Source organism: Chromohalobacter nigrandesensis (genome assembly GCF_023061285.1).
In the GTDB taxonomy this organism is placed as follows: domain Bacteria; phylum Pseudomonadota; class Gammaproteobacteria; order Pseudomonadales; family Halomonadaceae; genus Chromohalobacter; species Chromohalobacter nigrandesensis.
On sequence record NZ_JAKGAM010000001.1, the window covers coordinates 169,222 to 225,969 of the forward strand.

At 57.5% G+C, this 56,748-nt stretch carries 57 protein-coding genes and 1 pseudogene (2 of these 58 cut by a window edge); 19 read left to right on the plus strand and 39 right to left on the minus strand.

The window, feature by feature from the left end:
• The 3 genes in view from L1073_RS00830 to L1073_RS00840 are tightly spaced (at most 30 nt apart) and all read right to left on the minus strand, a layout consistent with a single transcriptional unit that may run on beyond the window.
• On the minus strand, positions 1–912 hold the 5' portion of the coding sequence (locus L1073_RS00830) for a polysaccharide biosynthesis C-terminal domain-containing protein (protein WP_246896323.1). It extends 201 nt beyond the left edge of the window; the window shows 912 of its 1,113 coding nt (coding positions 1–912); its start codon is at positions 910–912; its stop codon lies off the left edge, out of view.
• Between the two features lie 30 nt (positions 913–942).
• Complete coding sequence (locus L1073_RS00835; protein WP_281505939.1) at positions 943–1,953, minus strand: SDR family NAD(P)-dependent oxidoreductase; 1,011 nt, start codon at positions 1,951–1,953, stop codon at positions 943–945.
• A 2-nt stretch (positions 1,954–1,955) separates the two neighbouring features.
• A complete protein-coding gene (locus tag L1073_RS00840) occupies positions 1,956–2,855 on the minus strand; it encodes a glycosyltransferase family 2 protein (RefSeq protein ID WP_246896937.1) in 900 nt (299 codons plus the stop codon).
• A gap of 119 nt (positions 2,856–2,974) precedes the next feature.
• On the opposite strand from L1073_RS00840, the gene L1073_RS00845 reads away from it, so the two are divergent.
• Positions 2,975–3,415, plus strand: coding sequence for a DUF1153 domain-containing protein (locus tag L1073_RS00845; RefSeq protein WP_246896324.1), 441 nt, complete (start codon positions 2,975–2,977; stop codon positions 3,413–3,415).
• A gap of 121 nt (positions 3,416–3,536) precedes the next feature.
• Here L1073_RS00845 and L1073_RS00850 read toward each other — a convergent pair whose 3' ends face one another.
• A complete protein-coding gene (locus tag L1073_RS00850) occupies positions 3,537–4,568 on the minus strand; it encodes an IS110 family RNA-guided transposase (RefSeq protein WP_246896325.1) in 1,032 nt (343 codons plus the stop codon).
• Between the two features lie 143 nt (positions 4,569–4,711).
• Here L1073_RS00850 and L1073_RS00855 point away from each other — a divergent pair, with 143 nt between their 5' ends.
• Complete coding sequence (locus tag L1073_RS00855) at positions 4,712–5,320, plus strand: DDE-type integrase/transposase/recombinase (RefSeq protein ID WP_246896327.1); 609 nt, start codon at positions 4,712–4,714, stop codon at positions 5,318–5,320.
• Here L1073_RS00855 and L1073_RS00860 read toward each other — a convergent pair.
• On the minus strand, positions 5,300–6,418 hold the full coding sequence (locus L1073_RS00860; RefSeq protein ID WP_246896328.1) for an ISAs1 family transposase: 1,119 nt from the start codon (positions 6,416–6,418) through the stop codon (positions 5,300–5,302). The genes L1073_RS00855 and L1073_RS00860 overlap by 21 nt on opposite strands.
• A gap of 47 nt (positions 6,419–6,465) precedes the next feature.
• Here L1073_RS00860 and L1073_RS17325 point away from each other — a divergent pair, with 47 nt between their 5' ends.
• Positions 6,466–6,744 carry an integrase core domain-containing protein gene (locus L1073_RS17325; protein WP_425531559.1) on the plus strand — a complete coding sequence of 93 codons (279 nt, stop codon included), beginning with the start codon at positions 6,466–6,468 and terminating at the stop codon, positions 6,742–6,744.
• A gap of 308 nt (positions 6,745–7,052) precedes the next feature.
• Here the strand turns inward: L1073_RS17325 and L1073_RS00865 are convergent, their stop codons facing one another.
• From L1073_RS00865 to L1073_RS00910, 10 genes are all read right to left on the minus strand, one after another.
• On the minus strand, positions 7,053–8,318 hold the full coding sequence (locus L1073_RS00865; RefSeq protein WP_246896329.1) for an O-antigen ligase family protein: 1,266 nt from the start codon (positions 8,316–8,318) through the stop codon (positions 7,053–7,055).
• A 1-nt stretch (position 8,319) separates the two neighbouring features.
• On the minus strand, positions 8,320–9,615 hold the full coding sequence (locus L1073_RS00870; protein ID WP_246896330.1) for a flippase: 1,296 nt from the start codon (positions 9,613–9,615) through the stop codon (positions 8,320–8,322).
• 4 nt (positions 9,616–9,619) lie between these two features.
• Positions 9,620–10,807, minus strand: a complete 1,188-nt coding sequence (locus L1073_RS00875) for a glycosyltransferase (RefSeq protein ID WP_246896331.1) — start codon at positions 10,805–10,807, stop codon at positions 9,620–9,622.
• A gap of 20 nt (positions 10,808–10,827) precedes the next feature.
• Positions 10,828–11,790, minus strand: a complete 963-nt coding sequence (locus tag L1073_RS00880; protein ID WP_246896332.1) for a sulfotransferase family protein — start codon at positions 11,788–11,790, stop codon at positions 10,828–10,830.
• A 51-nt stretch (positions 11,791–11,841) separates the two neighbouring features.
• Positions 11,842–12,933 (minus strand): DegT/DnrJ/EryC1/StrS family aminotransferase, encoded by a 1,092-nt coding sequence (locus tag L1073_RS00885; protein WP_246896333.1) that lies wholly within the window; start codon positions 12,931–12,933, stop codon positions 11,842–11,844.
• Entirely contained in the window at positions 12,930–13,511 is a 582-nt protein-coding gene (wbpD, locus tag L1073_RS00890) for an acyltransferase (protein ID WP_246896334.1), read from the minus strand. The genes L1073_RS00885 and wbpD overlap by 4 nt, the downstream gene beginning before the upstream one ends.
• Before the next feature lies 1 nt (position 13,512).
• The gene (locus tag L1073_RS00895) at positions 13,513–14,460 is read right to left on the minus strand and encodes a Gfo/Idh/MocA family oxidoreductase (protein WP_246896335.1); all 948 of its coding nucleotides are present in this window, start codon (positions 14,458–14,460) and stop codon (positions 13,513–13,515) included.
• 13 nt (positions 14,461–14,473) lie between these two features.
• Positions 14,474–15,787, minus strand: a complete 1,314-nt coding sequence (gene wbpA, locus L1073_RS00900) for a UDP-N-acetyl-D-glucosamine 6-dehydrogenase (protein ID WP_246896336.1) — start codon at positions 15,785–15,787, stop codon at positions 14,474–14,476.
• A gap of 60 nt (positions 15,788–15,847) precedes the next feature.
• Positions 15,848–16,657 carry a Wzz/FepE/Etk N-terminal domain-containing protein gene (locus L1073_RS00905; protein ID WP_246896337.1) on the minus strand — a complete coding sequence of 270 codons (810 nt, stop codon included), beginning with the start codon at positions 16,655–16,657 and terminating at the stop codon, positions 15,848–15,850.
• Between the two features lie 550 nt (positions 16,658–17,207).
• Positions 17,208–18,308, minus strand: coding sequence for an LPS O-antigen chain length determinant protein WzzB (locus L1073_RS00910; protein WP_246896338.1), 1,101 nt, complete (start codon positions 18,306–18,308; stop codon positions 17,208–17,210).
• 394 nt (positions 18,309–18,702) lie between these two features.
• Here L1073_RS00910 and L1073_RS00915 point away from each other — a divergent pair, with 394 nt between their 5' ends.
• The 3 genes from L1073_RS00915 to L1073_RS00925 all read left to right on the plus strand — a co-directional run bounded on the left by L1073_RS00915 (position 18,703) and on the right by L1073_RS00925 (position 20,754).
• Positions 18,703–20,097: an aminotransferase class V-fold PLP-dependent enzyme gene (locus tag L1073_RS00915; RefSeq protein WP_246896339.1), complete on the plus strand. Its 1,395-nt coding sequence runs from the start codon at positions 18,703–18,705 to the stop codon at positions 20,095–20,097.
• A 67-nt stretch (positions 20,098–20,164) separates the two neighbouring features.
• Positions 20,165–20,413, plus strand: coding sequence for a type II toxin-antitoxin system HicA family toxin (locus L1073_RS00920; protein ID WP_246896340.1), 249 nt, complete (start codon positions 20,165–20,167; stop codon positions 20,411–20,413).
• A complete protein-coding gene (locus L1073_RS00925) occupies positions 20,413–20,754 on the plus strand; it encodes a type II toxin-antitoxin system HicB family antitoxin (RefSeq protein ID WP_246896341.1) in 342 nt (113 codons plus the stop codon). The genes L1073_RS00920 and L1073_RS00925 overlap by 1 nt, the downstream gene beginning before the upstream one ends.
• 155 nt (positions 20,755–20,909) lie before the next feature.
• Here L1073_RS00925 and L1073_RS00930 read toward each other — a convergent pair whose 3' ends face one another.
• Positions 20,910–21,317: a helix-turn-helix transcriptional regulator gene (locus tag L1073_RS00930; protein WP_246896342.1), complete on the minus strand. Its 408-nt coding sequence runs from the start codon at positions 21,315–21,317 to the stop codon at positions 20,910–20,912.
• A complete protein-coding gene (locus tag L1073_RS00935; protein ID WP_246896343.1) occupies positions 21,314–21,571 on the minus strand; it encodes a type II toxin-antitoxin system RelE family toxin in 258 nt (85 codons plus the stop codon). Before L1073_RS00935 ends, L1073_RS00930 begins: the two co-directional genes overlap by 4 nt.
• On the opposite strand from L1073_RS00935, the gene L1073_RS00940 reads away from it, so the two are divergent.
• The 5 genes and pseudogenes from L1073_RS00940 to L1073_RS00960 all read left to right on the plus strand — a co-directional run bounded on the left by L1073_RS00940 (position 21,570) and on the right by L1073_RS00960 (position 23,509).
• Entirely contained in the window at positions 21,570–21,857 is a 288-nt protein-coding gene (locus L1073_RS00940; protein ID WP_246896344.1) for a toxin-antitoxin system HicB family antitoxin, read from the plus strand. The two genes, L1073_RS00935 and L1073_RS00940, sit on opposite strands and share 2 nt — an antisense overlap.
• A 28-nt stretch (positions 21,858–21,885) precedes the next feature.
• A pseudogene (locus L1073_RS17165) lies at positions 21,886–22,014 on the plus strand (type II toxin-antitoxin system RelE/ParE family toxin); the annotation flags it as partial.
• 51 nt (positions 22,015–22,065) lie between these two features.
• A complete protein-coding gene (locus tag L1073_RS00950) occupies positions 22,066–22,356 on the plus strand; it encodes a HigA family addiction module antitoxin (RefSeq protein ID WP_281505942.1) in 291 nt (96 codons plus the stop codon).
• Positions 22,357–22,715: 359 nt separating this feature from the next.
• Positions 22,716–23,009: a type II toxin-antitoxin system TacA family antitoxin gene (locus L1073_RS00955; protein ID WP_246896345.1), complete on the plus strand. Its 294-nt coding sequence runs from the start codon at positions 22,716–22,718 to the stop codon at positions 23,007–23,009.
• Positions 22,961–23,509, plus strand: a complete 549-nt coding sequence (locus L1073_RS00960) for a GNAT family N-acetyltransferase (RefSeq protein WP_246896346.1) — start codon at positions 22,961–22,963, stop codon at positions 23,507–23,509. The genes L1073_RS00955 and L1073_RS00960 overlap by 49 nt, the downstream gene beginning before the upstream one ends.
• 170 nt (positions 23,510–23,679) lie before the next feature.
• Here the strand turns inward: L1073_RS00960 and cysQ are convergent, their stop codons facing one another.
• From cysQ to L1073_RS00975, 3 genes are all read right to left on the minus strand, one after another.
• Positions 23,680–24,516: a 3'(2'),5'-bisphosphate nucleotidase CysQ gene (gene cysQ, locus L1073_RS00965; protein WP_246896347.1), complete on the minus strand. Its 837-nt coding sequence runs from the start codon at positions 24,514–24,516 to the stop codon at positions 23,680–23,682.
• A gap of 67 nt (positions 24,517–24,583) precedes the next feature.
• Positions 24,584–24,874 (minus strand): type II toxin-antitoxin system RelE/ParE family toxin, encoded by a 291-nt coding sequence (locus L1073_RS00970; RefSeq protein WP_246896349.1) that lies wholly within the window; start codon positions 24,872–24,874, stop codon positions 24,584–24,586.
• Complete coding sequence (locus L1073_RS00975) at positions 24,862–25,140, minus strand: CopG family ribbon-helix-helix protein (protein WP_246896351.1); 279 nt, start codon at positions 25,138–25,140, stop codon at positions 24,862–24,864. Before L1073_RS00975 ends, L1073_RS00970 begins: the two co-directional genes overlap by 13 nt.
• A gap of 161 nt (positions 25,141–25,301) precedes the next feature.
• On the opposite strand from L1073_RS00975, the gene L1073_RS00980 reads away from it, so the two are divergent.
• Positions 25,302–26,330: a CNNM domain-containing protein gene (locus L1073_RS00980; RefSeq protein WP_246896352.1), complete on the plus strand. Its 1,029-nt coding sequence runs from the start codon at positions 25,302–25,304 to the stop codon at positions 26,328–26,330.
• Between the two features lie 274 nt (positions 26,331–26,604).
• Positions 26,605–27,270 (plus strand): hypothetical protein, encoded by a 666-nt coding sequence (locus L1073_RS00985; RefSeq protein ID WP_246896354.1) that lies wholly within the window; start codon positions 26,605–26,607, stop codon positions 27,268–27,270.
• A gap of 86 nt (positions 27,271–27,356) precedes the next feature.
• Here the strand turns inward: L1073_RS00985 and L1073_RS00990 are convergent, their stop codons facing one another.
• The 15 genes from L1073_RS00990 to L1073_RS17170 all read right to left on the minus strand — a co-directional run bounded on the left by L1073_RS00990 (position 27,357) and on the right by L1073_RS17170 (position 43,870).
• Entirely contained in the window at positions 27,357–27,560 is a 204-nt protein-coding gene (locus L1073_RS00990; protein ID WP_246896355.1) for a cold-shock protein, read from the minus strand.
• A gap of 216 nt (positions 27,561–27,776) precedes the next feature.
• Positions 27,777–28,040, minus strand: a complete 264-nt coding sequence (locus L1073_RS00995) for a hypothetical protein (protein WP_246896357.1) — start codon at positions 28,038–28,040, stop codon at positions 27,777–27,779.
• Between the two features lie 269 nt (positions 28,041–28,309).
• Entirely contained in the window at positions 28,310–30,814 is a 2,505-nt protein-coding gene (locus tag L1073_RS01000) for a putative bifunctional diguanylate cyclase/phosphodiesterase (protein WP_246896359.1), read from the minus strand.
• 90 nt (positions 30,815–30,904) lie between these two features.
• Entirely contained in the window at positions 30,905–31,384 is a 480-nt protein-coding gene (locus L1073_RS01005) for a TadE/TadG family type IV pilus assembly protein (protein ID WP_246896361.1), read from the minus strand.
• Positions 31,377–33,206, minus strand: coding sequence for a Tad domain-containing protein (locus L1073_RS01010; protein ID WP_246896363.1), 1,830 nt, complete (start codon positions 33,204–33,206; stop codon positions 31,377–31,379). Before L1073_RS01010 ends, L1073_RS01005 begins: the two co-directional genes overlap by 8 nt.
• A 2-nt stretch (positions 33,207–33,208) precedes the next feature.
• On the minus strand, positions 33,209–33,562 hold the full coding sequence (locus tag L1073_RS01015; RefSeq protein ID WP_246896364.1) for a DUF3613 domain-containing protein: 354 nt from the start codon (positions 33,560–33,562) through the stop codon (positions 33,209–33,211).
• A 55-nt stretch (positions 33,563–33,617) separates the two neighbouring features.
• The gene (locus L1073_RS01020; protein WP_246896365.1) at positions 33,618–34,520 is read right to left on the minus strand and encodes a tetratricopeptide repeat protein; all 903 of its coding nucleotides are present in this window, start codon (positions 34,518–34,520) and stop codon (positions 33,618–33,620) included.
• 14 nt (positions 34,521–34,534) lie between these two features.
• Entirely contained in the window at positions 34,535–35,425 is an 891-nt protein-coding gene (locus tag L1073_RS01025) for a type II secretion system F family protein (protein WP_246896366.1), read from the minus strand.
• 9 nt (positions 35,426–35,434) lie between these two features.
• On the minus strand, positions 35,435–36,286 hold the full coding sequence (locus L1073_RS01030; RefSeq protein WP_246896367.1) for a type II secretion system F family protein: 852 nt from the start codon (positions 36,284–36,286) through the stop codon (positions 35,435–35,437).
• A gap of 20 nt (positions 36,287–36,306) precedes the next feature.
• Positions 36,307–37,533, minus strand: a complete 1,227-nt coding sequence (locus L1073_RS01035) for a TadA family conjugal transfer-associated ATPase (protein ID WP_246896368.1) — start codon at positions 37,531–37,533, stop codon at positions 36,307–36,309.
• Between the two features lie 186 nt (positions 37,534–37,719).
• Positions 37,720–39,105, minus strand: a complete 1,386-nt coding sequence (locus L1073_RS01040) for a type II and III secretion system protein family protein (RefSeq protein ID WP_246896369.1) — start codon at positions 39,103–39,105, stop codon at positions 37,720–37,722.
• 92 nt (positions 39,106–39,197) lie between these two features.
• Entirely contained in the window at positions 39,198–40,211 is a 1,014-nt protein-coding gene (gene cpaB / locus L1073_RS01045) for a Flp pilus assembly protein CpaB (protein WP_246896370.1), read from the minus strand.
• A gap of 10 nt (positions 40,212–40,221) precedes the next feature.
• Positions 40,222–40,485 (minus strand): Flp family type IVb pilin, encoded by a 264-nt coding sequence (locus L1073_RS01050; RefSeq protein ID WP_246896371.1) that lies wholly within the window; start codon positions 40,483–40,485, stop codon positions 40,222–40,224.
• A gap of 141 nt (positions 40,486–40,626) precedes the next feature.
• On the minus strand, positions 40,627–42,381 hold the full coding sequence (locus L1073_RS01055) for a ShlB/FhaC/HecB family hemolysin secretion/activation protein (RefSeq protein WP_246896373.1): 1,755 nt from the start codon (positions 42,379–42,381) through the stop codon (positions 40,627–40,629).
• A 151-nt stretch (positions 42,382–42,532) separates the two neighbouring features.
• Positions 42,533–43,870, minus strand: coding sequence for a collagen-like triple helix repeat-containing protein (locus L1073_RS17170; protein WP_281505943.1), 1,338 nt, complete (start codon positions 43,868–43,870; stop codon positions 42,533–42,535).
• Between the two features lie 529 nt (positions 43,871–44,399).
• Between L1073_RS17170 and L1073_RS01065 the strand changes: the two genes are divergently transcribed.
• A complete protein-coding gene (locus tag L1073_RS01065) occupies positions 44,400–45,257 on the plus strand; it encodes a helix-turn-helix domain-containing protein (protein ID WP_246896375.1) in 858 nt (285 codons plus the stop codon).
• Between the two features lie 124 nt (positions 45,258–45,381).
• Here the strand turns inward: L1073_RS01065 and L1073_RS01070 are convergent, their stop codons facing one another.
• Both L1073_RS01070 and L1073_RS01075 read right to left on the minus strand, forming a co-directional pair.
• A complete protein-coding gene (locus L1073_RS01070) occupies positions 45,382–45,759 on the minus strand; it encodes a histone-like nucleoid-structuring protein, MvaT/MvaU family (RefSeq protein ID WP_246896376.1) in 378 nt (125 codons plus the stop codon).
• A 183-nt stretch (positions 45,760–45,942) separates the two neighbouring features.
• Positions 45,943–47,289, minus strand: coding sequence for a Na+/H+ antiporter family protein (locus L1073_RS01075; RefSeq protein WP_246896377.1), 1,347 nt, complete (start codon positions 47,287–47,289; stop codon positions 45,943–45,945).
• 763 nt (positions 47,290–48,052) lie between these two features.
• On the opposite strand from L1073_RS01075, the gene L1073_RS01080 reads away from it, so the two are divergent.
• The 4 genes from L1073_RS01080 (at position 48,053) to L1073_RS01095 (ending at position 52,564) form a co-directional block, all read left to right on the plus strand.
• On the plus strand, positions 48,053–49,363 hold the full coding sequence (locus tag L1073_RS01080; RefSeq protein WP_246896379.1) for a hypothetical protein: 1,311 nt from the start codon (positions 48,053–48,055) through the stop codon (positions 49,361–49,363).
• 417 nt (positions 49,364–49,780) lie between these two features.
• Positions 49,781–50,629: a GGDEF domain-containing protein gene (locus tag L1073_RS01085; protein WP_343322450.1), complete on the plus strand. Its 849-nt coding sequence runs from the start codon at positions 49,781–49,783 to the stop codon at positions 50,627–50,629.
• Positions 50,630–50,830: 201 nt separating this feature from the next.
• Complete coding sequence (locus L1073_RS01090; protein WP_246896381.1) at positions 50,831–51,481, plus strand: hypothetical protein; 651 nt, start codon at positions 50,831–50,833, stop codon at positions 51,479–51,481.
• Between the two features lie 189 nt (positions 51,482–51,670).
• Entirely contained in the window at positions 51,671–52,564 is an 894-nt protein-coding gene (locus L1073_RS01095) for an N-acetylmuramoyl-L-alanine amidase (RefSeq protein ID WP_246896382.1), read from the plus strand.
• Between the two features lie 118 nt (positions 52,565–52,682).
• Here the strand turns inward: L1073_RS01095 and L1073_RS01100 are convergent, their stop codons facing one another.
• Entirely contained in the window at positions 52,683–53,240 is a 558-nt protein-coding gene (locus L1073_RS01100) for a helix-turn-helix domain-containing protein (RefSeq protein WP_246896383.1), read from the minus strand.
• 279 nt (positions 53,241–53,519) lie between these two features.
• Between L1073_RS01100 and L1073_RS01105 the strand changes: the two genes are divergently transcribed.
• Positions 53,520–54,698 carry a benzoate/H(+) symporter BenE family transporter gene (locus tag L1073_RS01105; protein ID WP_246896384.1) on the plus strand — a complete coding sequence of 393 codons (1,179 nt, stop codon included), beginning with the start codon at positions 53,520–53,522 and terminating at the stop codon, positions 54,696–54,698.
• A gap of 29 nt (positions 54,699–54,727) precedes the next feature.
• Here L1073_RS01105 and ppc read toward each other — a convergent pair whose 3' ends face one another.
• On the minus strand, positions 54,728–56,748 hold the 3' portion of the coding sequence (gene ppc / locus L1073_RS01110) for a phosphoenolpyruvate carboxylase (protein ID WP_246896385.1). The gene runs 631 nt beyond the window's last position; the window shows 2,021 of its 2,652 coding nt (coding positions 632–2,652); its start codon lies off the right edge, out of view; the stop codon is at positions 54,728–54,730.

Here is a 56,748-nt window from a genome sequence, read left to right on the forward strand (position 1 = left end):
GATCACGGCCTGCCCCTTGACCACCAGGAAGCGCTCTACCTTATTGAAGTGGTAATGGTTGCCACGTGTGATGCCGGGCTTAGTGGTGGAAAGAAACGCCTGACCACCGTTGCGATTCTTGACGCCTTCGAAAAGCGCTCCACGATCATCGCTATGCAGCTTCAACGCCTTGGGATAATAGTCGGGATACAGGAAGGAACGGAGTGTGTTGAATAGCTGGAGATCAAAGGCATCGCGCAGATCCGGAATCACGTCGCCAGTATAGCTGCGATGCATGTCGACCAGCTTACCCGCCGCTGTTGCAACGCTCATCGCACGCCCCCACAGGCGCAGCTCTCCGGTCTGGCCACGTTCGAAAGCCGTTACAATGGCTGCGGCGATATCCTGAGCATGCAACAGTTCAAGCTGTCCCCCACCGTTGATAGCCAACTCTTCCCCGGCAGCCAACTGATGGCAGAAGGTGTGAACCGCCGAGTTGTAGTTGGGGCGCCCCCCTTCACCGAACACATGGGGTAGCACCAACTCGGTATAGCGGGCACCGGCGCGTTCACTCCATTCGGCAAATACCTGGTGGGCCGCCAGCTTGCCACGACCATAGGGCACATCGCGGCTGCGCTGAACGCTGTTGGCATAGAAGACATGCGGCGTGGATGTATTGTCCTGCAGGGCATGCGTCAAGCGTTCGGCCAATTCACGGTTGCCATTTTCTACCCGCTCATCGCTATCCCGATTGATCCCGGCACAGTGGATCACCCACTCGGCACCCTTCAAGGCATCGTTCAATTGTCCATCATCATTGAACGCATGCCGATCCAGCAGCACCAATTCATCTCGATAGGCTTCTCGGGCGCGTAGGTGCAGATGAATATGCCGGCCCAATAGTCCGTTGGCTCCGGTGATGACGATCTTCATTGAGTCTCCAGATAGTTTGGCGGGCGTGTATCAGGCCTCGAGTGCGGCGCGAACTTCCGGCAGTGTCAGCAGCAGCTCCTTGAGCTCCTGCTTGTTGAGCTGATAGGTGTTGTGAGAGTGATAGTCCTCGGTGGAGATCTCTTCTACATCCCCTTCGGTAAAATACTTGCCATAGTTGAGATCACGATCATCGAAGCTGACGCGGTAGTAGTCGCCCATGTCTTCAGAGCGACGCAACTCCTCACTGCTAGCTAACGTCTCATAAAGTTTTTCACCGTGACGCATGCCTATGATTCGTAGCTCATTGTCTGCTTCGAACATTTCTAGCAGCGTCTCAGCAAGTAGCTTAACCGTACATGCTGGCGCCTTCTTGATAAAAATGTCGCCTTGGCGCGCATTCTGAAAGGCAAAATTAACGAGCTCAATAGCATGGGGTAGCGACAGCATGAAACGCGTCATGCTCGGCTCGGTAATGGTCAGCGGTTTACCTTCTTTGATCTGCTTGATAAACAGGGGAATCACTGAACCGCGCGAGTGCATTACGTTACCGTAGCGCACACAAGAAACGATGGTATCGCCCTCTCCCAACTGTCGGCTGGCCGCTTGGGCTGTCTTCTCCATCAATGCCTTGGTCATCCCCATGGCATTGACTGGCATCACCGCTTTGTCCGTGCTCAGGCAAACGACACTTCCCACACCGGCTTCCACGGCCGAATCAATCACGTTCTGGCTACCTTGTATATTGGTCTTCACCGCTTCCAGCGGGAAGAACTCACAAGAAGGCACCTGCTTCAACGCAGCCGCGTGGAACACCAGATTCACCCCGCGCATAGCTTTATCGACCGACTGACGGTCACGGACATCACCAATGTAGAACTTCAACTCAGGCCGACCATACGCAATGCGCATTTCTTCCTGCTTGGCTTCATCGCGGCTCAAGATGCGGATCTCTTTACAACCATGAGTAAGCAGATAATTCGACATGGTCTTGCCAAAGGATCCAGTACCTCCGGTAATCAATACCTTTTCATTAAACCCCAACTTTACCTCCCAGCGATTAGCTTATAAAATCTCTTTTTAATAAAATAAACCGGCCTTACAATATACTGAATAGCTCCAAGCTTCTCACGAACGGACACCCCACGGATCAAAAGCAATGGAAACACTACGCCCAAATGAATACATGCCGCTATCAAAATACGTTTAACAAGAAACCTCCTCCCAGACTCTGGAAGCAAGGAATCATATCTACAATAAAACAAAAAAGGAGCTTTTTGTCTATCAAGAATCATTGAGCGGGCGACAGGGAAACTAAAATCCCTTGAGTGACTATTCCCAGAGTGGATTCTATAGTTAAGACCTACAGCATCAACGTGAACTTTTTTGACATCAAACGCGTCCAAAAAAAGTGAAACCCAAGTGTCTTCATTAGGCAAGCTGAGTGGAAGCGGAAAAACTTTATTAGCAAGAAGCCTTGGTAAAGTAACTGCCCCACCTGACTGACTACCAACCCCTTTCTTTCTAGGAATCAATATCCCATCTTTTTTTCTTTCACTGGAAAAAGTTTTAATTTTGCATAGGGTCACACATAGGGAGGGGGTGGCATCATAGACTATTTCTCTCAAAGGAGAAATACGCGCATCCAAAGACTCTGGAACGAGAAGATCATCCCCTCCCATAAAACATATAAACTCGCCAGAAGAATTCTCAAAAGCTAAGTTAAAGGCGGCATTTTTCCCTTTCCCATCGTTTCTATATAGCTTTAGGCTATTATCTTGATATTCAAACCGCAGCCTATCAACGCTATCATGCGTATTATCACTTGAATTATCATCAACTACCACCACCTCAACTTTTGTTAGTCCATAATCGTAGTCAAGTATAGACTTTATTGCGCCTGCAATATAATCTTCCTCATTAAAAACAGGAACTAAAAAACTCACCGTAAACAATTAAAACCCTCACTAGCCATCTGATATCAAACTGAGAACATGCTATTGTGCCACTGAAGTGACCCCCTCCAGAGCTGCACAGGCTATAGTGCAGTCATCAGGAGGACAGGATGAGCGACGACAACCCCATTAAGCGATGGACCGCGAAGCGTAAAGCGTCCGTGGTCATGGACATCTTCAAGGGCAAGACCACGGTCGCGGAGGTCGCACGACAGCATGACCTCACCGTCTCCGAGGTCGACGGCTGGATCGATGAAGCCCAGCGCAACATGGAGAACGGGTTCAAGGCCCGCCCCAAGGATATCCGCGAGCAATACGAGTCCGACCTGCGGGAAACCAAGGAGGCGCTGGGCGAGGCCCATCTGCAGATCTACGCGCTAAAATGTATGGTCCGCCCTGGTGATGCAAGGGCCTTCTTACATGACGGGACAGGATTGCGCCAATGTATCCGACCTCTTGATGGGCTATCGGATGATGGCCCGGGCCATGATGGAAATCCGCGCATACCGCTCCTGAATAGTGTCAAGACCTCTATGGGGCCGCTTTTTTAGCCAGGCTCTCAGTATGCCGTTAACCTGTTTCCGCCATCGTTTCCGGCACTCGCACTCACTCGGTGGGAGTTAACCTCCTGAAATTGGTATCAATGCTGTTGTTGACTGAAATGATCAGTGATCAGCCGCTCATCAATCGTGAGTCAAATGGTGCTTGGTAACGCAAAACGCCGTGGACAACCCGAGCCAACTTATTGGCCAGTGCCACGACCACCACGTTACCGTGCTTACGAGGGGTAATTCGCTCCACCCAACGACGGAGTCCATCCTGCTCATCGCGTGTTCGCACCACCCGTAGCACGGCCCTAGCGCCGTGGATCAGCAGCATGCGCAAATGGCGATTGCCACGCTTCCCAATGCCCAACAAGCGTGTCTGACCTCCTGTGCTGTACTGGCGGGGCACTAGCCCCAGCCATGCAGCGAGATCCCGGCCCTTGCGAAATGCGCAGGCATCACCAATGCCGGCGACCAACGCAGTAGCAACGATGGGCCCGATGCCTGGGATGCTCAACAGTAGCTGCATCTGAGGGTCTTGCCGCGCCAGGGTAGCCAACTCGGCGGTCATCCTCTCAATACGCTCATCAAGCCGATTCATGTCGGCCCAGAGTTCGGCGATCAGCTCACGTAGACGGTCTGGCAAACCGTTATCGCCATCTTCAAGCACCCACGGCAGATGACGACGTAGCTGACGGATACCCTTCGGTATTGTGACGCCAAACTCCAACAGCATGGCGCGAATCCTGTTGGCCAGTGTCGTCCGCTCGGATACCCAGCCAGTGCGCTGGCGGTGAATTAATTGTAGCGTCTGGCGATCGACAGACTTTACCGGTACTGAGCGCATGGTGGGCCGTGTAGCAGCCTCAGCAATGGCCTCTGCATCGGCATAGTCATTTTTCTGAGACTTCGTGTACGCCTTTACATACTGAGCAGGAAGCAGTCGTGCCTCATGGCCAAATGTTTCGGCTTTGCGACCAATAAAGTGGGCACCGGCACAGGCTTCAGTGGACACACGAGCGGGCGGAGTATTGGCCAAGAACCGGATAAGGCCTGATCGTGAAAAGGCCTTGCGCAACTTTATATGGCCACGCTCATCAAGGGCGCATACATGAAACTTGCTCTTGCCAATATCGATTCCGATGGTTGCGATAGTCATGGTGCGTACCTCCTTCGCTTCAGCGCTACCTCATCGGTAAGAGTATGAAGAAGGGGCGGACCATGCCATTAGTGGCGTCGCCTGCTCGACGAGGACGAGAACTCGTAAGGTCGCTGCAGGCGGAAATGGCCCAGGAAGGCCAGGTGGTATCACTTGCCCAACTTTGCCGCTGGTTGGGTTTTCCTCGGCGAAGTCTTTATTACCGGCCCAAGGAGCGGCAGCGTGTCGTTAACACGGATCTGACGGCCCGGGTGAAACTGACGCTGGAACGCTTCCCCAGCTACGGCTATCGTCGACTAGCGTGCGTACTGGGCGAGAACCGCAAGCCGATCCAGCGCATCCTGCAGCTCAAAGGCTGGCAGGTCCGCAAGCGGCCGCAAGGCTTCCGACCTCGCGCCAGAAGCTTGCCGTCGATTACTTCACGGCCCGATGAGCGCTGGGCCACGGATCTCACTCACGTGTGGTGCGGGAAGGATCGGCGGGCCAGCCTGGCGGTCATCATCGACTGTTGTACGCGTGAGATCCTCGGTTGGCGATTATCGGACAATGGCAGCAGCAAGACAGCGGAGGCTGCCCTGGAAGAAGCACTGATTTATCGACTGGGGGCACTGGGGCGCGTTCAGCAGCCGCTAGCACTTCGCTCTGATAACGGGCTCGTCTTTAGCAGTCGCCATTACACGGGCACGGTGAAAGCCTATGGCCTCACACCAGGGAAAACGCATGACAAAAACCTACACCGCGAGAATGTCTGAAAGGTACGTCTCCTCCAGCGCCGCTTTCTTCTGTTTGCGCCGAATTCCTCCCTTGAAACGCTTCTCACCTTTCAGGTAATTCAGGGCAATATGGCGGACCCTGGCGAGGTTTTCTGCCGCCTGACCTCGGTGAATTTTGCAGGCATCTTCGCGAAGCGCCACATCCAAAGACCAATGCAGCTTATTCTCCACATACCAATGCTGGCGGGCCGCTTCGGCAAGCTTTTGGGCGCTCAGCTCGGCTGAGCTGATGTAGTAGCGAATCATCGGCGCCTCGGGTACGTTGTCACCTTCCTGGCGAAAGCTCATCACCACACCGACCGTTTTCAAGCCCGGCCATTCGTAGCTAAGCTCCTGAAATTTTTCAGTAATCTCACTCACAATGTGATAGCGCGTCTCCTGCCGCCCCCGGTTCTTCTCATCCGTGACATAGCTATCCCCTTCGAAGTTGACCACCTTAGACATGGGAAATGCTGTTTCAAACGCGTCCGCCAAGGCGGGCTGATTTTCCTTCACCGAAAGTAGATAATCAGCCCCCTTCTGCAAGACCTGCGTGGCGATCTTTTTCTGGCAGCCCATGGCATCAATTGTCACCAGGCATCCTTGCAGATCCAGTAGCTTGAGTAGCTCTGGAATAGCGGTGATCTCATTGGACTTTTCCGCTGTCTTGACCTGGCCCAGCACCACCCCATTCGCCGCACTGAAGGCACTGACCATGTGGATCGCCCCCTTGTTCTTGCCACCGCAGTACGAGCCGCGCAGTGTCTTGCCATCAATCGCCACTACCGCGCCATCGGTGACGTCATGGCAGGCCTTCATCCACTCGGCAAAGGCGGTTTGGAGCTGCTCCGCATTAACCAAGGCCATGACCCGGGCCAACGTATCGTGACTGGGCGCACCCGCCTCAAAATTACCGTATTGGCGGAGAAAATCGAGCTTCGCGTGGCCAAAATCCTCTATCTCGTCCCAGCCTTCTGCACCACAGATCACTGCACAGACGGTCAAAAACAGGATATCTGACAGCTGATGTTGCACTTTCCAAGCTTGGCGGAAGTCGGGAACGATCGATAAATGGTGCATAAGAGAGGGTGTCAGCATCGGGCCATCCATGAGCAAAATACGCTAGATGACCACATTAGCTCCTATTGGTAAAGCGCTACGAGTCGCGTCATAGAGCGGTTTTTCATGCGTTTTCCCTGGGCCTCACACAGGAATTCACGACGCCGTATACACCGGAACAGAACGGGCTCGTGGAACGCTTCTTCCGCTCTTTGAAGGAGGAGTGCATCTGGCTCCATCGCTTCGAGTCGCTGGGCCAAGCCAGGGTCGTGACCAATCGCTGGATACGGTATTACAACGAAGAACGGCCACATCAGTCTCTGGACTACGTGGCACCCCGAGCACACCCCGCATTAACGGCGTAGGGTGTGCAGAAACCAGGGGGTCATTACACCACCCCAGCGACCGTGGTCTTTCCCTTTTAGATGTCCATAATCACGGACACTTTGCACTTCGCGGTTACCGCTTGATGGGGTTGTCGTCACTCATCCTGTCCTCCTGATGACTGCACTATAGCCTGTGCAGCTCTGGAGGGGAGCACTTCAAAACGGCAAGAGCAAGATGGCGGCCTTAGGGGCTTGATGCGCAAGTTGATTTACACCGCTTGAGGATCCTCATATAAACTGAATATCGGCCAAAAACCACCCGAGGGAATGTTTGTGGCTGAGGGTATCTAACTCCTCCGAAGTGCGCCCGGCAAGTTAATCCCATAAGCCAATATCAACCATGTAATACCCATACCAACCACAGAACTACCAGAGGGTGACATAATCAAAAAACCCAAAAGAGATAAAAAAGCCCCATCCAAAAAAACCTTATCACCTTGGCTCCAACGGCGAGGCTTAATCATTCTGTTTAGCGTTATCAGGTACACAAAAAAGTAAATTAAAAGGCCTAGCACTCCAAGCTCAACAAAAACCTCCATCACCATATTATGAATATTAATAATTGGACCATCATATATATCCGCAGGCAAGTTACTTACAAAGTGCTCTGCATTGCCTACACCAACCCCCAAAAAGTAAGAATTTTTTGCAACTTCAAATGCTGCAACAATAAGATTATATCTAGAACCTAGAAGGCTAGCCGCACACTCTTCTAGGCCTAACGAGCCCAGCAGTATCAACAAAAAAGGAAACAAAAAAACCAAAAACAAAAAAAACGACATAAGAGCCACCTTAGCAAGGTACTCATAGTAACTGTTACGCACCCACAAAAGGAAAAAATAAGATATAAAAACAACTCCCGCACTAATCAACCCTAGCCTAGAGCCTGTTAAAAAAAGAATCAAAAAAGAAGCTATAGATATAGAAAAAAGAACCCCATTCTTACTAAAAAAGCGAAGATGACTAAAAAAAGAAAAAACCAAGGGCAACGAAACTATAATAAATATGGCCAACTCGTTTGGATTGTAAAAAACCCCAGTCGGGAGAACTTTTTCTCCCGAATAAACACTTGGATCAAACCTACTCCCAGGCAAGTAAAAGCCAAACAAAATGTTTGCAAAACTAATAACCAAAATAGTTATGTACGCGAAAACCCAAACTTTGATAAAAGAAAAAACATTCCCCCTATCTAGAATGAAAATTTGGAGCAATATCACATACCCAAAACCTCTAACCACTTGAAAAAGACTCTTAATATCTCCCCGCCCTTTTGTTAAAAAGGTCTCTCCAAGCATAACAATTAAGAGAATCAAGAAAAATAGCAGGATGAGGGAGTTAGCTTTTAAATTAGACCTAAAGCTGTAGCTCTTCAAACAATATACACTAAATGATACAGCAAGTATGGCAAGTGCAGCAATATACACAGGAACACTAAACCCGAAAGCAAAAAAACTTAACGAACTAGAGAAAAAAGAGAAATATATAAATACCAGAAACAAAAATAGCAGGCAACCACCTCTGCCAAACTTATATCCACGAGTCTCATCAATCACTTTAATGACTCTCTCTTTCTGGCTGTAAGGATATAGTTTTTCTTACCATATAAAACTTAACCACAACATTAAAAATATATGAAATACTGGTGGCCCAAGCAGCTCCAATAATCCCATATTTTGGCACCAGTAACACATTTCCCACCACGTTGATGGTCACAACACCGATAGAAGAATACATATTCCACTCGGGCTTATCTGCCGCCGCGATACAATTTGAGTAAATCCGTGCCCCCGCCCCAGCAATAATACCAGGCAAGAGCCATAAAAATGCAGGTAAGGCTTCTACGTATTCCTCACCGAACAAAGGACTGATCAGCCACCAGAGAGCTATGGCCACGCCAACACTGGCGGCCGCGGTTATTGCAGACACCACTAAAAAACCTTTATTGGTCAAGGCCAATCGAGCTTCTGGATTCTGGTGCATGGCGGATAGCCTTGGCAACAGCACAGTGCTGGCCGCTTGAGAGAGCATCCAAAGCTTTTCGGCAATTTGTACAGCAATTACGTAAATACCGGTGGCCCCAGGCGTGAGAAAGAAATTCACCAAGAAAATATCTGTCCTGTAGTTCACAAACGCTAATATATTAGACAGGTGGGCTTTCCATCCATAACCTAGGATTCTGCGTGCATAGCCAGACCGGAGCGTGTCGTTCCCTGACAACGCTAAGGTTGGCTTTCTGCGACTTAATAAACTAAAGACAATCAGCAAACCCACCAGTTGACCGATAATATAAGCCACCATGGCACCAGCCACGCCGAATGGTAAAATGTATAGAGCAATAACCACACCGGCAAGATTAACGTAGGGCGGCACAAGCACTGTTAAATTGAAAGCTTTGAAGTCTTCCAGCCCTTGCAGGATAGTATTTAGATATGCCAACAGTAACGTCAACGGAAAGCTTACCAAACCAAGATATAACAAGCTGCTTGGTATCCCTGGAAATATTTCTTCGCCCCAGACCAACAGTATCGGTAGCGCGCAAACCATACCTGCAGCGGCTACGACCAAGGCCAAGTGGAGATTACCAGACATGGCTTGGTGGGTATCAAAATCTCCACGGCTGATATAATATACAGTAGCAGGACCGACCCCAAGATTCAGGAAATTTGCCAACATGGTGGGAATGAGAATGGCCATTGCATAATAGCCATTGCCTTCAGGACCAAGTTCCCGCGCGATTAAAACCACCAGTAAAAGCTGAGCAAATGCCGCCAATAACTGACGGCCTAGAGTCATGCCGATATTGCGTCGTAAAGGGGTAGCACCCGCAAGCTGTCGTAAACGATAAATCAATTACTTATCCTACACGGTTTGGAGAGGCGCTGGCGGACAACACATTGTGGTACACCGTAGTCAACCGGCTAGCGATGGCAGATCCGGAGAAGCGGGCTTTGGCACGTTCAGCAATGGCGATGGGGTTGTAGTCAGGCAAGTTTTCACCCATGTGTCGCATCCCCTCTTGCAAAGCAAAGGGTTGTTTAAGAGGCACCAAAACTCCATCACCCTCCTCTACAATGCACTCCGGCCCGCCACATCGGGTCGCTACTACGGGCACACCGGCCATCAGTGCCTCGGCGGCAACCACACCGAAAGTTTCATAATAGCTAGACACCACCATCACATCGGTCTGGGCCAGCAAATCTGGCACTTTGTCCGGCTCTATCGACCCCATAAACCGAACTTTATCGGCAATACCTAAGTTTACCGCCGTTTTCTCCAATTCTGGGCGTATCGGGCCATTGCCAGCCAGCCATAATTCAGCATTTAGACCGTTACTTACTAACTTTCCGAAAGCCTGAATTAAGTCGAACTGTCCTTTTTTTTCAGTCATTAAAGCAAGGTTGAGGAACCGTACAGGTTGCTCTTTTCGTTCGGTCAAATCTGGCTTTTTAAAACGCTCTGCAACCACGTTAGGTATCCACTTCCAATGGCTTCTACTTGAAGGAAACTGCTCGCTTAACAGGTCCGCAAGGGAAGGACTAACCGCTATACAGGCACTGGCACTCTGTATCGCTTTTTCAGCAAGCTTGAGCTGCCAATGTGAGTATATACGCCTCGCAAACCCGCTACTGTGCTCGGTCAATACGTACGGTATGCCAAATTCTTCAGACAGCTCCGCTCCGGCAGCACCAGCGTATACGGCTGCGTGGGCGTGGAGAATATCAGGCTTACCATTTTCGGCTATATAGCGCTCCAAAAGCTCCCTTGCCGCTTTCCTGAATAAATGATAGTTGCCATAAGGTATACGCGGGAGCGCGGCGAAGAGCTCTTTTCGGTAGGTAAGCAAGCCGTCGTCATCCTCGTAGGACGGCAACTTTACTTTTGAGCTTGCTTTGCCTAGCGTTCGCAATGAGCGCATTGAAGGCGCGATGACGCCGACTTTGTGGCCGTGCCTGTATAATGCCAAAGCTTGATCACGAAAAAAAACCCCGCCTACATCGTTTGGGCTTTTGGGGTACCAAGAGGGGAGGAGAAGAACGTGCATTTAACAGAACCGAACCAAAATCATATTTTCTTATACCCTCTGCTCTGCGGGAGTTTTCCTAGGACTTTCCTAATTGTGTACAAATTTTCAACAGCCATACTTTTACGACCTTTGCCTATAGAGACTGTAGAGGGTGCATTCTGAACATTGCTGTGATGTTGCCGGGCACCAACATCGCCCAAAGAGTTAGGGGCCATTTGTTTTTCTTCACTTCTTTCAGGAATTGCGAATTTTTCTGACACTCTCTCTAATGCCAACGAAGGATTCGCAACGAGGTCTTCATAGCGAAACTCGAGGGAATCTTGATCAGACTTTAGTTTCTTAAATCTTTCCCAATATTTTAGAGAATTTTTCCAACGCTTCGCAGCATCTTCCGCGTTCTGGTATAAGCCAGCTTTCAGATACGACTCGACAACATCAACAGGGTCGCGCTCTATAAAGATAAACTTGGCTTTTGGAAAAGCCCAGTGAATCACCCCTAAGCTTAAAGTGTTTAATGGCGTTTTATCTCCAACCCACTGGCCCGTTACGCTATTTTGTTCTCCGATCCATCGATATAGACCTTCAATTAAATTTACAAATGACTGTTGATCACTGCGCCATTTTTTTGCCAGAACCTTAAAATCAGATAAAGAATCAACACCAAACGTCTCAAACTCCGGATGATTTTCTAGCATAGACAAAATGCTATCTACCTTGTCTGGCCACCGAAGAAAATCACTAACACAATACTGATTTATTTGCCTGGGAAGAACATATGTCTCCGGTGGAATATAGATGTCAAACTTTTCCACCAAGAGCCTTCGCAATAACGTATTGCCAGATCGACCACAGCCGACTACAAATAAAAACTCACTCGTGTTTTCCCCATCTTTTGAAAAACAGCTTCCGTTCCTTAAAGCTTTAAACGCATGATTTGCTCGATACAAATAAGGCTGTAGCCGAGGACTTAACTTAATATTTTCCTTTACCTTTTTAAGCATATCAGTATAATATTCTTTAGCGTTTTATAGGCTAGACAAAGGCATCGCGCACTATTTCCAACATAGCTGCTGCAGGACTTCAACTACCATGTCTTGCTCAACAAGTGGCATATAAGGGTGGATCGGTAAGCTGAACACTTCTTCGGAAACTTCATCGCCTACCGGCAAATGAACGCCATCGTCTTCCACCGCCGGCTGCTTAGTTAGTGGTATCGGGTAATGTACAACGGTAGGAATACCTGATTCCTTTAATCTTTCTTGAACCTGATCGCGATTATCTACTCGAATAGTGTATTGCGCCCAGGCGCTGGTGTTGTGCGGTTCGAGATAGGGCGTGGTGATACCGGTCTTACTGAGGCATTGAGTGTAACGCTCCGCCACTTGCTGGCGCTTTGCCAGTTCGTCATCAAATATCTCGAGCTTCGGTAGCAGGATGGCGGCCTGCAGAGTATCCAGCCGGCTGTTTACGCCTACCCGAATGTGATGATAACGCCGGTCCTGGCCATGACGAGCGATTTGACGGATAACGGTAGCCAGTTCCTCGTCATTGGTGAAGATAGCCCCACCATCGCCATAGCAGCCTAGTGGCTTGCTAGGGAAGAAACTGGTCGTGGCGATGGTGCTGAGGTTGCAGGACTTTCGGCCCTTGTAGGTGGCGCCGAAACTCTGGGCCGCGTCCTCGATCACTGAGATGCCATGTTTTGTAGCAATGGCATTGATGGCGTCGAAGTCGGCGCATTGCCCGAAAAGAGAGACGGGGATAATTGCCTTGGTGCGCGGCGTGATCGCGGCTTCCAGCTTGGCTGGGTCGAGGTTGTAGGTGCGCGGGTCGATATCCACATAGACCGGCTTGGCACCCAGCAGCGCCACGGTTTCTGCAGTGGCTATATAGGTAAAGCCAGGCATAATCACTTCATCACCCGGGCCAATGCTCAATGCCATCTGGGCGATCTGCAGGGCATCGGTGCCGTTGGCGCAGGTAATGCAGTATTTGGCGCCTGTATAAGCGGCTAGCTTCTCTTCCAGCTCATGGACTTCAGGCCCAAGAATATACTTGCCGTGCGATAGCACGCGTTGGATGCCAGCATCGATCTTGTCTTTGATGCGCTCTTGCTGAGCCGCCAGGTCGTTAAACGGAATCATGCGCTAACCTTTGCAAGCTTTTGTCCATTAAGCACATAGCGGTCGCCTGTATGCGGACATACGGCTTCGCCCTGCCCTTGCAGCGGCAGATCCAATTGCTCCCCATGCTCGCTCATCCAGCCGATCTGGCGGGCCGGTACGCCCACCATCAAGGCATAGGCCGGCACATCTTTATTGATCACCGCACCGGCACCGATAAAGGAAAACTCACCAATGGTCACCCCACACACAATCGTACAGTTGGCACCCAGTGAGGCGCCCTTCTTGACCACGGTGTCAAGATACTCGTCCTTACGTTCAATCAGCGAACGTGGATTATAGACGTTGGTGAACACCATACTGGGCCCACAGAACACGCCTTCTTCCAAGTGCACGTTATCGTAGACGGAGACGTTATTCTGGATCTTACAGTTGTCACCGATGGTCACCTTGTTGCCGACGAAGACGCCCTGTCCCATGGAGACGTTCTTGCCTATTCTGGCGCCGCCACACACGTGAACGAAGTGCCAGACGCGCGAGCCTTCACCGATCTGGGCTCCGTCATCGACAATCGCGGACTCATGAATCTTAACGCTCATCTCAGATCAACCGGTTGAGAAATGGGTGGGCTTCGCCCTCCTCGGGCGCCTGTGAGCGGGCCAAGCGAATGGTATTGACGGTTTCGATGCAGTGGCGGGCATCCTCGATGCCGTAGCCGCGCCCAGCGAGAATTTCCTGGTAGCTAATCGTATGTAGATCGGTGAAACCAGCGGAAAACTCGATATCACTGCCATCTACGCTTATCGAACGATACGTTGGCTGCTTGCCCTGTACACTTTCCGGGAGATCGGCGGCGTCAATGGAAAGGAACCAAGGCACCCGAGCTTTCTCGTACTCCAGATAGCCTGCGGCCTTCTTATCGGAGGCATAGTGCAACACGTTCTTCTGCAAGTCACCGAAGATGAAATGCAGCATGTCGAAGAAGTGCACGCCGATATTCGTCGCTACACCGAACGACTTACGCGGGTCACCCTTCCAGCTCTCCATGTACCACTTGCCCCGCGAGGTAATGTAGGTCAGCTCTACCTCGTGTTTGTCGTCTCGCTGCTCCTGCTCAACCTTCTGCTTGAGGTCTAGAATGGCTTGGTGATGGCGTAACTGCAGAATGTTGTAAACCCGTTGACCGGTCTCACGCTCGATCAATGCCAACTCATCAAGCAGCTCAGGCGTGGGGACCAAGGGTTTCTCGCAGATCACATCGCATCCCATGCGTAAGCCAGCCGCGATATGCGCATGGTGAAGATAATTGGGCGAGCAGACGGCCACGTAGTCCAGCGCAGTATCCGCGTTTCGCTTGAGCTGCCAAGCGTGTTCCTGGAAACGCTCGAACTCGGTGAAGAATTCGCTCTGGGGCGAGATGGAATCGATAATGCCCACCGAGTCGTTGATATCGTAGCCAATCGCGAGGTGGTTGCTGGTTTCTTTGATGGCTTTCATATGCCGCGGGGCGATATAACCAGCCGCGCCAATGAGTGCGAAATTCGTCATTCCGTACGTATCCTCAGGCCTTGATGATGTGAGCGGCAGCCTCTCGGTAGGTGCCTCGGCTATCGACGATCAGCTTGGCATGCTGTTTTATCAGCTCGAAGTCGAAATGGTCGTGGTCGGTAGCCAATACCACGGCATCGAAGCTGGAGAGGCTTTCGGCGTTTATCTCCACGCTTTTTAAATCGAAACTATGTTCACGCATTTTAGGGAACACCGGTACATGCGGGTCGCTATAGCTTACCTCGGCACCCTTGGCGTCGATGAGTTCCATGATCTCCACCGAGGGGGATTCACGCATGTCGTCCACGTTCTTCTTATAGGCAATGCCTAGCACGAGCACTCGGCTGCCTTTCAGGGCTTTTTTATGGCCATTGAGGCCGTCCATCAGCTTGCCTACCACGTATTCCGGCATGGCCCGGTTGACCTCGCCGGAAAGCTCGATGAAGCGCGTATGCAAACCGTACTCGCGCGCCTTCCAGGTCAGGTAGAAGGGATCGATGGGGATACAGTGGCCCCCTAACCCCGGCCCCGGATAATAAGGCGTAAAGCCGAAAGGCTTGGTCGCGGCGGCATCCACTACTTCGAAGATATCGATTCCCATGCGCTCTGCCACGATCTTCATCTCATTGACCAGGCCAATATTGACAGCGCGATGAATATTCTCCAGTAGCTTGGTCATTTCGGCTGCACGCGTAGAGCTAACCGGTATTACTTGGTCTATGGCGGGGGCATATAGCGCTTTCCCCACTTCCAGGCATGCTGGCGTATGGCCACCCACGACTTTAGGAATAGTCCGTGTCTCGAAATCGGGGTTACCCGGATCTTCGCGCTCGGGAGAGTAGACCAGGAAGATGTTTTCCCCCACCACCAGGCCGTTTTCTTGTACTCGCGGTAGCAATTCTTCTTCCGTGGTACCGGGGTAGGTTGTGCTTTCCAGCGAGACAATCTGCCCCTCACGCAAATAGGGTTTTAACGATTCGACGGTATTGATCACGAAGCTCATATTAGGCTCGCGATGCTTATTAAGCGGTGTCGGCACACATAGAATAACCGCATCCGCCTCGGCCACACGACGAAAATCCGTAGTAGCCTCGAATCCGGAGCCTGTTGCCTTGGCAACTTTTTCCGAGGAGATATGTTCAATATAGCTTTTGCCGCTATTCAGTTGATCGACCTTTTCCTGGTCAACGTCAATCCCCAAAACCCGATATCCGATATCGTTATAACGAAGCATCAAGGGAAGCCCCACATACCCAAGCCCCACGATACCGATGACAGCTTCTTTTTTTTGAAGCTTGTTGACTAATTGATCCTGCTGGATTGACATTTTACCTTCCGTTTCATAACCGAATAGTTTCGAAAATGGCCGACACCAAACCACTGATCCTCAGTCAGAACGTTGACGGATACTCTCACGGACCGTTCCTATAAAATGCATCACAAACGCTCCCATGATTGCCAACATGCCGCCTAACACTACTCCCAGTACAACAATAAGCTTTTTGTTCGAGCCTGTGGGCTCTAGGCTTTGCACGGCATGCTGAGTAATCTCCCCTTCACGCAACTCATTGAGCTGGCCTTCCAGGTCGGAGACGCGGCTATAGTAAGTAGCGATCAATTCGGCGGCGCTGGGGCTTGATGATTGCTGGGCGCTTTCCAGCGCTTGCTTGGCTGAGTCGAGTTGGCGCTGGAGCGAAGCCTTGCGACTCTCCACCAGTTCTGCCTGGTCTTCTTGCAGGCGATCAATCACGTGTTGGTGAAGCGTTGCTACCAGTTGTTGATTTTCTTGCGTGGCGTCGCTACTCAATTGCAACAGCAACGTATCGCTGGGATTGGAAGTTTTGACCTCAAACGGCAATGACTCGAGGTCGTTTTCTTCCAGGAGTTTGCGCGTTTCTGGCCCGAGGTACAGGTTTTGCACTTTGGCGACGACAGACGCAGGCGATTCGATAGCCACGCGCTGGCCGTTGCTATTGGTGTACTCGGCCACGCTGTAGAGAGAGGTGTACTGGTACTGGGTGGGTAGCCAAAATGCGGCAGCGACGGCGAGGGCTACGACAACAAAGAAAATAACGGCCATGGCCTTCCAGCGGCGGATCAAGATCACCGCGAGGTCCACGAGGGAGATTTCATCGTCTCGCCAGTCGGCATCCTGCCACTGGGGTTTCTGGTTTTGTTGCGCGGGGGGTTGTGTCATGACGCGTTATTTTCCCTAGTGCTAATATCGGCCATTTGGGCACGCTACCGCCCGAGGATTGTACCGGGCGGCTTCCCAAGGCCCTTCCTTAGTATGGGCGACACCGCAAAGCCGGCCAGTCAACGGCAGGATGATACGAGCACAGGAGAATAGGAATGGGCGCCCTAGTAGAGACGCTACCGGTGGCCTTCCTTGTTGCACCCTCGCCCGCTGACATGGCGGTGTCGTCGTTGTTGTAACGCTAGATTCGAAAAGACAGCAAAACGCGGCCCTCCTGGCCACGCTGCCTCATTCTATGTGAGCCCCCCGCCCATCTCTACCGTTATGCCGTTGAATTTTGTGAAAGAAGCCAAAAAATTTGTCGCGCCATGGCGACGTTTAGAGCGTATTCGCCTGAATGGATCGATGCCGTGAAGCGCTACGCCGAGGCCACGGTGGCAAGCAAAATACGACGAGACACGCCCATAGCCCCGCGCGGCAGCTCATTGATCAGGCTGTTTGCCCTCAGACATGAACCAACGTCAGGGCCTTGCCAGCAGGCGGCGCATCCTCACGCGGCCCGACGCTGACGCAGTACCGCCCCCATGCCTGCCCGCAGGAAAACTGCCATAACGCCCAGCATGCCGCCGAGTACTATCGCCAATGCCAGCACCAGCGTGGTACGTGGCTTGACGGGATTATTCGCTGGATAGGCGCGCTCGATCACGTTGACGACGCGCTCATCGGGATAGTTCGAGACGCCCTCTTCAAGAGGATAGAAGCTGTCCTTATTGAGCATGGCGGCGATTTGGGCGCGCCGGTTCAGCTCTTCACGGGTATTGCGCAGGGCGCCATTGCTTAGGCCTTCGCGCATTTGGTCCTTGAGGGTTTTGCGTTCGGCCTCGAGGGTTTTATACCCCATGAAGTAGAGCGGGAGCGCCCCATTGCCGGAAAGGCTGGCGTAGATGATTTCTCTTTCGGGATTGAGCTGGCCGAATTCCTGCGGCGTGGTGGGCGACTCGATCCCCAGGGCGTGGGCCGTGTTGATGGCGTTGTTCAAGGCAAAGAGACGATGCTCACGCTCGGCGATAAGTTTGTCTTCGCCGACATCCACACGCGTATTGAGCGAGGCGATTTGTGCCTGATTGGCGCGTGCGAAGCGGTTCTTGAGTTCTTCCCATACGCGCTCGGCTGTGGCATCGATGTAGCCGTTGAGGTTCTCGTTACCGGCTTCGCCTTCGGGATAGCGATAGGTGAGGCTGAGTTCGGTAGAGCCGCTGACGTCCGAGGTCAGCCCGGCGATCTCGAACCGGTTGGCGAAAACGCCCGCCAACGCTGCCTCGTCTGATATCGCGAAGTCATCGCGATGGTTCTCGACGTAACGCTCGAAATTCTGAAAGCTGCTCAGGCGATTGCCCAAAGTGGTGTAGGCGTCTTGCGGGGAAACGGAGAACCCCGAGAGCAGGTTCATGCCCGAGAAGTTGGAGGCAGCCGCGGGCGAGGCGCGAAACGTGGCCTCGTATTGCGGCGTCGTCATCATCAGGTAAACGCCCGCCAGCACCAAGGCGGCGACAATCGCCCCTACGATGAGCTGCCAACCGTCGATCAACAGATTGACGAGTTGCGCCAGGTCGATTTCGTCATCTTCGGGACGCGCGCGTTCCGTTTCCATGTCCGTTGCCATAGAGGTCTACCCTTCGTTGTTCCCTTGACCGGCGTTGGCCGGTACGACTCGCGCACTCACTCGCCGAGGCCGTTCACTGCCTGCGGCGCTGAGGGCGCTGGCCACTGCGTATGGCCACGTAACCAAAACGTGATGCTACGAGCAGCACGCTAATGACGGCTTGTTTGATTTTGAGTTGCAGATGTTACCGGAATTACCTTAACAACCCAATATCAACAAACAGTTACGCTGTATTACGCTTATTCCACGAGAATTCTGATTGATTGGCTGACATCGTCATTCGCATTTATCTAATGCAACACGCCGCGCCATGTGCTTAACTTGACCATTAGTTACATTTAATTTTGAACTATTGGTTACGCTGCATGGAGGACGGTTGAGGATGGCAATGACGAACGCGGTACATGCGATGCACGAATCCCCGCACGGCGCTAGCTCGGCGACGTGCGGCCGGGCGGTCAGCTTGCCGCCGCGGTTGTTGCGGCAGGTGCGGGGGCATTTCTATTACGTCGACCACTGCCCCATCGATGGCAAGCGAATCCATTTGAACGGTGTCGGCGAGCCGCTGGCGTTGAAGTCAGCGGTGCAGATTAATGCGGAGTTGGCGAGTTTGCCGGTGCCGCTGGAGACGGACGCGCCGGGCCATCATGTTCAGGCAATGCTGACGACGCATGGCTGGGAGGATCTCGCAACCTGGTTGGGAGTGGCGTCGGCAGGTTCGCATGATCAGCTTTGGCGGGCATCTAGCGTGGCGGAATGCTGGGCACAGGTATTGGCATTGGCGCTGGGGGCGACTCCCCGCGGGAGCCATGTCGTGACCACGGCGCTGGCCTCTGCCGAGGAGGCGACGGCCATTGCACTGCGCGCCAGGCAGCGGGCGTTGAGCAGTGCCACGGTGCCGGTGAATCCACTCACCGGTCGGCTGGAAGTGGCGGAGTACGCGCATTGCGTAACGCCGGAGACGCGCGTTGCCACGCTCGTGCATACCTGCCCTTTCACCGGCATGCGCCAGGATGTAGCGGCGATTGCGCATGCCATCCGCGAGGTGGCGCCGGCGTGTTTCATCCTGGTGATGGGGGAGCATCACGCCGCGCACGCGCCGCTGGCGGTGGCGCATTGGGAGATCGATGCGTATGTGGTCGGTGCGGAGGCGATCTTCTGTCGCCCTCGGCAAGGGTTTGCATGGCTGTCGCGGCGTTTGTCACTGGCCATGCGCGGCACGCCACCGAACGGCTTGATGGCGCCGCATAGCGGTGAGGAGCCCACTGCCCTGGCGAGCATTACCGAGTGGGTGGCGTATCTCGATTGGCTGGGCAGGCCTTTCACCGGCGCCCCGCCCCGGTGTTCTCGCTTACAGGCAGCGGGCGAGGCCATTCAGGCCCATGAGCGGGCGTTGCTGAACCGGTTGTTGCATGGCTTTCCCGAGGCGCCGGAAACACCGGAGGCGAGCGCATCGCCGACGTCATTGTGGCGATGCGGCTTGCACGGCCATCCACGCGTGCGGGTGATCGGCGCGCCGCATTCGTCATGGCGGGACGCCACCGTGGCATTCGATGTACGCGGAATCGAAGCGTGGAAGGTAGTTCAGTGGCTAGCGGCCACCGGCATCGCCGCCCAGCTTTTGTCCTCGCCCCAGGCCAGGCGCGCACTCGCGCCGTTTGGGTATACCACCGCCACACGTTTATCCGTCAGCCATTACAACAGCGAGGCAGAGATCGAGACCTGCCTGCAGACGCTGGAGCCCTTGCTGGAACGGCCAGCGGAGGCGTGGGGGTAAGGTTGCGGGCTTCGGGCTTGCAATAATGCAATACTGCAACTATATTTAGTCGCCATAAGGAGCCAGGATGTCCAAAACGGAAAAGCTCATTGCCAAGTTGCTGAACGAGCGGGCCACCTTCACGTGGCAAGAGCTGGAAACTCTATTGCAACGACTCGGCTATCGGCAACTTGACGGCCAAGGCTCGCGTATCAAGTTCCACAATGGCGACCCCCAGGCCATGATCAACCTGCACAAGCCGCATCCAGGTAACGAATTGAAGGCCTACGCCAAGCGCCAAGTCATCGAGCAGCTACGCTCAGGAGGGCTGATCTAATGGAAAAACTCTTGAAGTACCGGGGCTACTACGGCTCCCTCGAAGCCAGCACCGAAGACAACTGCCTGTTCGGCAAGCTGCAGTTCGTTCGCGCCCTGGTCAGTTACGAAGGCGAGACGGTGGCAGAGCTGGAAGCCGCGTTCCGCGAAGCCGTCGATGACTATCTCGCCACCTGCGAGCAACTCGGCGAGACGCCCGAGACCCCGTGCAAGGGCTCCTTCAACGTGCGCGTCGGCCACGACCTGCACCTGGCCGCCGCCGTTTCAGCCTCGCAACACGGCATCTCGCTCAATGACCTCACCCGCCAGGCGCTGAACGACTACCTGCAACAGCATCCTTGACTGCCGGACACTGCGGGCTTCGGGCTTCGGGCGCCAGGCTCGGGGCGCTGTGAAGAGCGGCTTCGAGCTTCGAGCAACATTATAGCTCGTGGCTCGCCGCCCGTAGCTCGCGGCATGGCCGCGCTAGGCGACGCTTTCGCGCAGGGCGATCACTATTATGGCCCACTTGCTTCGTCTTCCCGCAGTACGTCGTCGTGCAGGTCATCCAGGCTCACGCCGAGCACATCGGCGATCCTGCGCAGTGCTTCGATGCGCCCGGTTCGATCCCCGCGCTCGATCATGGCGACGTACGACTGGGATACGCCCGCCGGCTCGGCCAGCGCGGCCTGGGTCAAGCGGCGGTATTCGCGCCAGACCTTGACGGGGTTCTCCCCGGCAAGTAGCCGGTCGACCACCTCTGCCGGCACCAGCTCGTCACGTCCCTCCGCCAGCTCGCGCGTCGCATGATCAAACGCCGTCACGTCATCCAGCTCTTCGGCCTTGTGCAACAGCTCCCGGTATTCGTCATAAGGAATGACGGCGTATTCCGGCCGCCCCTCCCGTTCAATGATCTGTGCGTTCATTTGTAAATGTCCCCTCTGGGTCCGATATCCAACACCAAAATCACCAGCTCGTCGTCGACGATCTTGTAAATCGCCCGCCATCGACCCACTCTGAGCCGATAGCCGGGCCGGCTCTGCAATTTCCGCGTATCCAAATCAACGCGCTGCGGGTCCTGCGCTAGCTGCTCCAGCGATTCTCTGAGCTGACGCCGCTGCTTTGCGGGCATCTTGCACAAGCCTTTGGCCGCCGATTTCTTGAACGTAATTTTGTACATGGATAAAGTATCACACAATGTGATAATAAATGCCAGTGCCTGTCCGGGGCGGTTCCCCGACCCGGGCGAGTATCACGCGCCTGCCTCGTACGCACGTTTCGTTGCAGACTTGAAAGCCCCCGAACGTGCATGTGAGACGGTGGCGGAGCTGGAAGCCGCGTTCCGCGAAGCCGTCGATGACTATCTCGCCACCTGCGAGCAACTCGGTGAGGCGCCCGAGACTCCGAGCAAGGGTTCCTTCAACGTGCGCGTCGGCCACGACCTGCACTTGGCTTGTCACGTGTGATGTGATAAGTCACACGTGAGACATTATCATCAGCTTTCGACACAAGGGCCTGCGTGACTTCTTCGAAACAGGCACTACCAAGAGGATTCGCACCAACCACGCCAAGCGTCTGGGGCGCATTCTGGCAATGCTCGACCGCGCGGAAGATCTAGAAGCGGTTAACCTGCCGGGCTGGTCGATTACTTGGATTATCACCAGGAGGTGGCACATGGCTTACATGCACAACCCCCCGCACCCCGGTGAGACGTTGCGCGAAGATGTATTGCCGGCGCTGGACATCAGCGTAACGGAAATGGCGCGTCGTCTGGGGCTAGCGCGGGAAACCCTGTCGCGGATTCTGCACGGGCGGGCACCGATCAGCCCCGACTTGGCCGTTCGTCTGGAACGGGCCGGCATCGGCCGGGCGCGTACCTGGCTGGCAGTGCAAGGCGATTACGACTTGTGGCAGGCCGAACACCGCACCCAGCCGGCCATCGAGCGCTTCGCCAAGCTGGCGTAAGCGTTGTTTGAGAAAAATTTCCTCTCGCGTTCCAAGGACACGCCCATGGCGATACAGGTAGGGATGCTGGGGTAGTGCCTCGGCTGTCTCTTCGATGGCACTGATGAGTGCTTCGAGCGCCAGGTTCGGGGCGCTGTGAAGAGCGGCTTCGCGCGCCAGGTCCGGGGCGCTTTAATAGAGTGTGCCCAAATTGACCCGAGAGGCCTAGCTATACGTGTAGCTAATAGCGTTACGGTATAGACGATGGCGTTACGACGCGCTATTGTGTGTCACAAGACACACGCATTCAGTGTGTGGCGATGCTAGCGCCATTAAACGGCTAAAGAGTCAGTAAAAATTTAATTAAACAGGTGATGAGCATGAGTCAAGTTGCAGAGGCGCGCCCGAATAAGTTGTTGCCTCTCAATATGCGCGTTGAGAGTAAGAAACGCGCCCTCATCGATAGGGCCGTTGCAGAATGTGGCGGTGATCGGACCAGCTTCGTGTTGGATGCAGCATGTCGCCGAGCAGAGGAAATCTTGATGGATCGGCGTGTGCTTGTCATGGATGATCGCTCGTTTGAGGCCTTCGAGAGGGCATTAGAAGCCCCCATAGAGGACAATCCATGTGTGATGAAGCTGATGAACCGAAAGAAACGCTGGGACAAGACGTAATTGAAGCGGCGCGTGTTGACCCTCCTGTCGTTATTGCCCAGCTTCATGAAGTCGATAAGTTCGATTGTGGCCGGCATAGCCTTAACGACTTCTTGAAGGATCGAGGTGTCAAGAACACGCAGCGTAAGGCCACAACGACGTATGTCGTGTGCTATGAAGGAACAAGCCAGGTGGCAGGCTACTTCTCACTAGCGACCGGCGCGGTGCTGCGGGACGTAGCCCCCAAGAACATGCGGCGCAACATGCCCACTGAATTGCCTGTGATAAAGCTGGGGAGGCTAGCGGTAGATCAGCCTTGCCAGGGTGCGGGACTCGGTGGCGACTTGCTCGGAGATGCTATCGAGCGATCTTTGATCGCGGCTGGACATGTTGCAGCGCGTGCTCTAATTGTCGATGCGCTCGATGAGGATGCAGCAGCTTTCTACAAGAAGCATGGTTTTCTCGAGACCCCCGACAACCCCCTTATGCTGTTCTTGTCGTTGAAGACCCGAGGCGGATGACGGGAATAGGGTCGGTTGTCGAAGCATGTGGTGGTTAGCGGGCTTCGAGCGCCAGGTTCGGGGCGCTGTGAAGAGTGGCTTCGAGCTTCGAGCTTCGGCAGGATTGCAGCTCGTTTCTCGTCGCCCGCCGCTCGTAGCTCGTAGCTCGTAGCTCGTAGCTCATGACCGCATCAGGCGATGCTTTCGCGCAGGGCGTTTTCCCAGCGTGCGTCGCGTTGGCCGCAGACGATGAAGAAGGGGTTCAAGACGCTGTCTTGTTGGTTGCAGCGCAGCGGTTGGAGCGTTTCGACATCGAGTACGTGGCCGCCGGCGGCGGTGACGATGGCTTGGGCGGCGGCGGTATCCCATTCGCAGGTAGGCGCAAGGCGCGGGTAGAGATCGGCTTGGCCTTCGGCCACCAGGCATAGCTTCAACGAGCTGCCCATGGAGACGCATTCATGCGCGGGCAGACGCTGGCAAAAGGCGTCGAAGATTTCGGCGCCATGCCGGCGGCTGCCGATGATCTTCCAGGGCTCGGCCTGGGGGTCGGGCAAGGCGCGGGCATGAATCGCTTGGTCGTCATCGCCGTTCTCGCGCTTGTAGGCGCCCTCCCCGTGCTGGCCCCACCAGGTCGCGGGGCCGCTTTCCAGCGCCGGCGCGTGGACGATGCCGAACACCGGCACGCCGTCTTCCACCAGAGCGACATTGAGCGTGAATTCACCGTTGTGGCTGATGAATTCCTTGGTGCCATCCAGCGGGTCGATCAGCCAGTAACGCTGCCACGTCTGGCGGGTCTCATAGCGGATCGCGGCGGATTCCTCGGAGAGAATCGGCACCTTGGGGGTGAGCGCTTCCAGCAGCCCGACCAGGGCGTGGTGCGAGGCCATATCCGCCTCAGTGAGCGGGCTGGCGTCGGCTTTTTCCTCGATTTCGAAGTCGCGACGGTAAATCGCCATGACTTCCTGGCCGGCGACGTGAACGCCCTCGATAAGGCGATTGCGCGTGGAATCGGTAATAAAATCGGTCATCTTGATTCGGGTATCCGGAATATCGGGTTGAGACTATTGCAGATGGGCACGGTTGCTGGGCAGCCAGCTAGAAGCCCGCTTCTTTCTGTTGACGGATGGCCAACACTACCACGGTGTCAGCGTCGACACGGTACCGGGCGATATAGCCGCTATCGCCGAAGTCAATCAGCCAATCCCGGTAGGCTTCTGGCAGGTCGTCGATTGGGCGTCCGATATGGGGATGTTCTCCGAGTGCCTGGACGCCTTGGAGGATAGCCTCGGCAGTTCGCTCGGCCGCTGCGGGGTTCTTCGGTCGCAAGAAGTCACGCAGCCGCTCGAGGTCGCTGATCGCTGCCGGGGCGAAGATCACTTGTGGCATGTGGGAGCGGGCGCCTCATGATCCGCTCCCCAGCTATTCAGCCACTTCTCTACGTCGTCTGCAGTCGCGTGCAGGCCCGTCGCCTGGTAGTCCTCCCAAGCCCGGAGCGCCTCCTGCTTGAAAGCTTCCCGGCTTTCCTCACGCACGACATACTGCTCGATGGCTTCACGCATGAGCCAGTGCGACGAGCGTCGGCGCGCATCGGCCAAGTGCTGCACCCTTCCTTTCAAATCGTCGTCGAGCTTGATGGATGTCGGGGTCGCCATGTCAGCCTCCGTAATTAAAGCTCGTAGTAAGAGGTATTACCTTTAAATACTATAGACCGGTGCGGCCTGGCTGTCGATGAAAGCAAAACGCCTAAAGCATGGATTGACAGCTTTCTTCGGGACTGGATAAATACCCGCTCCATTCTCAACCAAGAGTCTTCATGGTCCTCCTTGCGGCCTTTGCCCTGCTTTCCATCGGGTTTTCGTTTCTGTGTTCCATTCTCGAGGCGGCGTTGCTGTCACTCACGCCAAGCTATATTGCGCAGTTGAAGGACGAGCGCCCGAAGCTGCATGCCTCGCTTTCAAAGCTGAAGTCCAACATCGATAGGCCGCTGGCGGCGATCCTCACGCTCAATACCATCGCGCATACCGTGGGCGCGACGGGCGTGGGCGCGCAGGTAGCGGTGGTATTCGGCGATGCGCATGTGGCGATTGCCTCGGCAGTGATGACGCTGGCGATTCTGGTCGTCTCGGAGATCATCCCCAAGACCATCGGCGCAAGCTACTGGCGAGCCCTCGCCCCGCTGCTGCCGCCGATCCTGCGGGTGATGATCGTGCTGCTGACGCCATTCATCTGGCTTTCCGAGCGGATCACCAATCGTATCGGCTCCTCGGAGAACGATGTCGATATGCGCGGCGAGATCAAGGCGCTGGCGAGCATCGGCCTGGATGAGAAGGCGCTGGATAGCGACGAGACGCGTGCCATCGTCAATATCCTCAACCTGCACGAGATTCGGGTAAAAAGCGTGATGACGCCGCGTACGGTGTGCGTGGCGGTGACGCCAGATCTCAGCGTGGCGGAATTCGATGCGCAGTACGGCAAGATGCAGTTCACGCGCTTTCCGGTGATGGACGGCGGCGAGCAGGCGATTGGCTACATCCATAAGGCGGATACCTATCACGCCGAGGATGAGCAGACCATGAAGGCGCTGATGCACCCCATCGAGGCACTGCACGAGACGGATAACGTCGAGCATGTGTTCACCGCGATGCTCAAGGATCACGGGCACATGCGCGTGGTGTACGACGAGCACGGCACCTGGGTGGGCTTGATCACACTGGAAGACGTGATCGAGACGATTCTCGGCCAGGATATCGTCGATGAGACGGACAACGTCGAGAACCTGCGCAAATACGCCAAGCAACGCTGGGTGAAACGCCTCAAGCGTGACGGCAACGACGCCGGCTGATCCGCGCCCGGTTGACCTCGCGCAGAATCAACTTTTTAAAGTGACAGGCTCTATGTCTTGTTCTTAACAATTGTTATTGAAACTTAGCTTATGACATAACAAGCTATATGCCCCGCGCAATAGGTGGATGTACCACGCCATTCGCGACGCACGTTTCACGCCTTTTGCTAGACTACTAACGCCAGCAACGAACGCTGTCAGACGCTCTGCGTCGATAGCGTTTTTTCTTTTTCAAACAATACCATTTACTTACCACCCATAAGGAGAGCAAGGAATGCTCGAGTGGCTCAACAATAATAGCGGTGCGCTGAGCGCAATCGCGAGTTTCTGCACTTTGGCCGTGTGGCTGTTCTACGCGCAGCTTCTTTACCTGGGCTTTGCACGCCAGCGGCGGCCGCGCATTCTTATCAACCGCGGGCGCAGCAAGTCACCGGATGGCATGTGCCTGATCAGCAACATGAGCTCAGAAGCGATATTCGTCACGAATGTCTTGGGGGTCTTGCATACGTCTCAGGGCGAATATACCTGCGATCTAACCGACTACACCCGGTCGGATGACAGCAGAGAAGAGAGCGGTGAGGAGCGCGCCACGCGCCAAGGACCACTCGCTTCCGGCGGTTACCATCAGGTGTGTTCGTTCAGGGAGATCATCGACCACATCGCCGAGGGGCACAATCTCGATATCGACCGGAGCACGCTGACACTCGACGGTGAAATGCTGAGAATGTTGGAGATTCGGCTGATCGCGATCTACGGCAGCGAGAATCGCCCGCTGGGAGCCTACCGTTGCTTCATGCTGGAAAAGACGGATCTCGACCCCAACGTCAAGAATCAGGATTGTCTGATCGTACCGACCTCGTTCGATACCTACCGCGTGTCGCGTCGCTGGCACCAGAAGCGTATACGCCAGTGGCTGGAGTCACTGCCGGGTAGCCGTTGATCGTCCGCCGCCCCAAACGTGACAGGGCCCGCCGAAGCGGGCCCTGTCATGCGAAACCTTAGAGGCTTCGAATCAAGCGAGTGAGATCACTCGGGCTTGACGTTGGACGCCTGAAGGCCTTTCTTGCCCTGAGTGACGTCAAAAGCAACCTTTTGACCGTCCTGCAGAGATTTGAAACCTTCAGCCTGAATTTCGGAGAAGTGGACAAAGAGGTCATCGCCGCCATCTTCCGGAGAGATAAAGCCGAAGCCTTTAGCGTCGTTGAACCACTTGACTGTACCAGTTGCCATTTTCGATATCCTTTACACTTTCAATTGCCGGGTATTTACCCGAGTTGCAGTGGGTAAAACAAATTAGCGGTACACCAAGCTCTCGAAGACATCGATTACTACTGCGGTACGCCACTTGCTAACCTACTGCGCTAAGCTTGGACCTTTGCGGGAGCGCTGTCAACACTTTCTCTTCGTATCTTCTCAGCGCGCCAGTGACGCGCCCCGACAGGCGTTTCACTGCGCCCCGCGTGACGAATGACGCAGCTCGACGATGGTGCGCAACAACGTGGCGACGCTTTGGCTGGATTGGCTGTATTCGTTCATCAGCGCCTGCAGACGTTCTTCGAACGGCGGCTCTTGAGGCTTGGCTTTTTCATTGCTTGCCCCGCCGTCATCGAGCTCCTGAAGAGCCGTAGCGAAGGCGTCATCGAGTTCACGAAACTTGCGGAGCTTTTCACGCTCGTCCATTTGGGACGAGGCTTGACGATTGTTTTTCATGGAAATATTGAAATCACGATGTAACGGTTCAAAAGCGTAATGCCACGCCTTCGGCAAGGCTTACCGGAGACGCTCGACGTAAGGCAACGAGTCACGCTGATAGGTAACGCGGGAAAAACGATCTCTCTGAATAGGCGGCGTCTGAATCGCTTGGCATTGACTCGGCCCAGTATTATAGATGATGCCAAATCTGCGAAGTTCAATCCCTGCGGGGGTTTATATGCTCCGCGCTCGACGAATTGTCGCCAAGGGCCTTTCTCTCCAAGGGCCTAATGCGCGCGTGCGGAGTGCGATGGCAGCGTTTCTTGACGCTGTGACAGCCGCCACAGGAAAGACTCGACGGGCCTGGGCCTACCCAGTAGATAGCCTTGGCCAACGGGGCACCCCAGTCCTTGCAGGACATCCATCTGCTCCTGAGTTTCTATCCCTTCGGCGACGACAGTCAACCCTAGCCCCCGCGCTAGATCGATGATGCCTTTGACCAGCAATTGGCTGCGCTCGTCGTCGGCGATGGCATCGATATAGACCTTGTCGAGTTTGACCTTGGTGAACGGCAATTCCTTGAGAAAACGCAGCGAAGTATAGCCGACCCCGAAGTCGTCCAGCACCAATCCGAAGCCGTGCAAGCGCAGAGTGCGCATGATCTGGCAAACCTGAGCAAGATCCTGCGTGGCGACGTGCTCGGTGACCTCGAGCTCGATACAGTGCGGCGGTACGCCATAATGTTTGCAGCGCGCCAGCAGCCAATCGCCGAATTGGGGATCGTCGAAATGCCGTATCGACAGGTTGATCGCCCAAACCAGGCGCTGCGTCTGCGGTAATTCATGGCGCGCCAGCCAGCCGAGCATGGCATCGAAGACTTTTTCGTCCAGCGGCACGATCTGGTGGCTGGCTTCGGCCACGGGGATGAATTCACCCGGCGATATAGTGCCGAAGGTGGCATGCTGCCAACGAATCAAGGCTTCAGCGCCCACCAGTTGCCGAGTGGCAAGACGGTATTGGGGTTGCAGATACAGCTCGAAGAACGGCGTTTCCTGCTCCATTGCATCAGCCAATGTTTCCGCCAGGAACCGCCGACGCTCGGCGGTCTTGAGCAGCTCGAGCTTGAACAGTTGCGGCTCGGCCCCGGCACTGACCAACACCTGGTCGGCGGCATCCTGCGCGGCTTGCAACAGTGCCATGGGTGTCTTGCCATGCTCGGGCGACATGGCGATCCCGATGCGCGGTTCGACCCGATGCGGCACGCCGTAAACCTCGATGGGCGCATGGAGAAGTTCCTGATAACGCGCGGCCATGGCCAGGGGGGCTTGCGCGCCGGAGGCCATGACCACGAAGACATCATCCGAGAGCCGTGCCGGATAACACACGCCGCCACAGGTATCACGCAGGCGTTCGGCAATGCCCTGAGCCGCCAGGTCGGCGCATTCGACCCCGAACTGGGTACGCAGGCGGCGCAAATCATCGAACGCCAGGTAATAAAGCGAGACGGCGTAGGCGTCGTCCATGGCGCGTTGTAAGCGCCGTTCGAGGAGCACGCGCCCCGGCAGGTCGGTCACACGGTCGTTACGCAGGGCCTGGCGCTTCAAACGCTGCTTACGCTCGCGCCACCGCGCCAGCCAGATGGCGAGCCCCGCTATGACCAGCGCGGCCAACGCCAGGGCGAAGGCCCACCAGGTCCATTGACGCTGATCGACGACCGCGTCGGGTACCTCGAGCCAGTTCACGCCCTCCTGTGCGGATACCTCGATTTGCTCCCGAGCGCTGTACAGCACGCTAGGCGTGGCGGAGACCAGGCGCGCGCCGTCCAATGCCAGGCCATTTTCCAGGGCTTCTCTACCTTGCATCCGTGCGCCTTGGGGCGCGAGCAAGGCGTCGACCAGGCTATCGGCCATATGCTCGGGCGCCGGGAAGACGCCCCCCAGGCAGCCGTGATTTAGCCATTCACGCTGATGACACCAGAACTGCCAGCCCTGCTCGGCCAGCGCCTTGACGCGCGTCAGGTTGGCCTGCGTGACGGGTGCCGAGAGGTAGGCTTGCAGGGGTTCTCCTTGTTGCTGGCGGCGCGCGCGAAAACGCGCCAGCACGTTTTCGTCGGGCGATTCCAACGCCAACCAGGCATCGCTGAGCCAGGGCGAACCCACCCGGCGTGCGCTGGCCACCAACGCATCGCGGCGCTCGCCCTGGGCGTACCACAGTGCCAGCGGGCCTTCCTGCGGGCGGCGAGCCTCCAGGGCCCAGCGCAAGCCGCGCTCGGCATAGGTGTCGAGCCCGATATGCTTGATCTCCCGCGCTTTAAGCCACTCGCGAAGCTCGCCGTCACGCACACCATAGGCCACCGCTATCGCGTTCTCGGGCGAGTTGGAAGCATTCTCGGGCGAGTTGGAAGCGTTCCTGGAAGAGGTAGACAGATGACGATAGGCGCGCACGGCGGCGTCATGCATGAGCAGCACGTAGCCGAGATCGGCCTGGCGATGCGCCATGGTTTCGCGCCAGCGACGCAGCATCGTCTCTTGGGGGAAACGATCCGCTCCCAGTACCTCGAGGCTGACATTGCCCTCACCCATGCGACGAGTTAGCGCGTCGCGCACATCGCTCAACAGGGCGTCGTCACTTTGCAACGCAAGCTGGCTGGGCACCACGATCATGGCGCTGGACGCGGTCGCAGACGGTCCTGGAGCGTCATCCTCGGCCGCCCCTGCCCCATCCAGCGGCAGGATCGCCAATACAAGGAGATACCATAGCCAAGGCCCGGACTTGTTGATGCCCTTTAGCATGCGTGCGGCCTCCTACCGTCGAGATGAAACCCGCCATCCTTTCCCCGAGTCACTACTTAGCATAGACGTCGGCGACATCTTTCATGCCATTCAATCGAGAAAGATGCTGGCAGTCGTTGTCAAGGGATCTGGCGTGCCCGGTATGCTGATGCCAAATAGGTTCAAGATAGGAAGCGGAAAGTCAGCTTGAACGCAGATAGTCAGCAACCCTTCTTCAAACGTGGGGGGGTCATCCTCACAAAACCGGGTATTAAAGCGAGCGAGCCAACTATCATCCTTTTGTGTGCCATCCTCACCGGTAATTAAACCTAGCTCCGTGAGGCGATCTTCAAGCTTTTCCACGGGGTCTTCATCGCCTTCTTGTACGAGCGTGGTGCTGATCGTCGCGGCTTGGCGCGCGGTTTCACTCGCCAGGTTCTGCAAGCCGCTTTGAATCAGAAACACGAAGGCGTAACCGATCAAGGCATAAAGCACTAAGAAGAACACCGGAAAGACGATGGCGAATTCGATGGCGGCCACGCCGCTTTGGCGCCTGCGCGGCGTGTACTTGAAGCGATTCGCTTTACTCATCGGAAACTTCCCCTACGCGGATCAGTTCGACTTTTCCGTACTCGACACCGAGCACTTCGGCATCCACGCCATTGAGGCTCAATCCCAGGGCGTTGAGCAGCGGGTCGATAAGGGGCGCCAGGACGCTGTCGAGCACATCGTCGAGCCCCGCCGTAAGTGCTGACAGCAAGTCGCCGACGGAACCCAGCGCCTCGTTCACCAGGTCTTCTATACCCTGCCCTAAGCAGCCAAGAAGGCCGTTGCACTGCTCGTTTCCATCATCGAGCAATGACAACTCAATATTCGATTCCGTCAGCAGCGGCCCTAGCAGCCCCGAGACACCACCGATGCCTTCGCCGAAGCGCAGCGTCGTCTGTAAGGGCCAGGCATCCAGCGTGTCGTGATACGCGGTACCCGCGGCGGTAACGGTTTGGCTTTCTGCGTCGTTATTGAGACGCAGGGAGAGTAGATCGGCGAACTTCAGCAGGCTCAGCTCAACGTCAGCAGTGCTCGTCAGCAGCGCCGAGCGAGCGCTGACGCTCACGTCGTATCGCTGATCGCCCGCCGGCTCGACGGATTCGATACCACCACTTGCCGAAGCTGATTCAAGCTCCAACCCCAGATCCAGCGTTACCAAATCTATGACGTTAACCTCCGTGTCGAGATCCAGCTCCAACTGCGCCGTTTTCGCCTCGCTGCGCCATTCGTCACACCCGTCCGCCGCATAGGTCTCGCACCCCACCGGCCCCACGGCGATTTTCGGCGGCTCGATGATGTCGAGATCAAGCGACACGTTGGTCAAGTCACCGATATTGGCCTCAAGATTGTCGATATGTATGCCGCTTTGCTGGTTCGCTGCCAGCAATGCGCCGCTGAGCAAATTGCCGAGCCCCACACCGGCGAAAAGCGCGCTGTCACGCTCCGGGGATTCGACATCTACCGCCAGTAGATCCCCCAAAGGAACGGAGACATCCAACGCATTGCCGGATAACCCGCCGATCAGGTCATCGAGTGCCGTGTTCACCTCGCCGAGGCCAATGGCGTCATCAGCGGATTGCAGCGCCACGAGTGCATCACCATTGCCGGGCCGGCGCAAAGCGGCAAGACTGGCTTCGGCCAATTCACTGACCGTGACGTCCGTCGCCAGGAGTTCGTCCAGACCGGCGGCGCTCAAGTCAACATCCACGCCCGATAACTCACGCGCCAGTTCAAGCAGGGTTATCTGGGTTTGTGCCAGGCCCTCGTAGCCCACCAGATCGAGGTCTAGATTCTTCGCCCCCAGCGCTGCGAGCACGGGCTCGAGCAGTGTCTTGTCACCGTCGACGGACAATAGCTGCGTACCTAACGCGATGGCGGCGACTGGTGTACGGCGCGCCACAGCCGAGGCGCTGAGTGTGCTTTGCTCCTCGATATTGGAGTCGGAATCAGAGAACAGCCGTTGGAGATTGACGATCAGACTGGTCGGCACCGCTTCGCTCACCACCACTCTGACGGCATCGCTCGTGACATCGTCACTGGCGGTGAAGACATTGAACCCGTCTTTCACCTCGACCATGCCGCGTTGCAGTTCAAGGGAACTGCCTTCAGCATCCGACCCACGTACCAAATTGGCGTTGGCGATCTCGCGAAGTTGAGTCATGTCCTGCGTGCGCATGAGGGCCGCCGCGGCTTCCATGGCGGCGGTGTCGGCTTGCTTCTGGAGCTTGGCTTGTTCGTAATACAGCCGCCCCACATCCAGCGCCAGCACCAGGCACAGGATCACCAGCCCCAGCACGCCCATAGCGAGCAGGCCGATGGCGCCGCGTTGGGCACCAGGCGACGTAGGCAATGCGCGACGCGGCATGCTTATTGTTCCCCGAAGTCGTCGCTGTCGATATAACGCTCGGGAATCTCGTGTTCGAAGCTTTCCACGTAGCGCTGCCAGATGGCCGATTGCACGGGCCCTGCGAGTTCCTGGCGGTGGGACGAGGCACCACGCCCGCTGCGTTGCCATTCGAGCAAGCGCTGCGTTGCCTGGCCGGGATGCCCCGAGAGATCGTTGTGCGTGCGCGTCGTCTCGACACCTTGGGTATCCTGCTGGCCCTGGGCGGGTTGACCGCTGGCCATGCCCACCAGTACCAAGCCGCCGAGCGCGGTCATGGCGAGACGCCCGAGACGTGGTGCACCTGAGTTCATGAATGCTGTGTGTGTCGTAAGCATGTGAGTCTCCTGCATGTAAGTCTGCTGTCGGTCGGCGTGTCCGAGCGATACGCCGTCATTGGCGAATGATTTCGAGCGAGCCCGGAGCGGTTGGCCTCTCGATGGGGGTTTGAGTGATCGATGCGCCCGCGCCACTCGGGGTAGACGCCGAGACACTGGAGACAGCATCGGCAGCGGCACTCGCGTCGTCGCTTGAAGTAGCGTTGGACGATTCGGCCTTGGCCAGCCGGGTCTGGCGCAACAACGCCACTTCTTCCTGATCGATTCCGTACCGTTGGGCGACGCCTTGCGCCTGCCGATCATTGTTCTGGGCATATAGCGCCATAACGAGGTTGCGCGCGGCACGCGCATAATCGGGACTGAGTTCCAGAGCGGTGAGGAATTCGTCTTGCGCTTGTCGGGGCTGACCTTCCAACAGGCGCAGATAGCCCAGGTCATTGCGGATGGCGGCGTCGATGGGACGCGCCTCGCGGGCACGCTGCATGGAGTCCAAGGCGGTCTCGAGTTTTCCCCGTGCGGCCTGGTTACGCGCGATGCCGCGCCAGGCATCGGCGGCCAGGCAGGTCTCGGTGAGCGTCTCGTAGACGGCGTCAGCCCTGTCGCGCTTGCCCGTCTTGCGCAGCGCCTCACCCCGCAGCAGGCGCGGCTCGGCCAGCGAGTCACGCGCTGCGTCCAGCGACAAGTCATCGAGATGCGCCAGGGCAGCGCGCGGCTTGTCATCGTTGAGCATCTGGCGGATCAGCGAGATCTGCATGCCGGCGGTGGCCGTCATTTCCTCGCCGCAGGCACCGCGCCGGGTATCGCCCTGGCTTTCTTCGGGCTCCGCCAGGCGGCTGGACGCGCTCTGTGCGCCTTGGGGTTGCGTCCAGGCGGTGTTCGGTGTCGACGAGCTGGCGCATCCGCCCAGCGCGATCAGACAGACGATGCCAGCGAGGGCATGCCATGGCCGAGACGACATTGCATGCGACATCATTAACCTCCCAGGGTCGCCAGCGCACCGGCGAGATTGAGTACGGCGGGCCCGGCCAAAACGATCAGCAAGGCGGGGAATAGAAACACCATCATGACCAGCGACATCTTGCCCGAGAGCCGGGTAACGGCTTCTTGCAGGCGTGTGCGCCGCCGATCGCGCAGCAGTTCGCCCAGCGTGCGCAGCGAGTCCCGCGCGCCGCCCCCGCTGGACGAAACTTGCGCCAGCAACTTGAGCAAGTCGCCCAGGCCTTCGCTGGCCTGCACATCGGCGACTTCCTCGAGGGCATCTTCGCGGGCTTGGCCGGCTTCGATCTTGTGGGTCACGCTGCGCAGTTCGCGCACGCTTTCCGGGGCGGTGCCTTCGAGGTTGTGGATCAACCCTTGCAGCACGCTTTCCAGCGTCATGCCGGCCTCCCAGAGCATCCGCGTGACCTGCAATACCAGGGCGATTTCCTCATCCAGGGCACGGGTTCGCTGACGGCGGCGATTCTTGATCCACGCCCAGCACAACACGCCGGTCAGCGCGCTCGCCGCGACGCCCAACAACAGGCTGCCCCAAACGTCCCGGCCTTGCTCCCAGCCCCATGCGGTGCCCACCAGCCAGGCGCAGGCCGCCAGCGTGCCGAGCACGCCCAGTAGGCGCGCTTGAGAACGCGAGCCGATGAACCCCGCCTGGCGCAGGACGATGGCCAGCTCGGCGCTGCGCGCATGCCGGCGCCGATGCACGCGCCATGCGCTACCGCTACGCAGCAATAGCGACTCGGTCTGGCGCCAGCTTTCCGGCGCTTGCGGGGGCTGGCGTTCCAGGCTCCGCTGCGCGAGGGCCCAGCAAACCCCGGCGGCAGTCATCAATACCGCGCCACTGGCGAGTAACCACATCACTGCTTGCATGCGCCCTCCTCAAATCGCCCTGAGCATTCGCCACATCACGAAGCAGCCGCTCAATTCGAGTCCCAGTGCCAGCCATAGCGCCGCGCGACCATCCGCGCTGTGCCACATGGTGCTCAGGAACTCGGGGTTGGTAATCAGGATGTAACCGCCGATCAATATCGGGATGACGGCCAGCACCATGGCGGTGAAACGCGTTTCGCCGGTGAGTGCCTTGAGCTCGCGGCGTCCGCGCTCTTGCTGACGCAAGAGGGTGATGAAGCTGCTCAGAATGTCGCGCAGGCTGCCGCCGTGGCGTTGATTGACTTCCAACGCGGTGGCCAGCAGCGCCAATTCGTTGAGCTTGAGCAGCGTGCTCTCGCGAACCAGACCTTCATGCAGTTCCATCCCCAGTTCGCGACGCGCCCAGACCCGTTCGAGCATGTTGCGAAGCGGCGGCGCGCTGCGTGCGATCTGGCGCCTGAAGGCGTTTTCCGGGCTGGCGCCGACGGAAAGCTCGCGCAGCAGTTGTTCGAGATACCCCGGCAACTGGGCCCGCAGACGCGAGCGCAGGCGTCGCGCTCGCCATTGCAATAGCAGGTTGCCGCCCACCAGCACGCCCGCCAGCAAGTACAGGCTCCAGCGTTGATCGAGCAGTACCAGCATTACCGCGAGCACACTCAGCACCAGGGCGACGGCGATCACCAGTCGACGCGGTGTGAGTTGAATGCCGGCACGCAATAGATAGTCGAGCGACCAGTCGAGCAACGACTCGCTGGGCGCGATACGTCGCCGTTGACGGCGTGGCGCGCCCGCTTCGCGCGGCATCGAGGCTGCCCGCGCACTGGTCCATACCAGCCCCGCCGCGGCCAACAGCAAAACCATTGCGACCCACCACCACAAGGTCATGCTTGTACCCTCGCGGTGGCGAGTTGGGTCCAGGGCGCGTCGTGGCGATGATAGAGCGTTTCGAGTTTGATGATGTCGCTATCGAACCCGACTACGCGCTGCACCTCGAGCACATGGCGATGACCTTTCACGTCGCGGGTGACATGCACGACCAGATCCAGCGCCGTGGCGATGATGCGGTTGATCAGGGTATCCGAGCCCTGAAAGCCCGATAGACGCACCATCATCTGCAGGCGGACCAGGGCATCCGCCGCCGCGTTGGCATGCACCGTGCTCATCGAGCCCAGATGGCCGGTGTTCATGGCCTGCAGCACATCGAGAACTTCATCGCCGCGACTCTCGCCGAGAATCACGCGGTCGGGACGCATGCGCAGCGAGTTGCGTACCAGTTGCCGCGCGCTGATCTCGCCTTCGCCCTCGCTGTTGGCGGGGCGCGTTTCGAGACGTACGACATGGCTGTTGCGCAACTGCAGTTCGGCGGCATCCTCAATGGTGACGACGCGTTCGTGCGGCGGAATCGACTGACTCAGGGCATTGAGCAAAGTGGTCTTGCCCGAGCCGGTGGCACCACTGATGAGGATGTTGCGCCGCCGTTCGACGGCTTGTTCCAGCTCGCTGAGCAGCGCGGCGGGCAAGGCATCGCGTTCGACCAGCGCCAGTGCGCTCATGGCGTCGTGACGAAACTTGCGGATCGAGACGCAAGGACCGTCCAGCGCCAGCGGCGGGATGATGGCGTTGACGCGGGAGCCGTCTTCCAGGCGGGCATCCACCATGGGACTGGATTCATCGAGCCGCCGCCCCAGAGGTGCCAGCATGCGGCGCACCACGCGCAGTACATGAGCATCGTTGAGAAACTGCTGGGAGACGCGCTCGAGCTTGCCCTCGCGTTCGGCGAAGACGTGGTGCGGCCCGTTGATGAGGATGTCGGTGATGCCATCATCGCGCAACAGCGGTTGCAGCGGGCCGTAGCCGGTCATTTCGTGATACAGCGATTGCAGTACCGTTTGCATGGCGTCGTCGGGGATAAACTCGCCGCGCTCGGCCAGCCAGTCGCGCACGCTATCCTCTAGGCGTGTAAACAACACGCTGGGTTCGGCATCGAGTTCCATGCCTTCGTCCTCGAAGCGCTCGATGACGCTGCGGTGCAGTTCCGACTTGAAGGCCGGGTCGTCGGGGTCGGCGACGACGTTCAAGTGACGTTGTCCAAAACGTGGCAGTGCCATGGTGTTTCCTCCCTGGCGGTGGCCCCTGAGAGACACCGCTTAACGTTCCAAGCGGCTATGCCGGTAACAAGCCTGGCGAGGGCGCTGTAAACCCTTCCCTGGGCGCTACTTTTGCCATCCATGGCAAAAAACCCTCGCTGCGTCTTGCCCCCGGCGCCCACTGATTGCCGGATGTAAAATCGACACTCAGTCGCCGAAGCCGACGTTCCCCAGGCGCTCGAGGCTTTCGGCGTCCTGCGGGTCGAACAGCAGTTCCAGATACGAGGGGTCGTAGCGACGCAGCGCCTCGCCGGGCAGGTCCGGACGCGGCGCATCCGCCGCCATCGGTGAGACGAGGTGCGGCGTGACGACCATCACCAGTTCCTTGTTTTCGGTCTCGAAACGCGTGGAGCGGAAAAACGCGCCGATGATCGGCAGGTCGCCAAGGCCGGGGAACTTGTCCACGGTCTGCATGGTGCTGTTGCTGACCAGGCCGCTGATGATCAGGCTCTCGCCGTCGCCGAGCTGCACGCTGGTGTCGGTACGCCGCACGTTCAGCGCGGGCACGGCAACGCCACTGGCTTGCACGCCTTGCGTGAAGTCGAGTTCGCTGACCTCTGGGGCCACCTTGAGCATGATGCTGTCGTTATCCAGCACCGTGGGCGTCAGTTGCAGCCTCACCCCGAATTGCTTGAAGTCGATGCGCACGTCGCCATCGTCGTTGCTGATCGGGAAGGGAAATTCGCCACCGGCGAGAAACGAGGCGCTTTGCCCCGAGAGCGTGACCAGGCTGGGCTCGGCAAGGGTGTAGGCGAAGCCGTTGCTGCGCAGGGCGCTGATCACGCCGAGCATGCTGTCGTCGGCGCTGCCTCCGACGATGTTGTAGCCACCATCGCCGGTCTGAAAGCCGGAGCCGGTGAGGAAGGAAAAGCCTTCGCTGAAGGTGTCGCCGACGGCCTCGGCACCGCCCAAGGCGCCGCTGGTACCGACGCCTGCCAGGGTGTTACCGCCGTTATTCTTGCCGAAGAAGAAGCCGGCGGATTGCAGTTTGCTGCGGTTGACCTCGACCACGCGGATATCGGTCTGTACCTGGACCGGACCGCTCTGGCGCGTGGCATCGACCGTGTTCTGATCGCCGAGCCGATTGCGCGCCTGGTCATGACGCGACAGGGACTCGCTCTCGCCCGAGAGAGTCGGCGTATCGGTGCCGTCGGCCAGGGTGTATTCGGATTCCATACCCCGCGCGCCGCGCGGACGCACCGTGACGCGATAGTCCCGGGGCTCGTCATCGCCATTGCGCCATACACTCAGCGAGGTCGTCCCCGCCGCCAACCCGGTGACCATGAGTTGACGTGCATCCAGCACCTGGGCGCTGGCGATATCGCCATCCCCCAGGGCCGTGCGTTCCACGGGGCGGTCGAATGTCAGGCGCTGCTGACCACCGGCATCCAGACGCAGCGTGCGCCCTTCTTGCCCGTCATCCTGCTGAGCCATCGACACAGCGGAAAATGACAGCGCCAATAAGCACAACAGTCCATACACAGCGCGCTGTCCCACGGCGATGACAGTCGACGTCGGTAGGTATTGCATCATGTTTTCCTTCTTCCCTGCATTGGCGCGACATCTAGCATCGGCATGAAGTGTCGCGCTTGTCGTTATCGTGCCGACGGCTTTAAAGGCCGTTCCTAACGTTGCGTTTCGGTCACCCGACGCTCGCCCCCGACAAATTGCACGACGCGATGGCCGCTTGTTTGCTGGGTTGCGCGACGCGGTTCAGCAGGCTGTTGGTTATCGTCGTCGGCTGCGGCGATATCGGCATAGGTGACGGCCGGCGCCAGTTCGTCGTCGTCTCGCGCGCTTTCCTCGCGTGACGTTTCGCCACCGCTGGCGTCGGACAGGCCCAGTACCATGTCGTCGCCCTGCCCGTCCGGCGCGGTAACGAGATTGGCCATCAAGGCATCGACGCGCTCGCGACTGCCGACCACGGCCAATCGCAGGCGACCGGTACTTTCGGCCAGTAGCAGCTTGGGAGCCTGCGATTCGTCGACGGCGACCACGGCGGTACGTGCACCGCGTCGACCGGGACCCTCGTCGTCCTCGTCCTGCGCAGAGGCATCACCGAGACGCTCGCCATAACCGAGCACCAGCACATCGTCGAGCAAACGACGCGCCAGCGTTTCGCGACTATCACCGGATGCAGCGGCACGCGCCTGAAACAGCACATCGACTCGGTCACCGGGAGCGATGAAACCGCCGCCACCGATGACATCGTCAACGCCGATAGCCAGGGCGCGGTAGCCCGCCGGAATCTGGCTGGCCAACACGCTACCCAGGGCAAAATCCCCTTCGCGAATCACCTCGCCAGCCTCGACAGGACGTGTCAGCACGCGCCCATCCAGTGCCTCGCGCTCGGCGAAGCTCTTTGGCAAGGCATTGGGGAAATCCACCACCGCCAGCATCGGCGATCCCGTGGCATCATCCACCGCATCGTCGGCCGCCAGTTCCGTGCCTTCGCTGAGATCCCGCCTGGCTACCACTGCGGGATGCCGCATATCCGGCGTCTCGGTAGCCGACTCGACGGCATTTTCCTCTACCGGTGGCGGCGCGGCCTGCTGGGTCAAACGCCAACCGGTGAACCCCAACCCCAGGGCCAAGGCCACCAGCAGCACCGCGACGATTTTTAGGGTCTTGGGAGACATGGTTTAGCCCTTACTCAGTATCAGGGTTTTCCGCCGTTCCAACGGCTTGCGCAATGCTGTCGAAAATGCCCCCAAATATGTTTTGCAGGCCTTCATCGCCGTTGAAAACCGCGATAATGACTACCGCGACGACACCCGCGATAATCGCGTACTCGATCGCCGTAGCACCTTGCTGTCGTTTAAAGCGCGCCTGATTGAGTGTCTTGTTGGCGTGACCCTGCGCCGCGATGCGTTGGGTCAGGGTGGTGAACTTATCGATCAATGAAATACGCATGATGGTTTCCCTGCATTGTGTGATAAGTGTTGTCTTGCTACTTACCTCTTCCTTCTTCTTTCTTTTCTCTTCTCTCTTCCCTCTTCCCTCTTCCCTCTTCCCTCTCCCTTCTTACTGCTGCTTCCTTCTTCATTGACGGCTTTAGCCGCCATCGAACTGCCAGGAGACGCGTGCATTGATGCGCCCGTCGCGGTTATCGGTATCCAGGTCTTCCTCGGCAATGGGACGTGCGTATTCCACGCCTAGCCGGTAGTAGCGGTTGTCGGTGAATTCGAGGCCGAAGGCCGCCGAGGCGAGGTTGTATTCGATGTCGTTGTCGTGGAAGCGCGTGCGCGCGCCGTCGACGACCAGGTAGGGTTCGACCCGGCTGACCCAGCCCCAGGGCACGGCTTGCAGAAAGCGCATTTCGATCTCGCCGGCGTAGCCGTAATCCCCTTCGGCCTGGCCATCCGGATAACCGCGCCCGAAGCGTGTACCGCCGTAGTTGCCGCGTTCGGGCACGGGCAGACTGTCCTCGGCCCAGAAGCCATCCGCGCGGGTGGTAAGACGCCAACGCTCACCCAGCGCTTCTACCCAGCGCCCCTGAAGTCCCAGACGGGTGTAACGCAGCGGGTCATCATCGCTCTGGGAAACGCCGGTCGTCTCGATGGTCAGCTCGTTCTTGCTGCCGCCGACTTCGAGCCCTTGGCGCACGTCGCCGCTGATTTCCCAGAGGCGGTCGTCGCTGACCTGACGGTAACGCGTATTGAGCTCGGCGGTGCCGTAGCGCAGGGATTCATTGGCACGGCTCTCGCCATTCTCGCTGGTGTAGCGATATTGAGTGTCTTCATCGAGATATTCGACGGCGCCGCCGACTTCCCATAGCGTCTCGCGAGACAATTCGATGGGATATTCGAGTCCGGCACGATAGCGATAGCGTTCCTTGTCTTCTCGCGCTTCGATGGGCACACCGCGCAACTGGGTGGCGTCGTCGCCGTCGAAGTGCGTCGCCGAAAGCTTGAGTCGCAGGCCGTCGCTGCCCAGTGCCTGGCTGTATTCGGCGGCGAGGTATTCGTCGTCATCGTCCACGGGTAGCAGGCCGGCCAACGAGAGACGCTCGGCGTGCCGCGTATTGCCCTGAGTGGCGATATTGGCCAACGTCTGGGTGTCGTCCTCGTCGTCGTAATTCACGGAGAGCCCGGCGTCGACGCGCTTTATATCGCGCTCCTCGACACGCACGGTGGTAGCGCCATTGATGGTACGCGGCAACGGCACGTTGACCGACAGGCTGGCGCCGGGAATACGTTCGATCAGGGCGGTATAGCGCTCGAAACGCTCGCGGCGCAGCGGACGCTCCTCGGCCATGCGCTCGATCAAGCGCTGAACGCGAGCCGCCACGGCATCGTTGTCGATATCCAGCTCGGCGCGGGCGATATAGCCTTCGACCACGACCACCTCGACATTGCCGTTGGCGAAGTTATCCGCCGGCAGGTAGGCATAAGAAATCGGGTAGCCGGCGTTCTGATAGCGCTCGGTGATGCGCCTCACGGCCTTGTTGATACGACCGACGGTGACCGTTTCTCCCACCAACGACTTGAGAGGCGCGGCCAGCTCATCGAGCTCAAACACCGAGCCGCCCCGGATATTGATATGTCGGACGTTGACCTGCGCATTCTCCGACACACCCGGTGCCGAATCCGGCTGCTGTACGTTGAGGTCCAGTGTACGTTGGCGTTCCTGCTGCTCTTGTTGCTCGCGCGTGGCGGTCGGCGAGCGTTCATCGATGAAGGAGGGGACGACATCGTCGGCCATGAGCGAACCACTGTGGCCGATCAGCACGATGGCCAGGCAACCCAGCAGCGATTCAGACAGCGGGCGACGGCGTTCGTCGCGACGAAGACGCAGCAATGACGGCATATTGTAGCTTCCCTGTGTGTGTCTTGTCGGAGCCGCTCGTTATTGTGTCGATGGCGACTCTCGTGGCGGTGCAGCGCACCGTGAGTGCCCTCATGGCAGGCCATGAGGGCACCTTGCCTACGTTCGCTTCAGTGATGAGCGATAGTGGGCATTAGCGTTCGCCTCCTCCCAGCAGTCCACCAAGAAGGCCGCCTGCGAGACCATTGCTCTCGCTACCTTGATCGGTGCCGCCATTGTCCGAACCGGCACCGCCACTCAGGCCACCGGTCACGCCGGAGACGGAATCAGTCACACCGCCGACCAAGCCGCCGACGAGGCCTTTGCTGCTGTCGCCGCCGTCGCTCGAGCCACCACCGGTCAAGCCGCCCGTGGACTCGGTCAATCCACCGACGAGGCCGCCGACCAGACCTTGGCTACCACCGTTTTCGCCACCGCCGGTCACGCCACCGAGGAGGCCGCCTTCACCACCGGTAAGACCGCTGAGCAGGCCACCGCCTTCGCCATCGGCGTTGCCGCCCGTCACACCACCGAGGAGGCCGCCTTCGCCACCGGTAAGACCGCTGAGCAGACCGCCATTACCGCCTTCTCCGTTGGTCGCGACGCCGCCCAGGTCAGCCACGGCATTGCCTACGCCTTGCAGGGTTCCGCCAAGGCCACCTAACGCTTCGGAACGATCGCCGACACGGCCACCGAGCTGTGTGACGACGCCCCCGACCGATGTCAGCAAGCCGTCAACGGGTTGGCCGACGCCAAGTCCATCACCCAGCGTTTGCGTGGTGCCTTCGAGATTGGTGACCAATGGCCGTACGACCCCCGTCACTTCGGTGGTCAGCCCGCTGAGGTGGCCGTCTTCGGCGGTCAAGGAAGACGTCAGCGATCCCGCCGTCGAGCTCAGTGCCACCCCAAGCTGGTTGACCGTGTCGCCGGCCCCCGAAACCAGGTTGGTACGTTCGTCGACCTGGCCGACGACCGGTAGGGTATTCAACCCCGTGACAATAGTGCTGGCGGAGGAAACCGCTTCACCGACTTCTCCCACCGTCGATGTCGCGCCGCCGAGCGTGGTACCTAGCGCATTGTCATTCTCGCTCAGATCCCCGACCCCATTACGTAGGCCATCACTGAGACTGTTGACACCTTCCCCGACATCGACGACGGCATTTCCGGCGCCATCAGTGACAAAGCCTGCGCCACCGACATCGGATTGCGAGATGGCCTCACCCGCGCCGACAACGGTATCGCCGACACCGGTAGTGCCATCGCCAGTATCGGAAACGACCTCTTCGACCGCTGTGGAATTATCTCCACCATCGCCATTGTTGCCGTCGCCGCCATTGTTGCCGTCGCCACCGCCGTTGTTGTCACCCATGTCAGGACCATCGCCCGCGCCACCATCCATGGGTTGAGACTCGGATGAACTGCCACTGCAACCGCTCAGGACCAGTGCCAATACGACCGTTGTCAGTGCCGGTATCTTGAGTTCCCCAAGCATCTCGACCTCCATTAATTATCGTTTACTGTCTACGGTTTTCCGTGTAGCGGCTGGTAGAGCATTGACCCTCATATTGCTCACTTTGACCGCCTCTCATCTTTCAAATGAATGAGATTTCGTCTCATTTACGCAGGAGATATCCAAAATAAAAGACAGCCCCCTTACACTATTTTCTTCTTATTAGCCAGCTAACTTTACCTAAAAAATCCTATAGAACGCTGTTTTTTATACATATATTCTTTGAAATAACTGTATACACCCCCAGCATCCCACCTTTCTTTAAGATAAAGGGAGCCACTTTCGCTTTCTTTACTAGAAAGCAATCTACAAACTTAACTATTGATTAAATCACAAAATATTCTATATAAATCATCCTTTTTATCCGAATTTCGTACTATCCTTTACACTCTTTGCATATTAGGGTTCTCATCCTTTTAGGCTTTGCAATTCTGATCATCATCTCGGTATTTACAGATTGAGTCAGAAATGACTTACAAAGTAAGACGCAAAAAACCAAGGGGAAGCATGTATGGCAGCGTATGAGACATCGTTATCGACTAGCCTCAATACCATGCGGGCTGCCGAGATATGGCTGCATGAACGGTCAGGCGATAGCCCATCGATCCGTGAACTGGCCAATTATCTCGGGTATTCGGAAGCGCAGATACGCCGTAACTTCAACCGCTTCTTCGGCATTTCGCCCGGCCGTTATCGTGACTCGCTACGCTTGGAACGCGCAGCCCTGCTGTTATGTCGTACGCCGATGCAGGTGCTCGATGTCGCCATCAGTTGCGGATATCGCAGCCATGCCATTTTTACGCGGGCCTTCCATGGCTACTTCGGCGTCTCTCCCAGCGAGTATCGGCGCCGCTTCGACGATCACTTGCGCAACTTGGCACCTCGACACGCGCCCGAATCGCTGAGCATCGGGATACGAGAAGAATCACGCTATTTCTTGACCCGCCATTACGGCGATGTACCAGTAACCGAACATCCCGGCTTATGGCGCCGCTACGCGCAACAATGGCAGCCTTATTTGAAAGGATGTGAGGTCTCGCGGACCTGGGTATATCACGACGATCCGAATATCACGCCCGCTAGCAGGGTGCGTATCGACTTCGGTTTCAAGGTCGAAGGCGACTGTATGACACCTCCGGCAATGGCATTTAGGCAGGTCCGCATTCCTGCCAGACGGCAGGTCAAGATGCGTGTGGCGGGGAGGGAGAACATCACTGGCGCATTTGCTTATCTACTTTATGAATGGTTACCGACACATGATGAATGGTTGAGTGGTGAGCCCGTCGTCGTCACGTGGTTGGACAGTTCGTCGTCACATTCACAGCTCGAGACTTTCGAACTGGGTATCCCCCTCTTGACGATTCATTAGCTCGCCAGCTCGTCCAGGAGCAAATAAAAAAAGGCTGATGCTCTAAAGCATCAGCCTTTTCCAGACAGTACGGCTTGGCGTACTTAGCGCGCTTTCACTGGAAAGCGCTTATCCGCAAAGACGCTCACTCCTCGACGCGTACCAACCAGGACTCGACGGTGTCGTTGCCGTACTCGTCTTTCCACGCCTTGAGCGTCTTTTGATTACCACCCCGTGTTTCCACCACTTCACCGGTGTTGGGGTTCTTGTAGATCTTCAGCTTACGCTTGCGGCGCCCGCCAGTGTTCGCCTGAGAAGACGACGCGGAAGAAGAAGTCGGCTGTGGATCGAGCAGTTCGATCACGGCAGCAGGCGACTTGTCGTATTCTTTCATCAAGGCTTCGAGCTTTTCCTTGAATTCCAGCTCAGTCGTCAGGCGCTGGTCCTTTTCCAACTGCTGCAACTCTTCGCTGAGTTGCTTTAGCAGCTGTTCCTTTTTCATGTACTCGCTCAAAAGAGACATTCTTTACCTCTAGACAGTTGGGATGCGCTCGTATTATCGCTACTTATTCGCTTATTGCCAAGTCCCGTCTTTATTTTTTTATTTAACCTGTCGCAACCTCGGGCCTTCCAAGATGCCTTTAATGCGCTTTCAAGCAAGCTCGGCGACACCATCACGCCCCCTCTTAAAAGAGACCGGCGCCATTTAAAGCCACATTGCCGCCAACCACCCGAACACGATGAGCGGGATATTGTAATGAATGAAAGTGGGGACGACCGAGTCCCAGATATGATCGTGCTGGCGGTCGACATTGAGTCCTGAGGTCGGCCCCAGCGTCGAATCGGATGCCGGCGAGCCGGCATCGCCCAACGCGGCGGCGGTGCCCACCAGGGCCACCGTGGCCATGGGCGAGAAACCGAATTGCATGGCCAGCGGGACGTAGATCGCGGCGATGATGGGAATCGTCGAGAATGACGAGCCGATCCCCAGTGTGATGAACAAACCGACCAACAACATGATCAACGCTGCGAGCCCTTGATTGTCACCGATAATGGCGAAGGCGTTTTCGACCAGCGTGTCGATATCCCCCGTGGCTTGCATGACCGAGGCAAATCCCGCTGCCGTGATCATGATGAAGCCAATCAGTGCCATCATGCGCATTCCGCTGGTGAAAAGATCATCGGCTTCTCGCCACTTGAAGATGCCACCCAAAGATAGCAGGGCAAAACCTACGAGCCCGCCCATGATCATCGAGCCGCTATACAATTGAATCGACAAGGCAGCGACGATGGCCACGACGGCCATCACCAACCCACGTGTATGCAGAGCGACTTCACTAGCGTGATGTGGGGCGTTGCTAGCAACGACATCGCGCGCTTCATAATCACGCGGCTTGCGATAGGAATAGAACACGGCCACTAAAAGGCCCAGTGCCATACCGGCGACCGGAATTCCCATGGCGAGTGGCACCATGCCACGCGTTACTTCAAGCCCTACAGCCTCGCCTGCCGAATTGATATTGGCCAATAGAATATCGTTGAGGAAGATTGCCCCGAACCCGACCGGCAACAGCATATAAGGTGCCGTCAGACCAAAGGTCAACACGCACGCCACCATGCGTCGATCCAGACGCAGGGGATTCATGATCTTGAGTAGCGGGGGAACCAGAATGGGAATGAAGGCAATATGTACGGGAATCAGGTTCTGCGATGAAATCGCCACCAATAGCAACGCCACGAGCAGGATGTATTTCACCGCCGATTGGCGTTTATATGACGCCTCGTGCCCGAGCAGACGAATCAAACGCTGGGCCAACACGTCAGGAAGTCCTGAGCGTGAAATCGCCACCGCGAACGCCCCCAGCGTTGCGTAGGCCAACGCCACCTTGGCGCCGCCTCCCACACCATCGTTGAATGCGGCCAACGTGTCCTCGAGCCCCAGACCGCCGACCATACCGCCCACCAAGGCCCCCACGATAAGCGCAAACACTACCGATACTCGCGCCAAGGCGAGCCCTACCATGACCAGAACGGCCAGAATAACCGCGTTCATTGCCGTGTTCCCGTTGAGTGTGTTGTATGAAAAGAGCGAGATACTAACAGAAGTGGCCATCGGAAGTGGCCATCGGAAGTGGCCATCGGAAGTGGCCATCGGAAGCGGCTATCAAAAGTCGCCATGAAAACGTCACATCCGCGACGCGACATTGTCATGAAGACGGATTACAACGGGGGGCGACAATCAATGGTCAAGCAAGCCATTGCTTGTCAGACAAGGGACACTGTCGTTAAGCGCGTCAGGGAGGCATGCTGAGCGAGGAGGCTCACGGGAACCGGCAAAGTACCGGTGCGTCAGGAAGACGCCAAGGGAGCGCGGAATATTACGCCATGGTCGAATACGGCCATGGCGTTTTTATGATGCCGCGAACGATCACAAAAACACGAGCTGAACTGCCCCCAACAGATGGCCGCTCAGCAGCTTGTCCCCTCTTGCGAAATGCCTGTCACGCCCTCCATAAGCGTTCACACGGGGATTCCCAGCCATTTCATAACACCTGTTTATGTGATGGCAAGATTTAGGTATGCTACGTGTCATAACGAAAAGAAAAGCAATCAGGGAACGCCTGAACCAAATCCAACGCATGGCTCACGAAGCATGGGAACCGTCCTCGTTTCAAGATGGACGCGTCTTCGTGCTTGGCATGGTGTTGTGTGCTCATTGAGAGCGCGCGGTTCAGCGTTTCCCAGGCGTCAGTTCGCAAGGGCGACCCAGCCCATCCGACGACTCACGACCCTAAGCAGGAAACGGAGAAAATAAAGTGGCACAACTATCATTCAAGGCAGCCGGCCTCGCCATGGGCGTTACCGGCACACTGGCTTTTGCTGCACCGGCATTGGCACAACAAGACACCGAGGCCATGCAACGTCAGTTGGATGCCCTGCGCGCGCAAGTAGAGCGCATGGAGCAGCAACTCGACGCCCAGCAGTCGACCACATCCGCCGACAGCAGCCAGGAAAGTTCGCAGACGCGTGACCTCGCCGAGGAAAACAGCTCTCTGATCGAATCGATCCAGAATACTCAGTTCAGCGGTACGCTCCAGTTGAAGGGCACCTACGATGACTGGAGCGAGCCTAGCAAGGACACCGCCGGGGACATGGACTTCGGCAAGTTCGTGCTCGGTATCGACGGCCAACAAGGCAACTTCCTCTACTCGTTCGAGTACCGTTTCTACGACGGCAATCAGTTCCTCAAGAAGGGCTGGATGGGGTATCAGGCCAGCGATAACGACACCGTCAAGGTGGGCCTGGTCCAGACGCCGTTCGGCAACATGGATTACGGCTACCTGGGCTGGTACGGCAACCTGCCTTACCTGGCCGGTTTCAACGACAACCAGAACGCCGGTATCAAGTGGGATCATACCCAGGGCGCCTGGGACACCTCGCTGGCCTTCTTCAAGAGCGACCAGTTGGGAGATGGCAACGAGCACTACGGCGCTAACCCGGTGGGTGAAAGTCCTCAAGGCAATACCGCCGAGAACCAGCTTGCCGGCCGTGTCGCTTACACCTTCGGCCAGGGCACCGACTACACCACCGAGATCAACTTCTCGGCCAAGGGTGGTCAGCTCTACAACAAGAACACCAACGACAGTGGCAGCAACTGGCAGGCCGCCGTGGGCCTCAACGGCAGCTATGGCAACTGGCTGACGCAACTGCAGGCCACCGCCTACGAATATGATGCCGAGAACTCGCCTGAGTCAGCCAGTGGTATCTCCGACGACGTGATGCAGATCGGTGCGTTCGGTTTCAATTACCTGATCCCCGCCGAAGGTCAGATGTATTCCGCCAGCGTGGGCTACAGCATGAACGTCGACTGGGGTGACATCGATAATGTCTACTTCTACAACGACTTCAGCTATATCAGCCCGGAAGGGGATTATTCCCCGGTTAACGGTGGTTTCGGTGATGTCGACGACCCGATGCTCAACGATCTAGGCATGAAGGTTACCGCCGGCCCTTACTACGCCTGGTTCAGTGTCGTCTCCAACAAGAACGGGCTCAACTACTTCGGTTCACCAGTCGATGATGGCTGGCACACCAGCCTGCAGACCAACTTCGGTCTCAACTTCTAAGCAACGCGTCTTGACTAGCTGACGTTTTATTGCCCCGCTCCCCAGGAGTGGGGCTTTTTATGCGCTGAGCTTCACGCCATGTCGAGCCGAGTGTATTACGCAAGGCTTGTCTTCAGTGGCCTCTCCACTCCCCCCTTCATTACCACGCGATTGAACCGATACTTTAAAAGTAAATCTTAACTTCAATCTTCCATATGATATGCCGCCGCCATCAAACGCTTGTTTAAATTTGATCCAAATCAACTAATAATAATTAATTCTGTTTTACTTATGAGATAACTTTATTTACATTACCTAACTGTTTAGACTAAACGCTTCATAAAAACGGCATGGATACGAATGTCTATAATATCGATGCAGGGAAAACATACACTTATCTTCAAAAGGCGATGGGCACGCCTGTGTGTGCCGGCCTTCATGGCCAGTGGCCTGTTCGGTTGGGGAGTCGGTGGAGCGCACTGGCCCTGGCCTATAAAGGTCATCGCGCTGCTACTACTGGTATCACTGACTGCAGGTTGGGTGCTGCTGAGAATCGACCGAGACCTTTTGCACCCCATGCGGAGGCTCTCGGAGCATGCTCGTCGGCTTCATGAAGGTGACAATACCCACCTCATGATGACGACCTACCTCACCGAGCGCCACGATGAAGTCGGCGAGCTGGCACGCCAGTTTCAGCATCTGGTCGAAGAGCTCAAGACACACAATGCCCAGTTGCTGGAACAATCGCTGATCGATCCGCTCACGAAACTGGGCAATCGCCGCATGCTGGAAAATCGTCTCGATGTCGCTCTACCGCTGACGCGTCGTCTCGACTGTACGGTGTCGGTGCTGATGATGGATGTCGACCATTTCAAGCCTTATAACGACTATTATGGCCATCCTGCCGGCGATGAATGCCTGGTGCAGATCTCCGGCGTATTGCGCGATACCTTCCGCCGTGAAACGGATATCGTCGTGCGTCTGGGCGGCGAGGAATTTCTCGTCTTGCTCATCGACACTCCCAGTCAAGAGGCCTGGCGCCTGGCCGACGCCATGCGTGGCATGATCCAGGCCATGGCTATCCCGCATGAGTACTCGCCCACCGCCGATGTCGTGACCGTCAGTGTGGGGGTCGTGACCAGCCCACCCGGCGTCAGCGCGGATATCGATGCCATGATTGCCTGCGCCGATGAAGCCCTTTACGCCTGCAAGGCCCAAGGCCGCAACACCACCCAGGCGCGCATGCTTTCGTCCCCCACCGAGGCGCTTGAAGCTCACGCCGGATAGCGCCATGATCAAAACCCCGCAAGGTACACCCGGCACGGTGGTACCTTGCGGGGTTTGTATGCCTCAATTACTGTATATAATTACAGCATTGATGATATCGAGCTAGTCAGCTTATAAATCGTATTATTTTGCGATTATATGCATTTATAGAATTATTCTACTATTATTGCCATATACCGCATTAAAAGGCGATAAATAAGCATGAATGAGAACTCACTCGGCGTACTGACCGGCGACATCGTCGGGTCACGCCGTATCAATGACCACATGCAGCTCGATCAAGCGCTCGAGAGCGTACTAGGGCTCCTCGAATCGCAATACGGGGCATGCGTGGACCGCTATCGAGGCGATGGCTTTCAAGTCGCCTTGAGCTCGCCCGCGCAGACCATGACGGCCGCCGTACTGACCCGTGCAGCGTTGATACGTCACTCGCCTTCGCGCCGCGAGACTTGGGACGCCCGCATCGCAGTGGCCGTCGGCTGGGGGGATTTACCCGAGGCGGGGCGTTTCGCGTCTGCCAATGGCGAGGTCTATGTGCGCTCGGGCCAGACCCTGGACGCCTTGAGTGAGGGCGATACACGCTTTGCGCTGTCATTGCCCCAACCCGATGACACCCTGGCCCTGTTGACCCGCTTCGCCGATGACGTCATCCAGGGCTGGACCCATAACGCCGCCGAGGTGATGTACTGGCAGTTGCAACACGGCGAAACACAGCAGGCTCTGGCCAAACGCCTTGGGCGCGCGCAATCGACCATCCATCAACGTCTGCACGCCGCGCGTTGGTCGCTGATCGACGACTATCTCACGCATCTCGATCGGCGCATCACCGCCATCATGGAGGCTCCGCGATGATCGATTCTCCCTTGACCACGCTATTGCTGTTACTGATCGCGCACCTGGCCGGTGACTTTCTGCTCCGGAGCCGTACGTCCTGCTGGGCACCATGCTGAGCTTCTCGTTGACGCTTACGCTGGGCATACTGATCGCCCATTGGTATACCGCCTTGTAGTCCTGTAATACGTCAACGCCGGAGACGCCGCCATGCCGACGCCACGCTTCCATGTGCACCAAGCGCAATGGCGGCTCCCCGTGCCCTGCCTTCCGATGGCCTGCGTTGTTGCCGTCTGCCTGCTTGCGCTGACAGCGTGCAGCGGTACGCCGATGTTGGAATCACGCCACGGCTATCAGGTCGATCATCGTTATCAGTCCACCGCCCAGAGCAGCCGCGTGCGCCACTTGGTGCTGCATTACACCGACAGTAATGCACGGCGGTCGCTTCACACCCTGACCGGACCGCATGTAAGTTCGCACTATCTAGTGACGCACGACTCAACGCCGACGGTCTATCAACTGGTCGATGAATCGCGGCGCGCCTGGCATGCCGGGGCCAGCGCCTGGGGCTCGCGTGCGAACCTCAATGACACCTCCATCGGTATCGAGATCGTCAATCGTGGGCCGCGCGACATGCCCCATGGACGCACCTGGACACCCTATCCCGCGCAACAGATCGACACGCTCATCGCCGTGGCACGCGACATCATCGCGCGCCACGACATCGACCCTGTGGATGTCGTGGGCCACGCCGACGTCGCCCCGCAGCGCAAGATCGACCCCGGCCCGCGTTTTCCCTGGTATCGGCTTTATCGCGCAGGCATCGGCGCCTGGCCTGACACCGACCGCGTCGCGGCTTATCAAGCATACTTCACGCAGCATCCGCCGAGCCTGGCGCAATTTCAGCGTGCACTCGCAGCTTACGGTTATCCGGTGCGTATCACGGGAACATTCGATTCACTCACCCACGACACCTTGCGTGCCTTTCAGATGCACTTTCGGCCGATACGCCATGAGGGTTTTCCCGATACGCAGAGCACGGCCATCCTCTGGGCACTGCTGGAGAAATATCGGCCCGAGGCCTTAAAGAACATCCGTAAATAGCACGTCGGTGGTAAGCCTTTGCGAGGGCGCTGTAAACCCTTCCCTGGGCGCTACATTCGTCTTCCATGACGAATGACCCTCGCACCGGCTTACCACCGCGCGGCGCAACAACCCTGGACTAGACCTGCGGGTAATGAATCACGCAGTGAAAGCGCGCGGTGCGTTGGTCGGGGTTGCGATAGCCATGCTCACGGTCGGCGGTAAAGCGTCGTGCCTCGCCGGTGCCAAGCGCGCTCCACTGCCCTTCGAGGCCCAGTTCAAGTGCCCCTTCAAGCACCACGACATGTTCGACCACGCCAGGTTCGTGGGGAGATGACTCGCTGCATGCTCCCGGCGCCAGTTCGATCAGGAACATTTCGAAGCGTAGTTCGGGGTCGAAGGCGAAGAGCGGCGTCACCGTAATGCCAGCGGCGGCGTCTTCCAATACCATGGTGGCAGCATCGTCAGGCGGGCTGCCCTCAACCGAGGCCTGCTCGAAGAACTGCGAGAACGACACGCGGAATCCGCCCGAGATTTTCCATAACGTCGCCACGGTGGGGCTCGACTCGCCGCGCTCGATCTGCCCCAGCATCGCCTTGCTGACCCCCGTCGCCTGCGCAGCCCTATCGAGACTCCAGCCTTGCGCGGCACGCAGCGTCTTGAGCGTCGCGGCGATGTGCGGTGTGGGTTCCTGCATGTCCGTGACCTCCTCCTCTAAACCGTCCTTGGAATGACTAGGCACTGTCCGAAAAGTGTCTGCGCTCGACCATGCTGCGTTAAAAATTGGCTCAAAGTACTCATTTACCACCGTAAACTCCGTCTTTTCGCCGATTTTTGCCTTGCCTGATCATCGCTCGTCGACTTTTCAGACAAGGCCTGCACCGTGGGTTAATTGTACGTCATCGTCGGCGCTGCTATCGTGCGTTATAACGCACAACATGCCAAAATCAGCCGTCTGACTGGGCAAGGAGCCACCATGCGTCAGCCTTTTTTTCTACGCGACCTTTCCGTCTCGGCGAGCGTGGCGGGGTTCGTGGCCGTGCTGGTGAGCTACGCCAGTTCGGCGGTGATCGTCTTTCAGGCGGCCGAGGCTGCCGGCGCGAGCCCTGCACAGATCGGCGGCTGGCTGAGCACGCTGGGGTTGGGCATGGGCGTCACGTCGCTGGGGTTGTCGCTTTACTATCGCGTGCCGGTACTTACCGCATGGTCGACTCCCGGCGCGGCGTTACTGGCCACGAGCCTCGGCGACTACACACTCGCCGAGGCCATCGGCGTGTTCCTGTTCTCGGGCGCGCTGATGGTGCTATGCGGGGTCACGGGAATCTTCGCACGGCTCATGGAGCGCATACCCCACGCCCTCGCCGCCGCCATGCTCGGCGGGGTATTGCTGCGCTTCGGGCTCGAGGCCTTTGCCTCTCTCGAGGATAATGTCAGCCTGGTGGGCGCCATGTGCATTGCGTATCTGCTGGGGCGGCGCTATTGCCCTCGCTACGCGGTACTCGGTGTGCTTCTGGCCGGGTTGGCCGTCGCCGGGCTGCAAGGCGGCATCGACACGACGCGTGTCACGCTGGCCATCGACATGCCCGAACCGATCATGCCGCGCTTTACGTTGTCGTCGCTGATCGGCATAGGTATTCCGCTGTTCGTGGTCAGCATGGCGTCCCAGAACGCGCCGGGGGTGGCCACGTTACGCGCAGCAGGCTATACGCCCCCGTTGTCGCCGCTGATCGCCTGCACGGGATTGGCGACGCTGATATTGGCACCACTCGGCGGTTTCTCGATCTGCCTGGCGGCGATCACCGCTGCCATCTGCATGGGGCCTGAAGCGCATCCCGATCCCGGGCGGCGCTACATGGCCGCCGCTTGCGCGGGGGCCTTCTACTTGCTGGCGGGAGTCTTCGGCGGCTCCATCGGTACGCTGTTCGCCGCCCTGCCCAGCCCTTTGGTACTGGCCATCGCAGGGCTGGCGCTGTTGACCACCATCGGCGGTAGCCTGCACAACGCCCTGCACGACGACAGCCAGCGCGACGCGGCGCTGGTCACCTTTCTCATCACCGCCTCGGGGGTGACGCTACTGGGTGTCGGTGCCGCGTTCTGGGGTCTCGTCGGTGGCATGCTCACCCGGGCGCTACTGACGCCCGCGCGCCCGTCATGACCAGCGCCCGGCGCAAGCAGAAACCGCCATCATCCGGTATTACGCAGGCCCGCCGCGATCCCCGCCATGGTCACCATCAACGCCCGCGATAGCTCGGGACTGATCGCGCCGTCGGCGTCGCGGTTACGCTGCAGGAGCTCCGCCTGCAGGCCATGCAAGGGGTCGATATAGGGGTTGCGCACCTCGATGGCCTGGCGAATCAGTGGCGTGTGCTCGAGTAGTTCATCCTGATCGAGGATATCCAGCAGCGCCGTGTGCAGATGCGCCAGACGCTCGCGCAGCGACTTGCCCAGGGCTTGCAGCGCCGGCTCGTCGACCAGACGACGCTCGTAATACGCCGCGATGTCCGGGTCGGCTTTGGCCAGCAGCATTTCGAGCATGTCCAGATAGGTACCGAAGAACGGCCAGCGCGCGCGCATGTCACGCAGGCGCTCGCGGCCGTCGGGTTCGGCGAGACGCGTGGCGAAGGCCTCGCCACTGCCCAGCCAGGCCGGCAGCATGAGCCGCGTTTGGGTCCAGGCGAAGATCCAGGGAATCGCCCGCAGCGATTCCACCCCGCCCTCCTGGCGTCGCTTCGCCGGTCGCGAGCCCAGCGGCAGCCGGCCCAGCGCGCTTTCCGGTGTCACCGAACGGAAATAGGGCACGAAGTCGGGGTCCTCGCGGACCACGCCGACGTAGGCGCGATGCGCGATATCGGCCAGGCGGTCCATTTCCTCACGCCACACCGGTTCCGGGTCGGGCGGCGGCAGCAACGTGGCTTCGAGCACCGCACAGGCGTAGATCTCCATGGAGCGCAGGGCGATATCCGGCTGACCGAACTTGAAGCGGATCATTTCGCCCTGCTCGGTGACGCGCAAGCTGCCGTTCACCGAACCCGGCGGCTGCGAGAGAATCGCCGCATGCGCCGGACCGCCGCCGCGTCCCACGGTACCGCCACGCCCATGGAACAGCGTCAATGCGACGCCGTGTTCACGGCAGATACCGACGAGTTGTTCCTGGGCGCGGTACTGGGCCCAGGCAGCGGCCAGTTGACCGGCGTCCTTGGCCGAATCCGAATAACCGATCATGACTTCCTGGTTATCGCCAGCCATGCGCCGGTACCCCGGCAATGACAGCAACCGCTGGATGACATCGCCGGCGCGATTGAGATCGTCGAGCGTTTCGAACAGCGGTGCGATAGGCAGGTGCATGTCGCCGCCGACTTCCTTCATCAACAGCGCCACCGCCAGCACGTCGGACGGCTGCCCCGCCATGGAGATGACATAAGTACCCAGCGCTTCGCGGTGCTCGCGGGCGATGACGCGGAAGGTGTCGATGACCTCGCGGGTTTCCGCCGAGCAATCCCAGCGCCGGGGAATCAGCGGGCGTGGCGATGCCAGCTCCTCGAGGAGGAAGGCCTGACGCTGGTCTTCGTCCCACTCGAGGTAGTGACCCAAGCCCAGACAATCGCTGAGCTCGTCGAAAACCTGGGCATGACGCCCGGCTTCCTGGCGGATATCCAGCTTGGTGAGCGAGACGCCGAACACCGCCACACGTCGCAGGGTATCCAGCAGGCTGCCGTTGGCGATGGTATCCAGGCCCATATCGCACAACGAGCGATAGCAGGTCAGCAGCGGCGCATAGAGCTGATCGCGGGTTTCGATGATGGGAATATCGCTGTCGAACGGACGCCCATCGAGACGCGCCTTGGCCCAGTCGCGCGTCGCCTCGACCCGTGCCAGCAAGCGCTTGAGCAAGGCCCGATACGGCTCGGGATCACTGCCGACTTCGGCACGCAGCGCGCCGTTGGCCTTCCACATCGAGAGTTCGGACTTGAGGCGTAAAAGGTCACGCGCGTAGAGATCGGCGGCCATCCAGCGGCCCAGCAGCAGCACTTCCTCGGTAACCCGCCCGGTGACATTGGGATTGCCATCACGGTCGCCGCCCATCCACGAGGCGAAGCGCAACGGTGCGGCGTCCAGCGGCAAACGCTCACCGGCGGAGGCCAGCAATAGATCATCCAGCTCGCGATGAAAATCGGGCACCGCCTGCCACAGCGAGTTTTCGATCA

Excerpts from the sequence above, each read along its gene's own strand:
- L1073_RS00850 (WP_246896325.1), bottom strand. The coding sequence starts at position 4,568 with ATGACTATCGCAACCATCGGAATCGATATTGGCAAGAGCAAGTTTCAT.
- L1073_RS00910 (WP_246896338.1), bottom strand. The coding sequence starts at position 18,308 with ATGGAAACGGAACGCGCGCGTCCCGAAGATGACGAAATCGACCTGGCG.
- L1073_RS01065 (WP_246896375.1), top strand. The coding sequence starts at position 44,400 with ATGGCAGCGTATGAGACATCGTTATCGACTAGCCTCAATACCATGCGG.
- L1073_RS00950 (WP_281505942.1), top strand. The coding sequence starts at position 22,066 with ATGGCTTACATGCACAACCCCCCGCACCCCGGTGAGACGTTGCGCGAA.
- L1073_RS01035 (WP_246896368.1), bottom strand. The coding sequence starts at position 37,533 with ATGGCACTGCCACGTTTTGGACAACGTCACTTGAACGTCGTCGCCGAC.
- wbpA (WP_246896336.1), bottom strand. The coding sequence starts at position 15,787 with ATGTCAATCCAGCAGGATCAATTAGTCAACAAGCTTCAAAAAAAAGAA.
- L1073_RS00860 (WP_246896328.1), bottom strand. The coding sequence starts at position 6,418 with ATGCTGACACCCTCTCTTATGCACCATTTATCGATCGTTCCCGACTTC.
- L1073_RS00930 (WP_246896342.1), bottom strand. The coding sequence starts at position 21,317 with ATGAACGCACAGATCATTGAACGGGAGGGGCGGCCGGAATACGCCGTC.
- L1073_RS01005 (WP_246896361.1), bottom strand. The coding sequence starts at position 31,384 with ATGAGTAAAGCGAATCGCTTCAAGTACACGCCGCGCAGGCGCCAAAGC.
- L1073_RS01095 (WP_246896382.1), top strand. The coding sequence starts at position 51,671 with ATGCCGACGCCACGCTTCCATGTGCACCAAGCGCAATGGCGGCTCCCC.
- L1073_RS01105 (WP_246896384.1), top strand. The coding sequence starts at position 53,520 with ATGCGTCAGCCTTTTTTTCTACGCGACCTTTCCGTCTCGGCGAGCGTG.
- L1073_RS00970 (WP_246896349.1), bottom strand. The coding sequence starts at position 24,874 with ATGCCACAAGTGATCTTCGCCCCGGCAGCGATCAGCGACCTCGAGCGG.
- L1073_RS00985 (WP_246896354.1), top strand. The coding sequence starts at position 26,605 with ATGCTCGAGTGGCTCAACAATAATAGCGGTGCGCTGAGCGCAATCGCG.
- L1073_RS01100 (WP_246896383.1), bottom strand. The coding sequence starts at position 53,240 with ATGCAGGAACCCACACCGCACATCGCCGCGACGCTCAAGACGCTGCGT.
- L1073_RS01025 (WP_246896366.1), bottom strand. The coding sequence starts at position 35,425 with ATGCAAGCAGTGATGTGGTTACTCGCCAGTGGCGCGGTATTGATGACT.
- L1073_RS00990 (WP_246896355.1), bottom strand. The coding sequence starts at position 27,560 with ATGGCAACTGGTACAGTCAAGTGGTTCAACGACGCTAAAGGCTTCGGC.
- L1073_RS01050 (WP_246896371.1), bottom strand. The coding sequence starts at position 40,485 with ATGCGTATTTCATTGATCGATAAGTTCACCACCCTGACCCAACGCATC.
- L1073_RS01075 (WP_246896377.1), bottom strand. The coding sequence starts at position 47,289 with ATGAACGCGGTTATTCTGGCCGTTCTGGTCATGGTAGGGCTCGCCTTG.
- L1073_RS00980 (WP_246896352.1), top strand. The coding sequence starts at position 25,302 with ATGGTCCTCCTTGCGGCCTTTGCCCTGCTTTCCATCGGGTTTTCGTTT.
- L1073_RS00885 (WP_246896333.1), bottom strand. The coding sequence starts at position 12,933 with ATGATTCCGTTTAACGACCTGGCGGCTCAGCAAGAGCGCATCAAAGAC.
- L1073_RS01085 (WP_343322450.1), top strand. The coding sequence starts at position 49,781 with ATGGCCAGTGGCCTGTTCGGTTGGGGAGTCGGTGGAGCGCACTGGCCC.
- L1073_RS00940 (WP_246896344.1), top strand. The coding sequence starts at position 21,570 with ATGGATAAAGTATCACACAATGTGATAATAAATGCCAGTGCCTGTCCG.
- L1073_RS00875 (WP_246896331.1), bottom strand. The coding sequence starts at position 10,807 with ATGCACGTTCTTCTCCTCCCCTCTTGGTACCCCAAAAGCCCAAACGAT.
- L1073_RS01070 (WP_246896376.1), bottom strand. The coding sequence starts at position 45,759 with ATGTCTCTTTTGAGCGAGTACATGAAAAAGGAACAGCTGCTAAAGCAA.
- L1073_RS00880 (WP_246896332.1), bottom strand. The coding sequence starts at position 11,790 with ATGCTTAAAAAGGTAAAGGAAAATATTAAGTTAAGTCCTCGGCTACAG.
- cpaB (WP_246896370.1), bottom strand. The coding sequence starts at position 40,211 with ATGTCTCCCAAGACCCTAAAAATCGTCGCGGTGCTGCTGGTGGCCTTG.
- L1073_RS00845 (WP_246896324.1), top strand. The coding sequence starts at position 2,975 with ATGAGCGACGACAACCCCATTAAGCGATGGACCGCGAAGCGTAAAGCG.
- L1073_RS00920 (WP_246896340.1), top strand. The coding sequence starts at position 20,165 with ATGTCCAAAACGGAAAAGCTCATTGCCAAGTTGCTGAACGAGCGGGCC.
- wbpD (WP_246896334.1), bottom strand. The coding sequence starts at position 13,511 with ATGAGCGTTAAGATTCATGAGTCCGCGATTGTCGATGACGGAGCCCAG.
- L1073_RS00995 (WP_246896357.1), bottom strand. The coding sequence starts at position 28,040 with ATGAAAAACAATCGTCAAGCCTCGTCCCAAATGGACGAGCGTGAAAAG.
- L1073_RS00905 (WP_246896337.1), bottom strand. The coding sequence starts at position 16,657 with ATGACACAACCCCCCGCGCAACAAAACCAGAAACCCCAGTGGCAGGAT.
- L1073_RS01055 (WP_246896373.1), bottom strand. The coding sequence starts at position 42,381 with ATGCCGTCATTGCTGCGTCTTCGTCGCGACGAACGCCGTCGCCCGCTG.
- cysQ (WP_246896347.1), bottom strand. The coding sequence starts at position 24,516 with ATGACCGATTTTATTACCGATTCCACGCGCAATCGCCTTATCGAGGGC.
- L1073_RS17170 (WP_281505943.1), bottom strand. The coding sequence starts at position 43,870 with ATGCTTGGGGAACTCAAGATACCGGCACTGACAACGGTCGTATTGGCA.
- L1073_RS00975 (WP_246896351.1), bottom strand. The coding sequence starts at position 25,140 with ATGGCGACCCCGACATCCATCAAGCTCGACGACGATTTGAAAGGAAGG.
- L1073_RS00925 (WP_246896341.1), top strand. The coding sequence starts at position 20,413 with ATGGAAAAACTCTTGAAGTACCGGGGCTACTACGGCTCCCTCGAAGCC.
- L1073_RS00895 (WP_246896335.1), bottom strand. The coding sequence starts at position 14,460 with ATGACGAATTTCGCACTCATTGGCGCGGCTGGTTATATCGCCCCGCGG.
- L1073_RS01040 (WP_246896369.1), bottom strand. The coding sequence starts at position 39,105 with ATGATGCAATACCTACCGACGTCGACTGTCATCGCCGTGGGACAGCGC.
- L1073_RS00960 (WP_246896346.1), top strand. The coding sequence starts at position 22,961 with ATGTGTGATGAAGCTGATGAACCGAAAGAAACGCTGGGACAAGACGTA.
- L1073_RS01015 (WP_246896364.1), bottom strand. The coding sequence starts at position 33,562 with ATGCTTACGACACACACAGCATTCATGAACTCAGGTGCACCACGTCTC.
- L1073_RS01030 (WP_246896367.1), bottom strand. The coding sequence starts at position 36,286 with ATGGTTTTGCTGTTGGCCGCGGCGGGGCTGGTATGGACCAGTGCGCGG.
- L1073_RS00955 (WP_246896345.1), top strand. The coding sequence starts at position 22,716 with ATGAGTCAAGTTGCAGAGGCGCGCCCGAATAAGTTGTTGCCTCTCAAT.
- L1073_RS01000 (WP_246896359.1), bottom strand. The coding sequence starts at position 30,814 with ATGCTAAAGGGCATCAACAAGTCCGGGCCTTGGCTATGGTATCTCCTT.
- L1073_RS01090 (WP_246896381.1), top strand. The coding sequence starts at position 50,831 with ATGAATGAGAACTCACTCGGCGTACTGACCGGCGACATCGTCGGGTCA.
- L1073_RS00935 (WP_246896343.1), bottom strand. The coding sequence starts at position 21,571 with ATGTACAAAATTACGTTCAAGAAATCGGCGGCCAAAGGCTTGTGCAAG.
- L1073_RS00915 (WP_246896339.1), top strand. The coding sequence starts at position 18,703 with ATGGCAATGACGAACGCGGTACATGCGATGCACGAATCCCCGCACGGC.
- L1073_RS01020 (WP_246896365.1), bottom strand. The coding sequence starts at position 34,520 with ATGTCGTCTCGGCCATGGCATGCCCTCGCTGGCATCGTCTGTCTGATC.
- L1073_RS01010 (WP_246896363.1), bottom strand. The coding sequence starts at position 33,206 with ATGCCGCGTCGCGCATTGCCTACGTCGCCTGGTGCCCAACGCGGCGCC.